The 54232-nt window shown below is 61.7% G+C and carries 57 protein-coding genes and 1 pseudogene; 33 read left to right on the top strand and 25 right to left on the bottom strand.

Features of this window, described 5'->3' with window-relative positions; translation table 11 throughout:
- The first annotated feature begins 62 nt into the window (after nucleotides 1–62).
- The 3 genes from AC0L2M_RS31845 to AC0L2M_RS31835 all read left to right on the top strand — a co-directional run bounded on the left by AC0L2M_RS31845 (nucleotide 63) and on the right by AC0L2M_RS31835 (nucleotide 3633).
- Entirely contained in the window at nucleotides 63–1313 is a 1251-nt protein-coding gene (locus AC0L2M_RS31845; protein WP_473536932.1) for an NAD(P)/FAD-dependent oxidoreductase, read from the top strand.
- Between the two features lie 259 nt (nucleotides 1314–1572).
- Complete coding sequence (locus AC0L2M_RS31840; protein WP_023799140.1) at nucleotides 1573–1761, top strand: hypothetical protein; 189 nt, start codon at nucleotides 1573–1575, stop codon at nucleotides 1759–1761.
- A 474-nt stretch (nucleotides 1762–2235) separates the two neighbouring features.
- The gene (locus AC0L2M_RS31835; RefSeq protein WP_287364060.1) at nucleotides 2236–3633 is read left to right on the top strand and encodes a thiol-disulfide oxidoreductase; all 1398 of its coding nucleotides are present in this window, start codon (nucleotides 2236–2238) and stop codon (nucleotides 3631–3633) included.
- A gap of 203 nt (nucleotides 3634–3836) precedes the next feature.
- On the opposite strand, the gene AC0L2M_RS31830 is transcribed toward AC0L2M_RS31835, so the two are convergent.
- Both AC0L2M_RS31830 and AC0L2M_RS31825 read right to left on the bottom strand, forming a co-directional pair.
- Nucleotides 3837–4238, bottom strand: a complete 402-nt coding sequence (locus AC0L2M_RS31830) for a thiol-disulfide oxidoreductase DCC family protein (protein WP_287238549.1) — start codon at nucleotides 4236–4238, stop codon at nucleotides 3837–3839.
- Complete coding sequence (locus AC0L2M_RS31825; protein WP_128246943.1) at nucleotides 4235–4423, bottom strand: hypothetical protein; 189 nt, start codon at nucleotides 4421–4423, stop codon at nucleotides 4235–4237. Before AC0L2M_RS31825 ends, AC0L2M_RS31830 begins: the two co-directional genes overlap by 4 nt.
- Nucleotides 4424–4674: 251 nt before the next feature.
- Here AC0L2M_RS31825 and AC0L2M_RS31820 point away from each other — a divergent pair, with 251 nt between their 5' ends.
- From AC0L2M_RS31820 to AC0L2M_RS31810, 3 genes are all read left to right on the top strand, one after another.
- Nucleotides 4675–5241, top strand: coding sequence for a hypothetical protein (locus tag AC0L2M_RS31820; protein WP_287238546.1), 567 nt, complete (start codon nucleotides 4675–4677; stop codon nucleotides 5239–5241).
- Between the two features lie 89 nt (nucleotides 5242–5330).
- On the top strand, nucleotides 5331–6053 hold the full coding sequence (locus AC0L2M_RS31815) for a class I SAM-dependent methyltransferase (protein WP_473536920.1): 723 nt from the start codon (nucleotides 5331–5333) through the stop codon (nucleotides 6051–6053).
- A gap of 4 nt (nucleotides 6054–6057) precedes the next feature.
- Nucleotides 6058–7050 (top strand): polysaccharide deacetylase family protein, encoded by a 993-nt coding sequence (locus AC0L2M_RS31810; protein WP_287238543.1) that lies wholly within the window; start codon nucleotides 6058–6060, stop codon nucleotides 7048–7050.
- A 36-nt stretch (nucleotides 7051–7086) separates the two neighbouring features.
- On the opposite strand, the gene AC0L2M_RS31805 is transcribed toward AC0L2M_RS31810, so the two are convergent.
- Together AC0L2M_RS31805 and AC0L2M_RS31800 are read right to left on the bottom strand one after the other, a co-directional pair.
- Nucleotides 7087–7890: a hypothetical protein gene (locus tag AC0L2M_RS31805; protein ID WP_287238541.1), complete on the bottom strand. Its 804-nt coding sequence runs from the start codon at nucleotides 7888–7890 to the stop codon at nucleotides 7087–7089.
- Between the two features lie 331 nt (nucleotides 7891–8221).
- Nucleotides 8222–8596 (bottom strand): annotated as a pseudogene (locus AC0L2M_RS31800) (glycosyltransferase family 2 protein); the annotation flags it as partial.
- 591 nt (nucleotides 8597–9187) lie between these two features.
- On the opposite strand from AC0L2M_RS31800, the gene AC0L2M_RS31795 reads away from it, so the two are divergent.
- From AC0L2M_RS31795 to AC0L2M_RS31785, 3 genes are all read left to right on the top strand, one after another.
- Nucleotides 9188–10240: an acyltransferase family protein gene (locus AC0L2M_RS31795; RefSeq protein ID WP_287238539.1), complete on the top strand. Its 1053-nt coding sequence runs from the start codon at nucleotides 9188–9190 to the stop codon at nucleotides 10238–10240.
- A 213-nt stretch (nucleotides 10241–10453) separates the two neighbouring features.
- Entirely contained in the window at nucleotides 10454–11260 is an 807-nt protein-coding gene (locus AC0L2M_RS31790; RefSeq protein ID WP_287238537.1) for a class I SAM-dependent methyltransferase, read from the top strand.
- A 138-nt stretch (nucleotides 11261–11398) separates the two neighbouring features.
- The gene (locus tag AC0L2M_RS31785) at nucleotides 11399–11704 is read left to right on the top strand and encodes a hypothetical protein (protein WP_023799134.1); all 306 of its coding nucleotides are present in this window, start codon (nucleotides 11399–11401) and stop codon (nucleotides 11702–11704) included.
- A 69-nt stretch (nucleotides 11705–11773) separates the two neighbouring features.
- Here AC0L2M_RS31785 and AC0L2M_RS31780 read toward each other — a convergent pair whose 3' ends face one another.
- Nucleotides 11774–12112 carry a hypothetical protein gene (locus AC0L2M_RS31780; RefSeq protein ID WP_128246950.1) on the bottom strand — a complete coding sequence of 113 codons (339 nt, stop codon included), beginning with the start codon at nucleotides 12110–12112 and terminating at the stop codon, nucleotides 11774–11776.
- A gap of 266 nt (nucleotides 12113–12378) precedes the next feature.
- Here AC0L2M_RS31780 and AC0L2M_RS31775 point away from each other — a divergent pair, with 266 nt between their 5' ends.
- The gene (locus AC0L2M_RS31775; RefSeq protein WP_473536919.1) at nucleotides 12379–14436 is read left to right on the top strand and encodes an alpha/beta fold hydrolase; all 2058 of its coding nucleotides are present in this window, start codon (nucleotides 12379–12381) and stop codon (nucleotides 14434–14436) included.
- A 117-nt stretch (nucleotides 14437–14553) separates the two neighbouring features.
- On the opposite strand, the gene AC0L2M_RS31770 is transcribed toward AC0L2M_RS31775, so the two are convergent.
- The gene (locus AC0L2M_RS31770; protein ID WP_128247039.1) at nucleotides 14554–15408 is read right to left on the bottom strand and encodes an aldo/keto reductase; all 855 of its coding nucleotides are present in this window, start codon (nucleotides 15406–15408) and stop codon (nucleotides 14554–14556) included.
- Nucleotides 15409–15566: 158 nt separating this feature from the next.
- Nucleotides 15567–16577 (bottom strand): Lnb N-terminal periplasmic domain-containing protein, encoded by a 1011-nt coding sequence (locus AC0L2M_RS31765; protein ID WP_473536917.1) that lies wholly within the window; start codon nucleotides 16575–16577, stop codon nucleotides 15567–15569.
- Nucleotides 16578–17051: 474 nt separating this feature from the next.
- Between AC0L2M_RS31765 and AC0L2M_RS31760 the strand changes: the two genes are divergently transcribed.
- Nucleotides 17052–18194 (top strand): MFS transporter, encoded by a 1143-nt coding sequence (locus AC0L2M_RS31760; protein WP_210334896.1) that lies wholly within the window; start codon nucleotides 17052–17054, stop codon nucleotides 18192–18194.
- 101 nt (nucleotides 18195–18295) lie between these two features.
- Entirely contained in the window at nucleotides 18296–18532 is a 237-nt protein-coding gene (locus tag AC0L2M_RS31755) for a hypothetical protein (protein WP_473536915.1), read from the top strand.
- A 16-nt stretch (nucleotides 18533–18548) separates the two neighbouring features.
- Here the strand turns inward: AC0L2M_RS31755 and AC0L2M_RS31750 are convergent, their stop codons facing one another.
- The 3 genes from AC0L2M_RS31750 to AC0L2M_RS31740 all read right to left on the bottom strand — a co-directional run bounded on the left by AC0L2M_RS31750 (nucleotide 18549) and on the right by AC0L2M_RS31740 (nucleotide 20934).
- Nucleotides 18549–18941, bottom strand: coding sequence for a VOC family protein (locus tag AC0L2M_RS31750; protein WP_128173052.1), 393 nt, complete (start codon nucleotides 18939–18941; stop codon nucleotides 18549–18551).
- Between the two features lie 87 nt (nucleotides 18942–19028).
- The gene (locus tag AC0L2M_RS31745) at nucleotides 19029–19598 is read right to left on the bottom strand and encodes a histidine phosphatase family protein (protein WP_473536913.1); all 570 of its coding nucleotides are present in this window, start codon (nucleotides 19596–19598) and stop codon (nucleotides 19029–19031) included.
- 97 nt (nucleotides 19599–19695) lie between these two features.
- The gene (locus AC0L2M_RS31740) at nucleotides 19696–20934 is read right to left on the bottom strand and encodes an MFS transporter (RefSeq protein ID WP_128246955.1); all 1239 of its coding nucleotides are present in this window, start codon (nucleotides 20932–20934) and stop codon (nucleotides 19696–19698) included.
- A 407-nt stretch (nucleotides 20935–21341) separates the two neighbouring features.
- Here AC0L2M_RS31740 and AC0L2M_RS31735 point away from each other — a divergent pair, with 407 nt between their 5' ends.
- The 4 genes from AC0L2M_RS31735 (at nucleotide 21342) to AC0L2M_RS31720 (ending at nucleotide 23762) form a co-directional block, all read left to right on the top strand.
- Nucleotides 21342–21977 (top strand): ankyrin repeat domain-containing protein, encoded by a 636-nt coding sequence (locus AC0L2M_RS31735; protein WP_128246956.1) that lies wholly within the window; start codon nucleotides 21342–21344, stop codon nucleotides 21975–21977.
- Nucleotides 21978–22125: 148 nt separating this feature from the next.
- Entirely contained in the window at nucleotides 22126–22533 is a 408-nt protein-coding gene (locus tag AC0L2M_RS31730) for an ArsR/SmtB family transcription factor (RefSeq protein ID WP_023799123.1), read from the top strand.
- Nucleotides 22530–23063, top strand: a complete 534-nt coding sequence (locus tag AC0L2M_RS31725; RefSeq protein WP_473536912.1) for an SRPBCC family protein — start codon at nucleotides 22530–22532, stop codon at nucleotides 23061–23063. The genes AC0L2M_RS31730 and AC0L2M_RS31725 overlap by 4 nt, the downstream gene beginning before the upstream one ends.
- Nucleotides 23064–23186: 123 nt before the next feature.
- A complete protein-coding gene (locus tag AC0L2M_RS31720) occupies nucleotides 23187–23762 on the top strand; it encodes a dihydrofolate reductase family protein (RefSeq protein WP_031254871.1) in 576 nt (191 codons plus the stop codon).
- A gap of 69 nt (nucleotides 23763–23831) precedes the next feature.
- Here the strand turns inward: AC0L2M_RS31720 and AC0L2M_RS31715 are convergent, their stop codons facing one another.
- The 4 genes from AC0L2M_RS31715 to AC0L2M_RS31700 all read right to left on the bottom strand — a co-directional run bounded on the left by AC0L2M_RS31715 (nucleotide 23832) and on the right by AC0L2M_RS31700 (nucleotide 27573).
- On the bottom strand, nucleotides 23832–24581 hold the full coding sequence (locus tag AC0L2M_RS31715) for a glucose 1-dehydrogenase (RefSeq protein WP_473536911.1): 750 nt from the start codon (nucleotides 24579–24581) through the stop codon (nucleotides 23832–23834).
- A 76-nt stretch (nucleotides 24582–24657) separates the two neighbouring features.
- Complete coding sequence (locus AC0L2M_RS31710; protein ID WP_023799119.1) at nucleotides 24658–25662, bottom strand: sugar-binding protein; 1005 nt, start codon at nucleotides 25660–25662, stop codon at nucleotides 24658–24660.
- A gap of 53 nt (nucleotides 25663–25715) precedes the next feature.
- Nucleotides 25716–26816 (bottom strand): ABC transporter permease, encoded by a 1101-nt coding sequence (locus AC0L2M_RS31705; protein ID WP_473524736.1) that lies wholly within the window; start codon nucleotides 26814–26816, stop codon nucleotides 25716–25718.
- Nucleotides 26817–26832: 16 nt separating this feature from the next.
- Nucleotides 26833–27573, bottom strand: coding sequence for an ATP-binding cassette domain-containing protein (locus AC0L2M_RS31700; protein ID WP_023799117.1), 741 nt, complete (start codon nucleotides 27571–27573; stop codon nucleotides 26833–26835).
- A gap of 193 nt (nucleotides 27574–27766) precedes the next feature.
- On the opposite strand from AC0L2M_RS31700, the gene AC0L2M_RS31695 reads away from it, so the two are divergent.
- The 6 genes from AC0L2M_RS31695 to AC0L2M_RS31670 all read left to right on the top strand — a co-directional run bounded on the left by AC0L2M_RS31695 (nucleotide 27767) and on the right by AC0L2M_RS31670 (nucleotide 33043).
- Nucleotides 27767–29218 (top strand): FAD-binding oxidoreductase, encoded by a 1452-nt coding sequence (locus AC0L2M_RS31695; RefSeq protein WP_128246958.1) that lies wholly within the window; start codon nucleotides 27767–27769, stop codon nucleotides 29216–29218.
- An 11-nt stretch (nucleotides 29219–29229) separates the two neighbouring features.
- Complete coding sequence (locus tag AC0L2M_RS31690; RefSeq protein ID WP_473536910.1) at nucleotides 29230–29958, top strand: FadR/GntR family transcriptional regulator; 729 nt, start codon at nucleotides 29230–29232, stop codon at nucleotides 29956–29958.
- Between the two features lie 2 nt (nucleotides 29959–29960).
- Entirely contained in the window at nucleotides 29961–30398 is a 438-nt protein-coding gene (locus AC0L2M_RS31685) for a VOC family protein (RefSeq protein ID WP_473536930.1), read from the top strand.
- A gap of 67 nt (nucleotides 30399–30465) precedes the next feature.
- Nucleotides 30466–31512, top strand: a complete 1047-nt coding sequence (locus tag AC0L2M_RS31680; protein WP_128246961.1) for an ABC transporter substrate-binding protein — start codon at nucleotides 30466–30468, stop codon at nucleotides 31510–31512.
- Complete coding sequence (locus AC0L2M_RS31675) at nucleotides 31512–32288, top strand: ABC transporter ATP-binding protein (RefSeq protein WP_031254866.1); 777 nt, start codon at nucleotides 31512–31514, stop codon at nucleotides 32286–32288. The genes AC0L2M_RS31680 and AC0L2M_RS31675 overlap by 1 nt, the downstream gene beginning before the upstream one ends.
- The gene (locus AC0L2M_RS31670) at nucleotides 32285–33043 is read left to right on the top strand and encodes an ABC transporter permease (RefSeq protein ID WP_287180427.1); all 759 of its coding nucleotides are present in this window, start codon (nucleotides 32285–32287) and stop codon (nucleotides 33041–33043) included. Before AC0L2M_RS31675 ends, AC0L2M_RS31670 begins: the two co-directional genes overlap by 4 nt.
- A 101-nt stretch (nucleotides 33044–33144) precedes the next feature.
- Here the strand turns inward: AC0L2M_RS31670 and AC0L2M_RS31665 are convergent, their stop codons facing one another.
- Both AC0L2M_RS31665 and AC0L2M_RS31660 read right to left on the bottom strand, forming a co-directional pair.
- Complete coding sequence (locus AC0L2M_RS31665; RefSeq protein ID WP_473536908.1) at nucleotides 33145–33609, bottom strand: SRPBCC family protein; 465 nt, start codon at nucleotides 33607–33609, stop codon at nucleotides 33145–33147.
- A 39-nt stretch (nucleotides 33610–33648) separates the two neighbouring features.
- Nucleotides 33649–34518, bottom strand: a complete 870-nt coding sequence (locus tag AC0L2M_RS31660) for an SDR family oxidoreductase (protein ID WP_473536907.1) — start codon at nucleotides 34516–34518, stop codon at nucleotides 33649–33651.
- Between the two features lie 103 nt (nucleotides 34519–34621).
- On the opposite strand from AC0L2M_RS31660, the gene AC0L2M_RS31655 reads away from it, so the two are divergent.
- From AC0L2M_RS31655 to AC0L2M_RS31640, 4 genes are all read left to right on the top strand, one after another.
- Nucleotides 34622–35512, top strand: a complete 891-nt coding sequence (locus AC0L2M_RS31655) for a LysR family transcriptional regulator (RefSeq protein ID WP_473536905.1) — start codon at nucleotides 34622–34624, stop codon at nucleotides 35510–35512.
- Nucleotides 35513–36025: 513 nt separating this feature from the next.
- On the top strand, nucleotides 36026–36667 hold the full coding sequence (locus AC0L2M_RS31650; RefSeq protein WP_091590900.1) for a peroxiredoxin-like family protein: 642 nt from the start codon (nucleotides 36026–36028) through the stop codon (nucleotides 36665–36667).
- A 339-nt stretch (nucleotides 36668–37006) separates the two neighbouring features.
- A complete protein-coding gene (locus tag AC0L2M_RS31645) occupies nucleotides 37007–37189 on the top strand; it encodes a hypothetical protein (protein WP_413468436.1) in 183 nt (60 codons plus the stop codon).
- A gap of 125 nt (nucleotides 37190–37314) precedes the next feature.
- The gene (locus AC0L2M_RS31640) at nucleotides 37315–38871 is read left to right on the top strand and encodes a serine hydrolase (RefSeq protein ID WP_473536903.1); all 1557 of its coding nucleotides are present in this window, start codon (nucleotides 37315–37317) and stop codon (nucleotides 38869–38871) included.
- Nucleotides 38872–39079: 208 nt separating this feature from the next.
- Here AC0L2M_RS31640 and AC0L2M_RS31635 read toward each other — a convergent pair whose 3' ends face one another.
- From AC0L2M_RS31635 to AC0L2M_RS31615, 5 genes are all read right to left on the bottom strand, one after another.
- The gene (locus AC0L2M_RS31635) at nucleotides 39080–39325 is read right to left on the bottom strand and encodes a MoaD/ThiS family protein (RefSeq protein ID WP_023799104.1); all 246 of its coding nucleotides are present in this window, start codon (nucleotides 39323–39325) and stop codon (nucleotides 39080–39082) included.
- Nucleotides 39313–41589: a xanthine dehydrogenase family protein molybdopterin-binding subunit gene (locus AC0L2M_RS31630; RefSeq protein WP_287230053.1), complete on the bottom strand. Its 2277-nt coding sequence runs from the start codon at nucleotides 41587–41589 to the stop codon at nucleotides 39313–39315. Before AC0L2M_RS31630 ends, AC0L2M_RS31635 begins: the two co-directional genes overlap by 13 nt.
- A 2-nt stretch (nucleotides 41590–41591) precedes the next feature.
- Nucleotides 41592–42068, bottom strand: coding sequence for a (2Fe-2S)-binding protein (locus AC0L2M_RS31625; RefSeq protein WP_473536902.1), 477 nt, complete (start codon nucleotides 42066–42068; stop codon nucleotides 41592–41594).
- A complete protein-coding gene (locus AC0L2M_RS31620; protein WP_473536901.1) occupies nucleotides 42068–42928 on the bottom strand; it encodes an FAD binding domain-containing protein in 861 nt (286 codons plus the stop codon). Before AC0L2M_RS31620 ends, AC0L2M_RS31625 begins: the two co-directional genes overlap by 1 nt.
- Nucleotides 42929–43033: 105 nt before the next feature.
- Entirely contained in the window at nucleotides 43034–43969 is a 936-nt protein-coding gene (locus tag AC0L2M_RS31615; RefSeq protein WP_023799100.1) for a hypothetical protein, read from the bottom strand.
- A 148-nt stretch (nucleotides 43970–44117) separates the two neighbouring features.
- On the opposite strand from AC0L2M_RS31615, the gene AC0L2M_RS31610 reads away from it, so the two are divergent.
- On the top strand, nucleotides 44118–44384 hold the full coding sequence (locus AC0L2M_RS31610; RefSeq protein ID WP_023799099.1) for a hypothetical protein: 267 nt from the start codon (nucleotides 44118–44120) through the stop codon (nucleotides 44382–44384).
- 352 nt (nucleotides 44385–44736) lie between these two features.
- Here AC0L2M_RS31610 and AC0L2M_RS31605 read toward each other — a convergent pair whose 3' ends face one another.
- From AC0L2M_RS31605 to AC0L2M_RS31590, 4 genes are all read right to left on the bottom strand, one after another.
- Nucleotides 44737–46704 (bottom strand): putative bifunctional diguanylate cyclase/phosphodiesterase, encoded by a 1968-nt coding sequence (locus tag AC0L2M_RS31605; RefSeq protein ID WP_473536899.1) that lies wholly within the window; start codon nucleotides 46702–46704, stop codon nucleotides 44737–44739.
- A 21-nt stretch (nucleotides 46705–46725) separates the two neighbouring features.
- Nucleotides 46726–47256 (bottom strand): putative pterin-binding protein, encoded by a 531-nt coding sequence (locus tag AC0L2M_RS31600; protein ID WP_473536898.1) that lies wholly within the window; start codon nucleotides 47254–47256, stop codon nucleotides 46726–46728.
- 299 nt (nucleotides 47257–47555) lie between these two features.
- Nucleotides 47556–48320 carry a slipin family protein gene (locus AC0L2M_RS31595; RefSeq protein WP_023799095.1) on the bottom strand — a complete coding sequence of 255 codons (765 nt, stop codon included), beginning with the start codon at nucleotides 48318–48320 and terminating at the stop codon, nucleotides 47556–47558.
- Nucleotides 48317–49714 carry an NfeD family protein gene (locus AC0L2M_RS31590; RefSeq protein ID WP_023799094.1) on the bottom strand — a complete coding sequence of 466 codons (1398 nt, stop codon included), beginning with the start codon at nucleotides 49712–49714 and terminating at the stop codon, nucleotides 48317–48319. The genes AC0L2M_RS31595 and AC0L2M_RS31590 overlap by 4 nt, the downstream gene beginning before the upstream one ends.
- Nucleotides 49715–49898: 184 nt before the next feature.
- Here AC0L2M_RS31590 and AC0L2M_RS31585 point away from each other — a divergent pair, with 184 nt between their 5' ends.
- The 6 genes from AC0L2M_RS31585 to AC0L2M_RS31560 all read left to right on the top strand — a co-directional run bounded on the left by AC0L2M_RS31585 (nucleotide 49899) and on the right by AC0L2M_RS31560 (nucleotide 53985).
- Nucleotides 49899–50633, top strand: coding sequence for a 2OG-Fe(II) oxygenase (locus tag AC0L2M_RS31585; RefSeq protein WP_473536897.1), 735 nt, complete (start codon nucleotides 49899–49901; stop codon nucleotides 50631–50633).
- Nucleotides 50634–51088: 455 nt separating this feature from the next.
- On the top strand, nucleotides 51089–51247 hold the full coding sequence (locus AC0L2M_RS31580) for a hypothetical protein (RefSeq protein ID WP_473536896.1): 159 nt from the start codon (nucleotides 51089–51091) through the stop codon (nucleotides 51245–51247).
- A gap of 60 nt (nucleotides 51248–51307) precedes the next feature.
- Complete coding sequence (locus AC0L2M_RS31575; protein ID WP_473536895.1) at nucleotides 51308–51685, top strand: extracellular solute-binding protein; 378 nt, start codon at nucleotides 51308–51310, stop codon at nucleotides 51683–51685.
- 78 nt (nucleotides 51686–51763) lie between these two features.
- Complete coding sequence (locus AC0L2M_RS31570) at nucleotides 51764–52171, top strand: type 2 periplasmic-binding domain-containing protein (protein WP_473536893.1); 408 nt, start codon at nucleotides 51764–51766, stop codon at nucleotides 52169–52171.
- An 87-nt stretch (nucleotides 52172–52258) separates the two neighbouring features.
- The gene (locus tag AC0L2M_RS31565; protein ID WP_473536891.1) at nucleotides 52259–53497 is read left to right on the top strand and encodes a Na/Pi cotransporter family protein; all 1239 of its coding nucleotides are present in this window, start codon (nucleotides 52259–52261) and stop codon (nucleotides 53495–53497) included.
- Complete coding sequence (locus tag AC0L2M_RS31560) at nucleotides 53386–53985, top strand: hypothetical protein (RefSeq protein ID WP_473536889.1); 600 nt, start codon at nucleotides 53386–53388, stop codon at nucleotides 53983–53985. The genes AC0L2M_RS31565 and AC0L2M_RS31560 overlap by 112 nt, the downstream gene beginning before the upstream one ends.
- The last annotated feature ends 247 nt before the right edge of the window (nucleotides 53986–54232 follow it).

Here is a 54232-nt window from a genome sequence, read left to right as displayed (position 1 = left end):
TGATCCCGAAAAGTGGGGGCCGGTTTTCGGAAAAGATCATGGTCAAACAAGAAGATACGGTCTTGGCAGCAGCGGAAACCGTCGAAATCGCCATCGTTGGCGCCGGCATTGTCGGGCTGGCGACGGCACTTCGGCTTGCGGCCGAGGGGCGCGAGGTGCTGCTCATCGATCCCAACGAGCCTGGCTCCGGCGCCTCGTTTGGCAACGCCGGAACGCTCGCCGAATATGCCTGCATGCCGGTCGGCAACCCGGCCCTGCTGCGCCAATTGCCAAAACTGCTCCTCGATCCTGCCAGCCCATTCGCCTTGCGCTGGCCGGCGTTTTTCCAGCTTGCGCCCTGGCTGGTCCGCTTCGTGCGGCAGTCGCTTCCGGCAGCCACCCGTGCCAATGCGCTGGCGCTGGCCGGCCTTCTGGCTGAGGCCCTGCCGGCATGGGAGGAGATGGCGAAAGAGGCCGATATGGCCGACCTGCTGCGCCGCAACGGCTGCCTCTACCTGTATCGTCGCGAGAGCGATTTCGCCAGGGCCGCTGGGCGCAGGGCGCTGCGCGCCGGGTTTGGCGTGCATCAGGAGGTCCTGACGCCGGGTGAGGTGGCCACGCTCGAGCCGCGCCTGCCTCCGACCGGGACCCGCGGACTGTACTTCCCGGATTCGATGAACGTCACCGATCCAAAGACGCTGATGCGGCGGCTGCTCGATGCCGCAACCGCCCGCGGCGTGTCGGTGGCGCAGGCTGCCATATCAGGGCTGCAGGTCGAGGCTGATGGTGCCAGGCTCAGCGGTTGCGGCCTTCGCATCAAGGCGAGCACGGTGGTGATCGCCGCGGGTGCACAATCGCGGGCGTTGGCCATGCAGGCCGGCGACAGCATCCCGCTCGAGACCGAACGCGGCTATCATCTCGAATTCCCGACCGAAGCGCCTTTGCTCAATCGTCCGGTCTGTCCCGTCGATCTCGGCTTTTACATGACGCCGATGGCCGGCCGGCTGCGTGTCGCCGGAACCGTCGAGCTCGGCGGGCTTGCAGCGCCGGCAAATCCGCGCCGGCTGGCGCTGCTGGATCGCGGTGTCAGGCAGTTCTTCCCCTCACTCGGCCGGCCCTCATCCGAATGGCTCGGGTTCCGGCCGTCGCTGCCCGATTCCCGGCCCGTCATCGGTCGGTCACGTGGCAGCCCCAGGGTGATCCATGCCTTCGGCCATGGTCATCTCGGCCTCACCCTGGCGCCGATCACCGCCCGCTTGGTCGCCGACCTGATTGCCGGACACGGCGATCCTGACTGCCTCGCGCCCTTTGCGGTGGGCCGCTTCGCTGCTTGACGCTAGGTCGGCTCCGCCGCGGCAGCGTAGAGCATTGGACAGGCAGTTCGGCACCATTCAAGCAAAAACCCGCCCCGGTCTCCGGAGCGGGTCTGTTGCCTGAGGCGGAACTCAACACATGTCCGCAGCCGCAAGGTCGCCTCGCGATGCTGAAGATCTGGTTAACCCGCCATATTTGATTCAAATCCAGCTGTGGATGTTCGCCTTTGGGTAAATCGAAATGGGCCATCCTGTCCAGCGGCGGGCAAAAGGAGAATCCATGACCAGTGACTTTGCCGCAGCCCACCTCCATCTTGAACGAGCCTGCCACTATTTGCGCGGCGATGACGAGACGAGCAGCGCGGCTCGCGCCGCCCTGGACATCCTGATCGATGCAATTGTCGCAGCTCAGTACAAGCGTCCGCCCGCGGACGTGGTGGAATTTCCCAGAACGGCAAAGCAGCGTTAGTCAGCGAAGCGCGGCGCATCCGCAGGATTAATGCGCCGCTTCAAGTTCTTGTTTCTTGACATGTCGTTGTCTTGATTCCGCTACGCGCCCTCGGATCAGGCCCGAGGGCATGCCTTGGGCGACATGCAGTCGCGGGCGAAACAAATGGAGCGGGATGGCCAGTTCAAATTAAACGCATCCCGCTTTGGGTCCGCCGTACCTCTCCCAATGGCTGATGCTCGGCAGCAGGAGCTACCGACGACGGCGGATTGACTCTTAATCTGCGCTCGTGCTGATGTTGCAGTGCAACATAGGACGGTTCCGAAGGCGCGCCAAGTCGTCACCAGTTGGACGCCAAAAGAACCTGCAGGGGAACTTGAGGGGGCTTAACTGGTGTTTATTGGGCAGCAGCAGTATTCAAGCGCGACACCGATATGGAACGTTGGTCGCGGCAAGATCACGAAAGTCAGAGGACGGGACGATACATTTGACGGGTTGACCGCATTTACCCCGTTCTGGGCAATGGCGGCGATCTTCAGTATCGCCGGTGATATCTACTCCATGCTTGGCTACAAGGGGCCGCTGTTTGCCGCTCTGAGCTGGTCGGTCGTCCTGTTCAGCCTGCTACTCCTGCTGTACCCGCGGCGGACCGAGTTCTTGATCGGGCTCGTGATGGTATCGCTTGTGCTGTACGCGCTGCGCATGCCGGTCGCTTCGAATAACAAGACGATCACGGCGGTGATGAACGGGGCTATCCTGCTCAGCGCAGCAGTGCTCTATCTGCGGGCCGCCGGCCGCGGCGCCGCGCTGGCCCGGATGGAGCTTTATCAACAGATCCGGATCGTCGCCCGGGCGCTGCTCGCCATCATGTATTTCTACGGCATCTTCCACAAGATCAACACCGATTTCCTCGATCCTTCCGTGAGTTGCGCGGTGGGCCTCTACGCTCCGCTGGCTCGTCCATTCGGCCTCGAGGACAATCTGTTTGGCCGGTATCTTGCGATCTTCGCCACCTTCGTCATTGAGGCGATCGCGATCGTGTCCCTCTACTGGAAGCGCTATTTCGCCGTGGGGTTCATCCTCGCACTCGTCTTCCATTACGTGATCCCGATTTCGGCTTATTCCTGGTACATGGACTTTTCCAGCCTGGTGTTCGCGCTGTATGTGCTGAGCATCCCCACGCCCGCCAGCGAGGCGCTCTATCGCACCTCGCTGGAGTTTACCAATCCGCTGCGCGAGACGTTCGGCCGGATCGGGATCTTGCTGCCGGGCGCCGCCGTGATGCTGGTCGCGGTCACTCTCGTCATTGCGCTCACCTATGCTTTTCCCGGGCGCTCCTTCGACATGATGGTCCACTCCGTCTGGATCCTCATTTGGGCGGTAGTGGGCGGCGCGGCGATGGTCGTGCTGTCCCATGTGGCTCTGCAGAATCTGCCTTGCAAGACTGTTTCCTCGCCGCGCCAGCCGCTCTGGGTCTATTTGGTGCCGGGCTTGTTCTTCCTCTCCTGCCTGTCACCCTATGTCGGGCTCAAGACGGAGAGTTCCATCAACATGTTCAGCAATCTGCACACGGAAGCCGGCCAGACCAATCATCTGCTCTTTCCCAAGCCACCATACCTGTTCAACTATCAGAACGAGGTGGTGAAGATCGTTGATTCCTCGGAGCCTCATCTCGTCCGGCAGTCGCGGGCGGGCAATCACCACGTCCTCCTCGATGTGAAGAAACAGCTGCGCCGGAAGCCGGAGGCCTGGGTGACTTACGTGAAGGACGGCGAGACGATTACCCGGGCTAACGCGTCGACCTTCGCGGGCGAAATGCCCAGCCTCATCGAACGCAAGTTGCTTGTGTTCAAGTTGGTGGATTTCTCGCGGCCGAAGGCCTGCACCCACTGAGCGCCGTTCTCACGAACGAAACTGGTAGATGTCGACTGATAGATGTCGCTGGGCAGTCAACTTAAGCCATCCATTTCGCCGGGAAATGTCCAAAGCGCCTCGCGATTGCAAGAGTCACGCGTCGCTTTAAGTTCATGTCGTTGTTGCAAACCACTGCGCACCCTCGGATCAGGGCCCGAGGGCATGCTTTTGCGCGACATGCTTTAGCGCCGTTCGAGATCTGCAGGGATCAGCGAGCGGCCGCGAAGCCTCAGGGTGGCCCGGCGTCCGAGCTTGAGCGCCGGATAGATCAGCCGCGCCGCCGTCCTGTTTGAGAGAATCCTGCGGTTGAGCCAGCCAAAAAGCGTCGAAGAGGAACTGAGGATCGCCAGGAGATTGATGGCTTCCTCGCCGTGGTAGACGCGGTCCTCGAAAACGAAGAGCATGCCCTCGTTCAGGTCGAAGCCCTGGCGCTGAAACTCGGCAACGCGCGGGTCGCCGGAGCGCGCGTCGAGCAGCTCGACAGGACCGACCGCGTCGCGCAGCCGGGCAAAGCGGACATAGCTCTGGCAGAAGATGCAGTCGCCGTCATAGACGATAAGCGCCGTCTTCCCGGGTGGCTTCATTGCAGCGTCGGATCCTGACTGTGCCCGATCGGTGCTTCTACGGCGCCATCCATCGCGCAATTGCTGTAGAATGCGCAGCCGGAGATGACGGGCAGGTTGCTGAAGGCGTCGAGGATGGCGACGAGCACCAGCCCGATAATGCCGAGCATCAACATTTTCTTGTAGGCGGGCAGGTCGCGAAGCATCTTGGTCCTTTGCTGCTTGATACGGACCTGGTCGATCCGACGTCAAAGCGCGATCGATTTCAACAGCCGGCCGCCTTTCGCAAAAACGGTAACCGGCGCCGGTCAACGTTTCCTATCGAAAGGCCTTGAACTGACACATCGGCACTACCCCGATATTGTGCAGCGCAACAATGGGTGAAGATCGGCGGAAAATCAAGCGGACTGCTGAATTTTAGTCTGCGCGGTCTGGGGTTCAGGGACGCGGCAAACGCATGGATTTCAACTCAGGCCATGGCTATTTCCTCATCCGCGGCCTCATCCTGGTCGGTGCCGGGCTTCTGATCCTTTCGCTGATCGTCAATATTCGTGTGGCGCACAGCGTGCGCCACGACATGCGCCATCGTGATAATCGCAACATCTTTTCCCAGCTTGGCGTGATCCTGATCGGTATTGGCGTTTCTCTGTTCATCTTCTTCTTCAGAAGAATTATCAGGACCAGCGCAAACGCGAAAAGGAGCTCCAGCTGGCTCTCGCCAAACTGGCCGCGCGCATTGCTCGCGGCGCCGCCGTCGTCGAATACCTTGGCGAATTCGATGCGCTGCTGGATGATGGCGGGCCCTACATCAGCCCGGAACTCGGTGGAACGAATGCCGCGCGCGCCGCGCTCCGAGGCGCGGGGCACTCGCCAGGTTACGAAGGTCTTGCGCCCCGCGACTGACACCCGTAACATGGGGTTGCAATCACGTCGAAAGGTGGTCAGGCCGAGTTCGCATCCCTCGGGAGCTAGGTCGATGACCAAGGTACGGTGCTCACCGTTCAGAGGGCAGCAGCCCCAGTAGCGCGAAGCCAAGGCGTGAAACCATTTGGCAGGACCCGACAGTATGTGATGCCTGAGAGCGCCTGGGGAGTTCGCTACGCAAAATGTAGAATGTTTGCCCATCGCCTCTTGCCGAAAATCGTCAAGAAACGATTGAGGCGGCTGATGAGATATGACCGACCCGGCGTCGGAAGGGTGCACTTTGGCGACTTTGAGCGGACCGATCCGATCAGTCGAAATTTCGGGTATGATCGCGGAACACCAATTGATCGTATCTACATCGAAAGATTTCTGGCGGAACACGCGTCAAGCATCCACGGTAGAACGCTTGAAGTCGTGGACGACGACTACACGGCTCGCTTCGGAGGACCGAGAACGACACAGCGTGATATCGTCGACTTGCGCCCTGAAAATACCCGCGCGACGATCGTCGGCGACCTCACGAGCCTGGGCGCAGAATGGAACGATAAGTTCGATGCGATCGTACTGACCCAGACTCTGCATCTCATCTTTGATCTGCAGAAGGCTGTTTCTGCGCTCTTCCGGCTCCTCAGGAGCGGTGGAACCGTACTTGTAACGGTGCCAGGCCTGACGCCCATTGATCATCATCAGGAATATGAAACCTGGTATTGGTCGCTGACGGAAGCTTCCGCTCGCCGATTGTTCTCGGATGTCTTTGGGGCGGACTCGACGCATATTGCTGTCTATGGAAACGTCTGCTCTGCGGTATGCTTTCTCGAAGGTATTGCTGCGGAAGAGCTCAAGCCAGAAATGCTACACGAGCAGGATCATCACTTTCCTGTCACCATCGGGATATGCGCCACAAAGGGCTAATAGAATGGCTTGGACGCTCAAGACAAGGTTGCGCCGCGTTTTACGTCGCTGCGTCTTCAAGCCGGTGATCCTGATGTACCATCGCATCGCTGCAACGGACCTGGACCCGTGGGAACTCGCCGTTTCGCCAACCAATTTCGAGAAGCAGGTGCGGGACCTCGCAAAGACGAGACGTGTGCTGCCGTTGCGCGAACTCGCATCGAGGCACATTGAAGGAAGCCTTCCACCTGACGCTGCAGCCATTACTTTCGACGACGGCTACGCGTGCAATGCCTTAATCGCAGCGCCTGTCCTGGAAACGCTCGGTCTTCCAGCTACGTTCTTTCTGGTAACGTCCATGCTCGGGAAAACCGACGAGTTCTGGAACGATGCTCTCGAACGGGTTATCTTCGATCCTAGGGCCGCAGGACCAGCCTCCATCGTCGTCGCCGGTCGCGATGCTCATGTTGATCTGGGTGAACAGGCCGATGACTATCAATTGGGCCGAGGGTGGCGAGCTATGCACGAGCCGCCTCGAACTGCGCGCGAGCAGGCCTATCTCAAGCTTTGGAAGGTTCTGAAGCCGGCCTCTTTTGATGTGCAGTACCAAGCAATCGAATCACTCGCTCGCCAGGTCGGCAGTGACTTGGCGCCTCGAACCAGCCACCGACCCATGACGATTGATGAAGCCCGAATGCTCTCGCGAAGGTCGCGCTTGGACATTTCAGGTCACACGGACACCCACGTTTCCCTCCCATTGTGGGATCGGCACATCCAGCTGAAGGAGATCCAAAAAAGCTGCCGGACGTGCGAGGACCTGTCGTCCCGCCCATGCACCACATTCGCCTACCCCTATGGCGACTATTCCGACCTGACCATCGAATGCGCAAAAGAGTCGGGGCTGGCCTGCGCCGTGTCGGCCTACCCCAGACCTGTGGCGAACACGGACCTCCCTCTGGTGCTGCCGCGGATCATGATGACGAACGAGAGCATTGTCGGATATCTGGACGCAAATTGATGCATAAGCCGATGTTCGGCGAGCGCGGTCGCGGCGTTATTGTTCAGTTCGTGATCTGGCCTTCAGTCGGGTCGAGATCACGCCAGTCTCCACGATCGGAAGTACGAAATTCTGCGCCATCACGGCTTGGCAGATCTGCTTCTTGAGCAAAGGGCCCACCGAGCGCTCTCGTAGAAACTTTATAAAAGATGAGATAAGTTTCTTCTGAGCGATTAAATGTGTGGTCGTTCCAAAAATCATAGAAAACGGAGCTCTTTTGGAGTAAGTCGACAACACCTCTCTTAAGTACCGCTCGATGATCATCTCCCTAACACGTGCACTAGAGAAATTCTGGTCAACGAGGACTTCCAATTGTCCGACCTCGGCTCGCTCGGGGCGAACGACGGCAATGAAAGACCTGATGCCTGGACCAAGATTGATCTGCGGAATGGCTCCGGGAATTCGGACGACCCGCGAGGCCACACTTCCGACAACGCCGATGGTGTCGGACGCATTAGCGGTAGCGGCGAGACGTTCTGTATGGTCCAGCACGTCGTTCACGAAAGAAGGCCCGCAGTGAGCAATCGTGCCAATTTTTTCTAGGAACTCTTGAAGGTGAGGTTTCAGTGTAGGCCAGCAGGTTTCCCAATTGGGCCTGAAGTCGCCTAATCCGATGGGAATGGCGTCGAACAAGGCCGCTCCGATATCAGAAGCTGCCAAGGGCTCGGCAGGAAGAGCTTGCATCCCTCTCAAGACGCCCTGGAGTGAGTGCTTGCGTGCGATTGCAAGACCCGCCAACCAACTGGCAAAGCGATATGCCGCAGCGGGGAACTCTGCAGGCGATACGCCTTCGGCATACATGGGATGGGGTCTTGGAACTCGGGGATCGGGGCCGTGCCCGCGGGCGATGACGATGAGCCGTCTCGAAACTCCTGCTCGTAGTAGGTACTGAGCGAGGATTCTGTTTGGCGATAAAAGGCCACGAACTCATCAACGCCCCTGCAGAGGGCGCCAGACCGGATGACACGCTGCCAGAGATCCCAGTCCGCGCAGCCATCAATGTTTCATCAAAACCGCCAAGCTCGTGAAAGGTCGAGTTTTTCAAAATGCATGCATGGACCATAAACGTTGCCGTTGATGCAAGGCGATGGAATAAGTCGCCCCCGGGCAGGTGTACCTGCGATCGATCCTGGCTGCGGCTCCCGCACACGCGAAGGCCTAAGGCGTGCACAAGATGCACATCCTGGCCGGCAACGCGCAATAGGGAGCCAAGGGCATTAGGAGCGAGCCAGTCGTCGCTGTCGAGAAAGAGCAACCAATCTGCCTTTGCTTTTGCCACCCCTGTGTTTCTGGCCGAAGCAGCACCTCGCTGTGTCTGCAACCAGAGCGAAATTCTGGGGTCATGGGACGCGAGATTCTGAAGCACGGCGGGTGTTCCATCGGTTGACCCGTCGTCAACGAGAATGGCTTCCCAGTCGGCGAGGGATTGCGCCTTAAATGAAGCCACCGCTTCGAGGATTAGCATGGGCTGATTGTGTACGGGGATGACTATGGAAACCTGCGGCATAGTGGTCCTGTCCAAGGCATCCGGACGCTCGTGACCTTTTGAGGATATCGCGAACAGGATGGTGAGCGCGCCTTCGCGGCGGCCATTAGTCCGTAGAAGGTTAACTTTTTCTGGGAGCGGTTCAAGATGGCAAAAGGCAGCTCAGCGGCCGATGGTGCGTCGAGGGAGTATTCCGGCGTGTGGAGGTAGCCACTTAGATCCCCCGCGAACGCCAGGATCCGACTCTCCGCGGCCGCATCGACATCACAACAGCTTGTGGAGCCTCGCCGACGTCCGAATTGGGGTCGCGACTTGCCCTGCCTCCGAAACTTGAATGTCGCCAACGGGTCAGCAGCGCTGGTCGCGCGCATGTCGGATTTTTGAACGGAAAACGGCCCCCGAAGGTCTCGGAAGGGCTCTTTCCGGATGTTGACGCCCCCTACGAACATGTAGGCGTAGAAGCCGAATGGTATCGCCCGACTGAATGGGACTATCGGCAATCCGTCAAGCCGGGCCAATTCGCACTTGCCACACAGTATGATGCAATGCACAATCGCCATCGAAACCGAAGGACCGGGCCGGCCGATAAGCCGTATCCAGGAAACGCTGAAGTTGAACCTGCCCATACGTGAGACCTGGCTAGACACTGCCAAGGGCTTGGGAATCACCCTCGTCGTCATGGCCCACGTCCTCGACCACAGCACCTGGCGATGGGCGCACCCGATTTACTTTACGGCATCGCTGTTCTTCATGCCGTTCTTCTTCATCATATCCGGCTACCTTTTTGCCGTGACGGAGAGGAAGGCGCTTTTCCGCAAGCGCGTCCAGGGCCTGCTCATTCCCTATGTGATGTTTCTCGGCGCGATCATGGCGAGCGTGCTCGTTGTGGACTTTTTGCGCGGCGACACCCCGGCGCCCTGGCAGATCAGGGAACTCATCACCGACGCGCTGCTGGGCGGACGGCACCTGACGCGCGAACTCGGCGTGTTCTGGTTCGTCACCTGCCTCGTCGCCACGCAACTTGTCTATAACGAGGTGGCGATCAGGACCAGCGGGCCGACCGATCCCGGCATGCTGGTCTTCGTCGGCGCATCCGTCGGCCTCGCCTATTCAATCCAGGCCTACTGGCAGGAGGTGCGCGCGCCGCTGGCTCTGACGAACGTGCCGCTCGCCATCGGCGCATTCTGGTTCGGACATTTCCTGCGCGAACGCGGCATGAGCGCGCTGTGGTCGGCGGTGTTTGTCGTAACGGTTGCCGGGGTTGCGCTCGCGGCGGCGCGGTCGGGGTCCGACTTTACCTTCAGCATGAAGAACGCCATCTTCGGCCCGCCACTTCTCGGCCTGCTCGTTGCATTGGCGATCTCGACCTTTATCCTCGGCCTCGTCCGCTTCATGGCGATGCCGAGCTTGCGCATCGCTCCGTTGGCGGAAATCGGCGCGGCCTCCCTGGTGATCATGTTCGTCCATCAGTTCGTTCATTTCACGCTGCGGGACTTCGGAATGTCTTCCGAGTTGGCACTGATCGCCCTGTCGCTCGGACTTCCCTATCTGCTCTATCGCGGACTGAGATCGTCCCGGATACTGTCTCCCTGGTTCATCGGAAGCGGAGACCTGGCGCTCAGCATCCAACTGATGAGGCGGAGCCTCGCGTTCCGGGCAGGCTGAGCACGAACGCGTCCAGGTGACGGCAGCAGCGGTTTGCTTCCGGATCGGAGCTGTCCGGCGCCCGGTTCGTCTGCCTTGCCGGCCCGTTTCGGCCGAGCGTGTGGGCATCCGAGTACGATTCCGGGCAGACCTTCCTGGCCCCTGTTCCCGCGAGCGCGGCGGGCGTATTCTCGCGGTCCGACGGGTCGAAAATCATCAGGGGAGGAGATTGCGATGGCTGAGGCAACGCGCCACGACGCCTGGCAGGCCGGGGATAGCTACGACCTCTATATGGGACGATGGAGCCGTCAGATCGCTCCACCGTTCGTGGCTTGGCTCGATCCGGCGGAGGGTCTGGACTGGCTGGAGGTGGGTTGCGGAACCGGGGCGCTGTCGGCAGCCATCCTGGCCCGTTGCAATCCCAGGAGCCTGGTGTCCATAGATCCGTCGGAGGGTTTTCTCGCCAAGGCGCGGGCAAACGTGCCGGACAAGCGTGTCGCGTTTCTCGCAGGCGATGCGCAGGCCTTGGCAGTCGAATCGGGCAGCAAGGACATGGTCGTGTCGGCGCTTGTTCTCAACTTCGTCCCCGACAGGCAAAAGGCGCTCGCCGAGATGCGGCGAGTGGCCCGCCCTGGAGCGACGATTGGATTCTATGTGTGGGATTATCCTGGCGGCGGGGTGGAATTCATGCGGGCCTTCTGGACCGCTGCAACGGCGCTTGACCCCGGTGCCATCGACCTTACCGAGGACAGGCGTTTTCCATTTTGCACACAAGATGGATTGACCGATCTCGCGGAGAAGGCCGGCCTGGGCTCCATCGACTCCACCCGGATTGAAATGCCCGCTGTGTTCAAGGACTTTGAGGACTACTGGCGCCCCTTCACCCTGGGTGCGGGACCGGCGCCCGGCTACTGCATGAGTCTCGAACCCGCAGCTCGCCAGAGATTGATGGAGAGGCTCCGCGACAGTCTGCCGCGCGGCGAGGGCGGGTCCATTCCCCTGAAAACGAGAGCCTGGGCAGTCAAGGCGAAGGTGCGCTGATGACTGGCAGCCATGTCGCGGCAAACCGGCAGGCGGCCAATCATAGACTGCCGGCGCAAAGTTCGGGTTGACCGGCCTTGTGCGCGAAGCGACTATTCGTCTGGACAGCCGAGATGCAGATTGCGCGAGGAGATTACGATGGACGAGCCCGATCGCTGGCGTCACATGTCGAGCGCGCCAAGGGATGGCAGCCGAATCCTTGTCACGGTTCGGCCGTCCGAACAGGGACCGGCGGAAGTCGACCTGGCTTACTGGTCTCGAGCCGACCAGTTCGGCAGCGAAGGCTGGCGCGCTTCCGACTCGTCGCCCGGACGCGTGGTTGAATACGCCGAACCCGAGCTGAAGTGCTGGATGCCGCTGCCGACAGCCAATCTGAGCAAGGGTTCATTGCCCAGCCCCTGGGACGAAGAAGATGTCCCGCTGCTGGATGGATCGGGGATATGAGGCTGAGCGCGAAGGGGAGTTTTCACCGTAAAAAGGCCATTGGGATCGGGCCGAAACCCGCTGTCGTGCTCACCGGCGCCAGAACGAGTTGCTTATCTCTGCTTCGATCTGCGCCAGCCTCAAGCCAATATCGTCGGTCAACTTAAGCGCATTTTTCATAGCGATGCGCGGTTTGAATGGATGCAGTCGCCGGAATAAATCACGCCCAAGTCGCGCGATCAGCGCGCATGCGCGGATCGCGGTGGTCCGGAAATCGAACGAGCGGACCGTTGATACCCGGCAGGCCCGCTGCTTCTCGAGATAATGCGTAAGTGCAATATCGTGGCGTAACGGGCCGCCGCGCGGCTGCTCATTTTGACCGGGATCATCATGCCAGATGGGCCATTCGGACGAACTCGGGCGTAGCATAGTGTCCTCCTGAAATAAGGGCTGCTCGTCCGGACACTCTCCACCACGGACGTGAGAGGCGCGTTGGGGCCAGCGTGAAGGATTCGTGAAAACGCCAGGCCGATGAAAATGAAGGTTGAATTAGGGGCAACTACAGGAAAGGATCGCAACCGAAGTTGTGGCCGTGGGCGGACCCGATGTCGCACCCTCATCTCTGTCTGCTACGCGGTTTCGACTTCGCCGGAGGCGCAGCGGCGGTCCCGGTTTTCAGCCGCAAGGCGCGCGCTATGTTGGCTTATCTCGCCCTGCAATCCGGACACTCGCAGTCACGCGAGAAGCTCGCAGCGCTTTTGTGGGGCGGCAACGGTGAGGCCCAGGCGCGGATGAACCTCCGGCAGGCCCTATCGGCTATCAGGAAAGGGTTGGACGGATCCGATGGCCGAGCGTTCCTCACCGACGGCGACAGCATTACCCTCAATCTCGACGATCTTGATTTCGATGTCGTGCGGTTCGAGGCGCTGGCCGCCGGTTCCGAACCGGAGCAACTCGAACAGGCGCTTGTCGTCTATCGCGGCGACCTGCTCGACGGCTTCGGCCTGAAGGAGGAGCCGTTCGAGGATTGGCTGCGGGTCGAGCGCGAGCGCCTGAGGGCGATGGCCGTCGCGGCACTGGACAAGCTCGTCGCGCATTACTGCACCACGAACGAACCTGCCTCATGCGTGCGCGCGGCAACACGCCTGCTCGCCATCGAGCCGCTGAGGGAGGATATCCACCGCGCCCTGATGCGAGCCTATGCGGCTCAGGGCCGGCTCACTCTCGCGCTGAAGCAATATGAAAATTGCCGCGGTGCGCTGCAGCGGGAACTGAACCTGCAGCCCGAGCCGGAAACCCGACATCTCTATGAAGACCTGCGGACGCGCCGCATGGCACCGCAAGCCGCCTCCCGGGCAGCTGCCTCGGTGTCGTCTTCCCAGACACCGCCACCGTCGCCAGCCCGAACCGGCGAGCGGCCGGCGTTCCGGGCCGAGCCGATGCGCCCCGCGACCCATTACGTCAAATCGGCCGGGATCAACATCGCCTATCAGGTGACCGGCGACGGCCCGGTCGACCTGATCTACGTGCCTGGATGGGTCTCCAACCTTGATCTTGCCTGGTCGTCGCCGCGGCTTTCGCATGTGCTCCATCGCCTCGGCGCCTTCTCGCGCCTGATCCGCATGGATAAGCGCGGCACGGGGCTGTCCGATCGAAATGTCGGTTTGCCAACGCTGGAAGAGCGAATGGAAGACATGCGGGCGGTGCTGAATGCGGTCGGCTCAAAGCACACGGTTCTGTTCGGCGGTTCCGAAGGCGGCCCCATGTGCATGCTGTTCGCGGCGACCTATCCCGAGCGGACAGCGGCTCTCGTCCTCAACGGAACCTATGCCAGAGGTCGATGGTCGAAGGATTACCCCTGGGCAAGGACAAGCGAGCAGGTGGAAGAAGATCTGGCCGCCGTCGAGAGACAATGGGGGGAGCCGGCGGATATGAGCAACGCCGCGCCCAGCCTGATGAATGATAGTTTCGAGAGAGAATGGTTCGCCGCGTATCTCAGGAATTCGGCCTCGCCTGCCGACGCGATCGCGCTGTGGCGCTGGGCCACCGAAATCGATGTTCGCGCCCTTCTCCCAGCCATTCACGTCCCGACACTGATCGTGCAGACGGCAGGCGACCGCTGGGCAAAGCTGGAAGAGGGGCGCTATCTGGCAACGCATATCGAAGGCGCCAGATACATCGAGCTTGCCGGCCGTGATCACGTAATCTGGGGCGAGAATTCCGATCGACTTGTCGATGAGATCCAGACCTTCGTCACCGGCGCCTTGCCGGCAGCGCCGGGCGAAGGGGTTCTGGTGTCGGTGCTGTCCCTGGAGATAGCCGGCCCCCCTTCTGGTGTCGGCGCAGATCTGATCGAGCGATACGCCGAAGAGATCCGCGGCGAACTGCTCGCTGCCGAAGGCAGACAGATCAGGCGCTCCGCAAGCGGATTTTTCGCCGTGTTCCAACGGCCGACGCGGTCGATCCAGTGCGCGATCGCAATCCGTCATCGCCTGAGGCATTCCGGTCTCGATGTCCGCTCGGCAGTCCATACCGGCGAATGCCAAGTGCGCGGCGATGACTTCACTGGCGTTGCAATCGAGCTGTCATCGCGGCTGCTCGATCACGCGCGGCCGGGCGAGATCATCGCGTCGCGGACGGTGCGCGATCTGGTAGTCGGCTCCGGCCTGACTTTCGAAGAGCATGGCGAACTGGAAGCGAGCGGGCTGCCAGGCAGCCTGCAGCTTTTTTCCGTCAGTAAACCGGCTGTCTGACATTGGCCGGCAACAAATCGCGGCGTGCAGGCTCGGCATCGGGCAGTCGACCGTCGCCAAGCGGCCGCTACCCTCACGCCATCCGCCTTCGCTGATCTGGCCGAGTCCCGTCGCTGGTTAGAACAGGAACGCAGCCGTGGCCGGGTTCGCGCCCGTACGGCCGTTTGATGAATCCATACCTCGAATGAGCTCGAGGTCCTTTGAATCCAGCTCGAAATCGAAGACGTCGAAATTGGCGGCAATCCGGTCCTGGTGGATCGACTTTGGAATGACGATCAGCCCTTCCTGAAGATGCCAGCGGATGATCACCTGCGCCACGGACTTGCGGTGTTTTCCGGCGATCTTTTCGAGGGTCGGGTCGCTCAACAGCCGGCCGCTGCCCAGCGGGCTCCAGCTTTCGATGCGGATGTTGTGCGTGCTGTGAAATTCTCTGGTCTGGCGCTGTTGAAACCGGGGATGGAGTTCGATCTGGTTGACTGAGGGTGTGACACCAGTTTCGCCGATGATCCGCTCCAGATGGTCGTGGTTGAAATTCGAAACGCCAATCGACTTGGTCCGGCCGGATTGCCTGAGTTCGATCAGCGTCTTCCACGCCTCGACATATTTGCCCTGGCTGGGCACTGGCCAGTGGATCAGGAACAGGTCGATCTGCTCGATGCCCAGCTTGTTCATCGTCTCGTCGAAAGCCCGCAGGGCGGCGTCACGCTGATGCGCGCCGTTTCGCAGCTTCGAGGTGATGAACAGTTCGCTTCTCGGCACGCCAGCCGTGCGGATCGCCTGCCCGACGCCCTCCTCGTTCTGGTAGCCTTCGGCGGTGTCGATCAGTCTGTAGCCGGCCTTGATTCCCCAACTCACGACTTGGGCCGTAATGGCTGGATCGACCTGCCAAACGCCAAGGCCGATCTGGGGAATGGCTGAGCCATCATTCAATGTGATCTGCTCAACTTTAGTCAGGGTAATTTGTTCAGGCATGCTCAGGTCCTTCTGCATCGCTCCGCCCCGGCGCAGTGCTTATCTAGGCGCGGCGTCCGCCAATGCGAGTCGACAGGAGGAGAAAGTAGAAGTGCGCCGTGAAGCCGGGATGAGATCCGGTTCGAACCGCCCAGCGTTTCCAAACACGATTCCAGAGATCAATAAATTGGACCGGGGGATGGCACGCCAATCCGGATCGATCTCGAAAAGTCTGGCGAAAGGCCCGACTCCCGCGCACGGCCGTCAATGTGGGCTGCCTCCCTCAAAACCGACATCGGCAAACTGACATCGAGCGCACCCCGTGCATACGCATATTCGGGAAGATAGCCGTTAACGATGAGGCGCCAGTCAAGAGGCACCACGTCACCGACGGCTCGCATCATCTTGACGATCGTGGTCGTGCAGTTCGTCGTGATGGAATTATAGAATTCTGGAGTCGTGGAAAGTGCATTTGCGTCCAAGACGTATTCCAGCAAGAGCGCCCGGGCCGCTTCCGGTGACACTTTTAGCCGATAAATTTGGACATCCTCTCCACGAACGTTTGACCTGACGCCGACGACGTCTCGCTCATCAGCCGCAATAATGACCAGGGGATTGCTCTTGAACAGGTCTGCCATGGGTGAAAACTTGCCGCCTCCATGGCGCCGCACCTCAATCGACCAGGCAAGATAGTCACCTCCTGCAAAGCCGAAGCTTATGATGACATGGGCGATTTTGGTCCCGGACCAATAAGACATGAAGAGATCCACCGTCTGAACGTTGGAGAGGTCGTAGGTCCGCGTTGTCCAGCGTTCGGTGAAATCAGTAGCGCTACGCCACTCGAAGTCGCGCACATCAGTCAGCGTCATCAGGTTTCCGTCGCGGGTGCCGGTTACCTGACGGGCGACGTCGGGCGCCCAGTCCGCGTGATCGAAAGGCCTGATGGTGCTCCACCAAACCAGAACCACAGCTAACGCAGCTGCAAACAGGACAAGCGCCCTGATGCGAAACCGGCTGAAGAGGGCGATGATAGTGGCGAGGCCGAACAAGATGAAGAGGACGCCGGCCAGAGCCCGTCCAAGCTCAGCCACAGGCAGACGATACCACATGGCAAGTCCGGCCCAGGCAGTCAGGATTGCGACGGCTAGCGAAAGGATGATGGCAAGCGAAATCCGAGCGATGCGACGCATTTATTCCCCCCTCTGGCAGTCTGTCATTGCCTGGATGCCATTTCTCACGGAACGCTCGAAGACAACAACTCTACATGTCCATATTGGAGCACCAATCGGTCCGATACCATTTTCGCCGCGGATTTCGCAGGCGTGGAGCGAGCGAGAAGGTGCCCACGCGAAACGGACGCGCTCGGCATCGGCCGTTCGATGAAGTGACCGCGCGAGCTCACGGGCCCTAACAAGTTCCTTCATCCATCCATCCGTACCTCAAACGCCCGTCCATCTACCCGGAACAGGTTCTCTCTGTTCCAGTCCAACAAAACCGATACTCGCCTCGCTGGAATATCTAACGCGACTCCGTCATGATCTTTCCGCCTTGCCGAGCGTCGCTGCCGAGCGCGGTGACGCCGACGCAGGTCATGAGAGTAGGCTAGGCCAGTGCAGCGGATCCACCCGACGACCTTTCTTTTTGCGGCCCGAGCCCTGCGCGATATGGGCGATGGGTTCGTGGCCGTTCTGTTGCCAGTCTACCTGCTCGCATTGGGTTTCACGCCTCTGCAGGTCGGCATCATCGCGACCGCATCGCTACTCGGTTCAGCGCTCTTGACCATCGCCGTCGGAGTCCTTGGTGCCCGACACGATCACCGCCGTCTTCTGCTTGCCGCCACCAGTCTGATGGTCGCCACGGGTGTGGCCTTTGCCCTGGTTCATGACTACGCGCTGCTTTTGGTGATCGCGTTCGCAGGCACCATCAACCCGTCGGCCGGCAGCGTCAGCGTGTTCGTGCCATTAGAGCATGCCGTGCTCACACGCGAAGTCACTGATGCAGCCCGGACCAAGATGTTCGCGCGTTACAGCTTGGTGGGCGCGCTTGCAGGCGCCGTTGGCGCACTCGCTTCGGCGACCCCTGATCTTGTTGCTCCATCCGGCCTCGACCAACTCACCGGCATCAAGGCCATGTTCGTGCTCTACGCGTTGCTCGGCCTGCTCGGCGGTCTCTTCTACGCGCGGATCCCGCAGCGCCGTCCCACGTCGGACACAGGTACCGCGTCCGCGCTCGGCCCCTCGCGCAATATCGTTCTCAAGCTTGCGGCTCTTTTTAGCCTTGATGCTTTCGCCGGCGGCTTTGTCGTCCAGTCGCTGCTTGCCCTATGGCTGTTCGAAAAATTCGACCTGTCGCTTTCGGAAGCGGGATTTTTCTTCTTCTGGTCCGGCGTGCTTTCGGCGTTCTCATTCCCCGTTGCAGCTTGGCTGTCCCGGCACATCGGACTCATCAACACGATGGTGTTCACACACATTCCGTCCAGCATCGCCCTGATGCTGGCGGCGCTTGCGCCGACGCTACCTCTGACACTGGCCCTGCTGCTGGTCCGCGCTGCGCTTTCGCAGATGGACGTCCCGACGCGCTCATCTTACGTCATGGCCGTTGTCACGGAAGCGGAGCGGGCGGCGGCCGCGAGCTTCACATCTGTCCCGCGCAGTCTGGCCGCGGCAGCCAGTCCGGCGCTGGCGGGCGCTCTGCTTGCTGCCTCTTTCCGAGCTTGGCCCCTCCTCATCTGCGGTGCATTGAAGATCATTTATGACCTGCTGCTGCTGCTGCAGTTCCGGCACTTGAAGCCCCCAGAGGAGCGGTGAGGCCAGCCTTGTCGGTTTGGGGCGTTTAGCCAGGAGGGATCGATCGCGGCGGCAAAGCGTTTGAAAGGTGTCGACCGTTTTGAGCTGGCTCGGAGCGTGAAATGTCGCCTCGCTTCCTGCTGACGTTATTCGCCGCCCTTTATCCGGCATCATCGGTGCACGCCGGTGTCGATGTCGAGCGCGCACTGGAAGCCTTCCACAGCACCTGCCTGGCACACGGTGACCGCTTCGACCGAGCGGGTCACGACCGCGACGAGTTTTGGAGGCGATTTCAGCAGACTGATCAGCTGGCTGCGGCAGAACACCGTGACAAGGCTCGCAGAACGTTCGCCGCCTGACTACACCACCGAGCGATCACGGGTTCCATCCGCCGCTGCCGTACTGACGGGTAATGATCTCGAGAAGATGACCGTTCGGGTCCTCGAAATAAACGCCGCGGCCGCCGTCGTGGTGGTTGATCTCGCCCAACTGCGTCCGGCTGGGGTCAGCCCAGTACGAGAGGTTCCGTTCACGAATCCTGGCGAAGATCTCGTCGAACTCGGCTTCGCTGACCAGGAAGGCGTAATGCTGCGGCCTGATTTCGCCTGAGGTATCCATATAGTCGAGGTTGGCACCGTTTTCGGTGGTGACCATCTGGAAAGGACCCCAGCGCCTCGCGGCTGGAAGGCCAAGCATTTCCGCCAGGAATTTTGCCGACGCCTCGCTGTCGCGGGCCGGCAGTATTGTATGGTTGAAATCGATAGCCATGCCATCACTCCCTTTGATCTCTCCTCGCACGTCGTTGTTCCACAACTGAATCGATGCTGCACGAGATGGGGTTTAAGGCCATGATGCTCAAGCCGGCGTGGCAACCTGCCCGATGACCTGCACGGGGTCAGCTTCATGGATACGGACGAAGATCATTTCGCCGCTCTCCGGCACCTGGCCGGTCAAACCGGTGATGTTGACCTGATGCGTGACAAGGACCACAGGTCCGCCGAAACGCTGCCCGCGGAGCCAGGCCAAAAGGGCAGCGGTGCGCACTTCTGCGGCCGAACTGTCGCCAAAGAACGAATTGAGCAGCTCAAGAGGCACGACGTCGCCGATCCCGAGCAGGCGAGCGGTATCCAGGCAGCGACACCACTGGCTCGAATAGACGGCTGCCGACGAGATGCCGTTCGCACGGAACAGGTCGCCGATCGCGCGGGCCTGCGCACGACCTTGTTCCGACAGATTCCGCTGGGTGCTGCAATCACCGAGCCTGAAGCCAGGCGGATCGCCGGAGCCCGGGGCCGCGGCATGGCGCAGCAGCGCAATGGCTTCTCCGGATCGCAGGGCTGCCCAGAGTGGCCCGGAGGCTTGGGCTGTGCCGAAGGCAGCCGCTCCGAGCGACAGGACAAGAAATCGCCGACGTCCAATTCGCATCTTGCTTCTCACCTTTCCGATTGGCAGCCTGACGCGGACCAGCACTTCATTCCGCAAGTAGCGACATAAATGTTGGTGTCGACGATTTCAGGACCGATCAGGAGCTGGAAAGATTCCAGCCGCGAGACAGGCCCCGCGTCAGCTTCCGCGATACCCGCCACATCAGCAAGGCGGCGGCCAGGCTGTAGACGCCCATCAAGGCCAGTTGCAGCGCGTAGTCGACGCCGGCGTCGATCAGGTATCCGGTGATGCCGGGGCCCATCGCCGAGGCCAGAACCATCACGGCTACCACAACCGAGCGGATCGCGCCGAGATGCGCGGTGCCGTAGATCTCCGGCCACATGGCGCCCTCCAGGGTCGAGGAGAAGCCGTAGCTGATGCCAAGCAGCGCCATGAAGACGAAGATGGCGAAAGGCGCCGTCAGATAGGCAGCCGCGAAGCATGCCAGCGCCAACGGCAGAAGGAATAGAGGCAGCAGCTGGACCGCCGAGAAGCGGTCGATCAGCCACCCGGCCAGAAGCGCAAAACCCATCGTCGTGGCGGACAGGACGGCAAAGCCGCCGGCGAAGAGTTGCAGCGGCCAGCCCCGGAGCTCGGTTAGATAGACCTGGTGAAAGAAGATAGTCGTGCCGACGAAGGCGGGAGCCAGGACGCCCAGGCAGATGGCGTAGAAGGTCGGATCGCGCAGGACTTCCGCCCGCGTCCAGTGCTTCACTGCGCGTTGCGCCCTCGGCTGGGCCTCGCTCTGCGGATTGCGTTCCTTCCAGACCAGCGCACAAACCAGAGGCAAGGCCACGACCAGGATGAAGGCTGCGCAGACGAACCAGCTTCCCCGCCAGCCGACGAGGCCGGCCACGAGGACGAACAGGAAAGGCAGCAGAGCGCCGCCGACATGAAAGCCAAGCGTGACGACCGAGACGGCGCGGCCCCGGTTCGCGGCGAACCAGCGACCAGTCGCCGTCAGAGCCGTCTGGGTCATCATGCCCTGGCCAAAAAGGCGCAGCAAATAGAGCGCAAGGAGCAGCGTTGGCAGCGACCCGGCGAACCCCATCGCAATGCTGGCGCAGGCAAGCATGAGCATCGTCGCGATCGCCATGGTCACTGTCGAATACCGGTCCAGCGGCCGCCCCAGGAACGGCAGGGTCGCCGCGCTAAGCAGCGTTGCCAGCATGTAGAGCCCGCCGAACTCGCCGTGACTCAACCCGAACGTCTCGCGTATATCGCCGTTCGACAAGGCGATGAAGAAGGTCTGCCCGAAGGACGAGACGAGGGTCAGCAAAAAGGCGCCCGCGAGCCAGCGGACATTGTTGACGACGAATGCACTGAAGGACTGCATGATCCCTTTGTTTCTCGATAGAGTGCGCGCTTCCTGTTCGTCTTTATCGGCCTCCGCTGCCGGAGGATATCGGCCAGTTCCGCTTTGATCAGAGGCCTGGCTTCACGTTCGAGCCGGTCGAACTTCCATGCCGATTACCAACCAGCCAGTCCGACTTCGGAGTCCTCGCCACTCTGCTTGCGAGTGAAGTCAGTCGGACGCCGTTGCGCTCTTAGGTCAGGCACTCAAAGGCATCATGCCTCTCGCTCAAGCTCAGGTTCGCTATCTTCTCCTTCTTCCCCTCTCGGATTGTATTTGCGGACACCGTCGAATGAGAAAGGCTTTTCGATGGAAGCCGGTCATTCGGTGGATGTCGGCCGAACCGGAACAATGGTATCCTGCAGGGAGCATTCGGGGAGGCGACTGCATTGACCGAGAGCTTGGAAGTCGAAGGGGCGAGAGGTTGGTCGAATCTGCTGATCGCGGCAGAAAGCGGCGATGCGGGGGCCGTTCGAGCGGAATTGGCGGCCGGCGCCAATATCAACGAGGCGGACGGCGGCGGCTGGTCAGCCCTTCATCTCGCAGCCCTCAATGCCCGCACCGCGGCGGTCGAGGCGTTGATCGAACACCCAGCAATCGATGTGAATTCCAGAAACAAATGGAAGAGCACGCCTTTGAGCCTTGCTTCGGCCAAGGGCCACTACTCCTCTATTTTAGCCCTCGTGAAACATCCCGAAATAGAGATTAATGCAAGAGCCGACTACTACGGCAGAACGGCCCTTATTGAAGCAGCAAAGAACGGGCATCTGGATGTCGTTAAGTTGCTTGTCGAGAATGGCGCCGACGTGAATCTTACTGACAAGACCGGAAGAAACAATGCGCTTATCGAGGCTATCAAGGGACGGCACTACGAGGTCGCGGGATACCTGCTTGATTCCCGGAAAATGAACTTTCTCAACAAGGATATGAGACTGAACGCCCTGATCTGGGCTGGAAGCTGCCATAACCCTCAACTCATCGAAAAGCTGGAAGTCTCGATTCATACTTTCTTCGAAGGCAAGTGAAGGTCCCGCTTCCGCCGCGGTGACCATGTCCGCGGCCCTTGCACTTGCCGAATGTCTTCGATCGCCGCAGACCGCCTGTGGAACTCCCTTCCAAGATCATTCAACCAATCGGTTGACAATTCGAAAGCGTGCCTCTATATTCAACTACATGGTTGAATTAGAGACACCCCAGATCGACGCGGTTTTTCACGCGCTTGGCGACGCCACCCGCCGGCACATGCTTCGCGACCTCGCCGGCGGCGAGCGAACGGTGAGCCAGTTGGCGGAACCCTTCGCCATGTCGTTGGCGGCCGCCTCCAAGCACATCAAGACGCTGGAGAATGCAGGGCTTATTCGTCGCGAGGTGAGGGGCCGCACACATCTGTGCCGCCTCGAACCCGGACCGCTGGCCAGCGCCCACCAATGGCTCGGCTTCTACGAGCGCTTCTGGACCAACCGTCTCGACGTCCTCGAGCGTCTGCTTCGCGAGCAGGACGCACGCAAAGCCCCGGGTGATTCCTGGGCCCAGGATGATTCCAGGAAATCGCCCGCCTCAAAAGAAGGAGACGACCAATGAACCAGATGAAAACCATCGATGCCTATGGCGAGCTGACCGAGCCCGCGACGTTCACCATCCTGCGGCTTTTGCCCGGCCCGATCGAGCGGGTCTGGGCCTATCTCACCGAGAGCGAGCTGCGCCGGCAGTGGATGGCTGCTGGCCAGATGGAAATGAAGGCCGGCACGTCGTTCGAGTTGATCTGGCGTAACGACGAGCTGACCGATCCGCCCGGCCAGCGCCCCGCGGGCTTTCCCGAAGAGCATCGGATGGAGGGCCGGATCACCGAGCTCGATCAACCTTACAAGCTCGCCATTACCTGGGGAAACACCGGCGGGGTTTCCTTCTTGCTGGAGCCGAAGGGCAATGATGTGCTGCTCACCGTCATCCATCGCCGGCTGCCGGAACGCGCAATCCAGCTCAACGTCACCGCCGGCTGGCACATGCACCTCGACATGCTGGCCGCCCGCCTCGCCGGAAAGACGCCGACCTCGTTCTGGGATGGCTGGAGCCGCCTGCGGGCAGAATACGACCGCCGCCTGCCGGCCTGACACGACCGCGTCGGCTGAAGTCACCGCCCAGCCTCCACCGGCATTCGCCCGTGGAGGCTCGCACACCAGCAACGATGAAACGATGAAACGTGCTTGCATTGGGCAAGCCTGATGGAGGAAGTCATGCGCAAATTGATCGCCGGAATGAAGATTTCCGTCGACGGCAAGATGGAGGGACCCGAGGGTTACGCGGAATGGGTCGACGCGTGGTCGGAGGAGTATGGGCTGATGCCGCAAATCGATGCCTGCCTGCTCGGGAGCATCATGTACGCCGGCTACGAGCGCTACTGGAGCGCGATCCAGAATGAGCCGGACAAGCCGTTGCCGATGACCGGCAAATTGCCGACGCCGGCGGAGCTCGAATGGGCCCGCTTTGCCGAACAGACCCCGCACTATGTGCTGTCGAACACGATGACTTCGGCGGCCTGGCCAAAGACGTGCTTCGTCCGGAGCCTCGAAGACATCGCTGCCCTGAAGCAGCAGCCAGGCAAGGATATCTATCTCATGGGCGGTGCGCGAATGACCGCGAGCCTCATCGATGCCGGGCTGGTGGATGAACTACGGCTTATCCTCTATCCACTGCTCGTCGGCGAAGGGAAGGCGCTGTTTGGAGCAACGCAAAATCGTCGCGGGCTTGAACTGCGGAAGGTTCAGCAGCTCACAGATGGGCGCGTGAGCCTGGTCTTTGGAATTGGCTAACTCAGCCGGTCTTCGCAGATTTCGCAGCGCTGCCCGGCTGAAATTTATTCCTGAAAGGCACGTCGCCGGTCAGAGGGAAACCGACAGCCCACCGTCGACGGCCAGCACATGGCCGTTGACGTAGGCGGCAGCCTCTGAGGCGAGAAACACCACGGCTCCGCCGAGTTCCTCAGGCTGGGCCCAGCGGCCCGCCGGGGTTCGTGCCTCGACCCATTTGGTGAAGGCCTCGTCGCTCATAAGTGCGGTGTTGAGCTCGGTGGCGAAATAGCCGGGGGCGATCGCGTTGACGGTGATGCCGTGACGGCCCAGTTCAGCGGCGGTCGAGCGTGTCAGCCCGTGCAGGCCCGCCTTTGCCGCCACATAGGCGTGAATGGTGGGACGGCCAAGGATCGCCGCAACCGATCCGGTGTTTATTATGCGCCCGAACTTGTTTGGCAGCATCAGGCGCACCGCGTCGCGCATCAGACGGAAGCAGGCCGAAAGATTGACGGCAATCACATGGTCGAAATCCTCGTCCTGCCATTCGACCAACGGACTTCGATGCTGGATGCCGGCGTTGTTGACCAGAATATCGAGGCGGCCGTGGCGTTCGACAATCCCTTCGAGCGACGCCCTCGAGATCGCCGCGTCGGTGACATCGAACGGCAGGGCTTCGGCACCGATCCTTTCGGCCGCCGCGGACAGCGCCGCCGGATCGCGGGCATTGACGATCACCGTCGCGCCGTTTTCCGCAAGTGCCTTGGCCATGGCGAAGCCGAGGCCACGCGAAGCACCGGTGACCAGCGCGACACGGCCGTTGAGCGAGAACAATTCCGACATTGATATCCCCCAAGAAAAGGGCGGGCTATGAAAAGGGCGGGAGTTTGCTCCCGCCCAATTAACGCTATTTGGAGCACTATTTGGCGATGCAGGTATCCGCTGTCTCCGGGGTGCAAATGTCAAGGCCGGTGTAGGTCGGGTCGGCCGGCGGAGCCTTGCCGTCCTTCATGTCCTTCAGCGCCATCATCGTCTTGTAGCCCATTTCGAAAGGCCGCTGGCCGACCTGGCCAAGCGAGAAACCTTCGTTCATCTGGTCGATCTGCACCGGAAGCGTATCGGCGACGACCAAGGCCAGGGCCTTCGAGGCTATCTTTTCCTTGTACGGCGCGACCGCGGCGCGGTTGGCATCGGGGATGAACTGCGGGAAGCCGCCGGTTGGGATGAACGCATCGAGGTTCGGGTTTTTCGCCATGATGTCCTCGAACTGCTGCACCGAGCGCGGGAAGTCATCGTCGGTGTAGAGTGGGCAGCCCTCGATTTCGGTCCAGCCGTTCTGTCCGGTCAGGCGGTCGCCGGGTGAGGCCGCCGATTTGGTCCCCGAAAGCGTGTCGCGAATGCCCTGCATGCGCTCATTGTGGTTGGCCGCCGCCGCGCCGCCCGACTGGATACAGATCGTGCCGCCCTTGGGCTTGATCTGCATGGCGAGCTTGGCGAGGTTCGTGCCGATCTCATAATTGTGCGTGCCGATATAGGCGACGCGCAGGTCCTTGTTCTCGGGCAGCAGATCGGAGTCCCAGGTGAGGACCGGAATGCCCGCGTCCTTGGCGGCCTGCAGCGCAACCGCCATCGCCGCAGCGTTCGATGGCGATACGGCGATGCCGTCCACCCTCTTGGCCACGAGATCCTGCACGATCTGTACCTGCTCGTCGCCGCCGCCATGCTCGCCGGGGCCGATATACATGCACTCCAGGGCACCATTCGATTCGGCTTCGGCCTTCTTGCAGCCGTCGCGTGCCTGGTCGAAGAAAGGATTGTTCATGTTCTTCGGCACCAGGGCGAAGGTGTATTTCGCCTCGGCACCGGAAACGGCAAGCACCATGGCGCCAAGCGCGACAGCCGCCGTCAGCAGATGTTTCTTCATGTGAAGTTCTCCTCCTTGGTGTGACGTCCCGCAGGTCTCCCGCCGGCGGGTTTCTAGCGGTGCTTTTTGGGCATCAGGACTGCCAGCGACGCGGCGAGGATCGACTTGCCGCCGGTTTGCATGCCCAAAAGAACCGCAAGAACGATGAAGGCGCCGACGAAGGCACCCTGCCAGTTTGAATCGATGCCGGCCATCAGCAGCGCATTCCTGATCACTTCGAGGAACGCCGAGCCGATGACCGCACCGAAAGCCGTGCCGGCGCCGCCCATCAGGCTGGCGCCGCCAATCACTGTCGCCGCAATGACGCGCAGTTCGTAGCCCTGGCCCATCGCATTGATGGCCGAGCCGTTGTAGCCGAGCAGCAGGAGCGAGGCGATCGAGGCGGTGAAGGCAGAGAAAAGGTAGGCCTGGAATTTTATCCAGTCGACCGGAACGCCGGTGAGCCGTGCCGCCTCCTCATTGCCGCCGATTGCGAACAGATGCCGGGCCCAGGCAGTGAAGTTGAACACGAAGCCGACAATCAGCGCCAGGACCACCATGGTCCAGAATTGCGACGACAGTTCCGGTATCCAGTGCGGCGCCCAGTCCTCGGGTCCATGCCGCGGCCATTTCGCCTGGCCGATCGCCTTCACGATCGGAGCATCGGGCCCGAACTGGTAAAGCATCTGGTTGGCCGAGAAAACCACCGCCAGCGAGCGCGCGACGGACAGCATGCCGAGCGTGACGACAAAGGACGGCATTCCGACATAGGCGACAAAAAATCCGTTGACCGCGCCGCAGGCCAGGCCGGAAAAAAGACCCATGGCGAAAGCGGTGTACCAGGGATAATGCCAGGTGAGGAACAGGCCGGCGACGATGACCACGAGGCCCATGATCGAGCCGACCGACAGATCGATGCCACCGGTGATGATGACGACCGTCATGCCGAGCGCCATGATGCCGAAAGGCGCAAGATTGCGCGTCACATTGGCGACGTTTTCGGAGGTGCCGAAGCTCGGCTCCATCGCTGTCATCAAGATGACCAGCGCGATCAGCGCGATCGTCACCCAGAAGGGCTGACTTGAAATCACGCGTTGGAAAGCTGTCTGTTCCTTGGTCGGGACGAAGTCCGACATGGCCGGCTGGCCGGCTTTCTCGGCTGACTCCTGAACCATAACCGGCTCCTGAACACTATTCGCCACGGATGGCCCCCGTTATCAGTCCTGTGATTTCCTCGGGTGATGTGTTGCCGGTGTCCTTGTCGGCAACCTTGGAACCTCGCCTGAGCACGATGATGCGATCTGCGACGGCAAAAACGTCAGGCATGCGGTGGCTGATCAGCATGACGCCGACGCCCTGCGCTTTCAGGCGCCGGATCAATTCGAGCACTTCCGCCACCTGGCGCACCGAGATGGCGGCGGTCGGCTCGTCCATCAACACCAGCTTGGCGTTTGAAAGCCGGGTTCGCGCAATGGCTACCGCCTGGCGCTGCCCACCGGACATCTTCTTGACCAGATCGCGCGGCCTGGTTTCCGATTTGAGTTCCCTGAACAGCGCTGCCGAGCGGTCGATCATCGCCTGCTTGTCAAGCACTCTGATCGGCCAAAAGCCTTTCTTGATCTCGCGGCCCAGGAAGACGTTCTGCGCCGCCGTCAGATTATCGGCGAGCGCCAAGTCTTGATAAACGACTTCGATCCCCTTGGCGCGGGCCTGGACAGGTTTATGGAAATGGCAAACCTCGCCGTCCACGACAATTTCGCCGTCGCTCGGCGGGAAATTGCCAGCCACGGTCTTGACCACGGTGGACTTGCCGGCGCCGTTGTCCCCCATCAGACCCACGACTTCGCCTCGCTCCACCTGGAAGCTGACGTCGCTCAGGGCCTGGATGGCCCCGAAATTCTTCGAAACGTGGCGAACCTCAAGCACCGGCATCGCGGTCCTCCCCGGACAACATTTGCCAATCTTGTCCCGGACTTATGCAAGATAGCTAATCAGCGAAATGTATTCGACACAATCGTTATTCGAAGGAGACCGGCATCCGTTGTTGGAGGGGGGCAGGTGGACCCTGGAGCATCGAGAAGAATAGGACTTGCGAAGTTGTAGGATGACCGTATGATCTGACCCGATGATCACGGATCGCCCCTCTCAACGCGAAGCTTCCGGCGCAATTGCTGAGCTGCCTGCGCAGTTGGCGGGTGATGCGCTGATAGACGGCCGGTCGCCCCAGGCGGAGCGCTACCTCATCGATTGGAGCCGCGACAGGCGCGGAAGTTCCCGCTTCATCGTGCGTCCAGGATCGGTGGAAGACGTCCAGGCGTTTGTGAGATGGTGCTCGCAGAGCGGTATCGCCATCGTCGTGCAGGGTGGCAATACCGGACTTGCCGGTGGCGCCATTCCAGACAATTCGGACTACGCAGTGCTGTCGCTTGAGCGTCTCAATCGGATACGCCGCGTCGACCCGCTCGACTTCACGCTGCAAGCGGATGCCGGGGCCGTGCTGCAGGACGTCAAGGACGCCGCTGAAGCATCCGAGATGACCTTCCCGCTCGCGCTTGGCGCACAGGGATCGTGCACGATCGGCGGCAATGTCGCGACCAATGCCGGCGGCATCAATGTGCTGCGCTACGGCATGACGCGTGATCTGGTGCTCGGGCTTGAGACGGTCCTGCCGGACGGGACACTGTGGAGCGGCATGAACGGGCTGCGCAAGGACAATCGCGGCTACAGCCTGAAGCAATTGATGATCGGCTCGGAAGGGACGCTGGGAGTCGTCACCGGCGTCGAGGTAAGGCTCTCGCCCCGGCCGACGCAGGTCGAGACCGCCTATGTCGGACTGGGCAGCTTCCGCCAGGCGTGCGAGCTGTTCCGGACGGCAAGGCATCTCTGCTCTGACCTTCTCAGCGCGTTTGAGGTCATCGGCGAGGAGTGCCTGCCGCTGGTCCACCTCATCGATCCGAACCTGCGCTCGCCGCTGACGCAAGAATGTCCGGTTCATGCGATCGTCGAACTCGCCTGTGGGCCAGGGATAGATGCCGGCGGCCTTCTTGAAATTATGCTGGCGCGCGCCCTCGAGGCCGACCTGATCAGGGACGGCGTCGTCGCGCAAAGCCGCTCGCAGGCTGCCACATTCTGGGCCATCCGTGAGGGCCTGGTCGAGGGGCAGGCGCGGCGCGGCTATCATGTCCGCACCGACCTGTCGGTTCGTCTCAGCCAGGTGCCGACGCTGATCGAGCAAGCACGCGCGTGTGTCTTGCGAGACTGGCCTGGCTGGACATCCCTGACCTATGGCCATGCGGGCGACGGCAACATCCATTTCAACGTGCTGCCTCCCATCGATTGCGACCCCGGCGAAGCGAGGACCGTGGGGCAGGCGGTTTTGACCCGGCTCTACGAGCTGGTCGGAGCGCTCGGCGGCTCGTTCAGCGCCGAGCATGGCGTCGGTCGCAGCCGCAGTCACGTGTTCTGGGCCGGCCTGTCGCAGCGCGAGCGGCAGCTTCATTTCGCGATCAAGGCAGCCTTCGATCCGGCAGGCCTGTTCAATCCGACATGTCTCATTCCTGATCCGGGCGATTTGTAGGGGAAAGCCGCATGAAGCAGCGTTCGTCCATCATCGGCAGCGTGGAGGCGCTTCCGCATCGCGTCGCTTCGCATCTGAGCCGCGAGATCGAGGGCGGCGACATCATCCCGGGAGCCCGGCTCCCCACCGAAAGCCAGCTCGCCGACAAGTTCGGCGTCAGCCGAAATGTTGTCAGGGAAGCGATCGCGCAGCTTCGCGCCGATGGCATGATCGAGGCGCGTCAGGGCGTAGGCGCATTCGTCATGGCGCCGGAACAGCGGACCGCCATCCGGATCGACCGTGAGGCGCTGAAAGACCAGCGCAACATGGAGCAGCTCTTCGAGCTGCGCAGCATCCTGGAGACCGAGTCCGCCACGCTGGCCGCGGCGCGCTGTAAATCCGATGATCTTGACGCAATCAAGGCTGCGCTGGACCGCATGGGCGGCGAGGAGCGCTGGGAGGATGGCAGCATCGAGGCCGATCTGCTTTTCCATCGGGCGATCGCCCGGGCGACCGGCAATAGTTACATCTACACCTTCATTTCCTTCGTCTGCGAGCAGATCCGCCAGTCGATCCACTATGCCCGCCTCACCAACCCGCTCCACGACCTGGTCGAGGTCAACGTTGCCGAGCACGTGCGGATCTACGACGCGCTCGCCGCGCATGATCCGCAGGCTGCCGGCGAGGCGATGCGCCGGCACATCGAAGGCGCCGCATCGCGCGTAGGCGTCGAGCTCACCGCCATCAATCGAGGCAAATGACCATGTCGTTCGGGCAGATCAAGGCAATCACCGATATCTGCCTGCTTGTAGAGGATATCGACCGCACCATCGACTTCTACACGCAGAAGCTTGGCTACCGGATCAGACGCCGCGCCGAGGGCTTTGTCGATTTTCATTCCGAGCGCGTGACGCTCGCTGCATGGCAATTGGACCACATCAATCGCCACTGCGGCGTCTCGAATGTCCGCTCACCGAAGCAGGCGCACAAGGCATGCGTCGCCATGGAACTCGAAAGCGCCGGCGAGGTCGACCGGCTCTACGCCGAACTGTCGGACAAGGGCGTGCCGTTCGTCGGGCCGCCCGGCGACTATGTCTGGAACGCGCGCTGCGCCTACTTCCACGATCCCGACGGGACGCTGTGGGAACTCTATGCCTGGACCGGCGCCGGACCGGGCGACTATCACGACACGCAAGTGTGATTGGATCGCGACGGCCTCGCAAGAAGGGCCGCGCCGCATGCAAACAGTCCAACAAAGGAGCAAGAAGATGAGTGGGAACGCATCGCAGTGGAATCGCAGATTGATCCTGAAGGCCGGCGCCGCCGGCCTGGCGGCTTTCGGGCCGGGACTTCAGCTGTTTGGCGCCAGCGCCTCGGCAGCCGCCAAGCTCGTGGTCCAGTATGACTGGCTGATGTCGAACGGCCAGATCGGCGACGTCGCAGCCGTCGCCAATGGCTACTTCAGCGAAGCCGGGCTTGAAGTGGAGTTCAGCCCCGGCGGGCCGAACGCCGCCACCGTGCCGCCGGTGGTGTCCGGTGCCGCCCAGCTCGGCCAATTCTCGGAATCGCCTCAACTCTATGCCGCGCGGGCGAGCGGCGTTCCGGTGAGGATAATCGCCTGCGGCTATCGCACCGGACCCTATGCGCTGACGTCGAAACCGGAGAAGCCGATCCGGTCGGTGGCGGATCTGAAGGGGATGCGGATCGGCACGCAGCCGACCGCGCGCTTCGCCATCGACGCGATGCTCGCGAAGAACAAGATCGACCCTTCCGAGGTCACCATCGTCAATGTCGGGTTCGACAAGGCGCCGTTGGTTCGTGGCGACGTCGATGCGATCGGCGGCTGGATCACCAACACGCAGGCGCTCAGCGTCGTCGGTGACGATCGCATCGATCTGCTGTTGTCGGAGCTCGGCCTGGCGTCCTATGCCAACGTCTACTTCGCGACCGACAGCGCCATCGAATCCGATTCCGCGACCCTGGCGAAATTCATCGGGGCGGTGGCCAAGGGGTGGGGCTGGGTCCACGCCAATCCCGAGCAGGCGGTCGACAAGCTCGTCGCGGCCTATCCCGAGATCGACGCAGGCTGGGAAAAGAAGACGATTTCCCTGGTGCTGAAACTGTCGTTCGACGACAACACGAAAAAGGATGGATGGGGCACCTTCGATCCTGCCTCGATCGAGAGCCAGATCGCGCTGCTTGACCAGATTGGCCAGTATCCAAACGGCAGGCCGAAGGCCGAGGACGTCTATACGACGAAGGTGCTCGAACTCAGTGCGGCTGATCGGCCGAAGCTCGGCGCGCCCGCCTCTTGATGGCCGCGCCGGCCATCGAAACTTCCGGGCTCGACGTCGGCTATCCCGGCCGGCGCTCGCCCGTGACGGTGATCTCCGGTCTCGAACTGACAGTCGAGGCCGGGACATTCCTGTCGATCCTCGGGCCTTCGGGGTGCGGAAAGTCGACGTTTCTGCGGGTTGTCGCCGATCTTCTGGCGCCGCTCGCGGGCACGATACGCGTGATGGGCGAAACGCCGTCGGCGGTGCGCTCCGGCCGGGGCGTGGGTTTTGTCTTCCAGGACTCGACCCTTTTGCCGTGGCGCACGGCGCGCGAGAATGTGCGGCTGCCGATCCAGGTGGGCCGCCGCAGCCTGTCGCGCATGATAGACGACCGCGCCGACGAGCTGCTCGAACTCGTCGGGCTGTCGGCGCTTGGTGAGCGCCTGCCGCATCAGCTTTCCGGCGGACAACGCCAAAGGCTGGCTATCGCCCGGGCGCTGCTTGGCGAGCCACGTCTGCTTCTGATGGACGAGCCGTTTGGCGCGCTTGACGAGATCACCCGCGATCGCCTCAACGACGAACTGCTGAACCTTTGGCGGCGGACCGGAACGACCGTGCTGTTCGTCACGCATTCCATTGCCGAAGCCGTCTATCTCGGGCAGCGCGTGATCGTGCTTGCCGCCCATCCCGGACGGATCGTCGCCGACCACGACCTTCGTCCGCTGAAGGGGCCGGACAACAGATGCTCGCGCGAGGATCCGGCGATCGTCGCGGCAATGGCCAGGATGCGCTCCGCCCTCGGAGCGGCGTCGTGAACCAGGGCGCGCTTTCGCCATTCGCACAGGCTGCGCTGCCGATCCTCGGCGCCGGCTCGCTTATTCTCGCATGGCAATTCCTGCTGCCGCTCGCCGGCGTGCCCGCTTACATCGTTCCGACGCCGACCGCGATAGCGGGCGTGTTTGCCGGGAACGGATCGCTTCTCCTGTCGAACCTCTGGCCGACGGCCATCGAGGCGCTCTCCGGCTTCGTGCTCGGCAACCTCGCCGCAGTGCTGCTGGCGGTCGTCTTCGTTCACAGCCGTACGCTGCAGGCGGCCTATTTTCCGGTCGTGCTGTTCTTCAATACGATCCCGGTGCTGGCGCTGGCCCCGGTCGTCATCCTCATCTTCGGCCTCGGCATGCTGCCCAAGATCGTGATCGCGGCGGTGATCTGTTTCTTCCCAACGCTCATCAACATGATCCGGGGTCTGGAATCGGCGAGCCCCAGCGAGCACGAGCTGTTCCGCGTGCTGTCGGCGACGCGCTGGGAAGTATTCTGGCGCCTGCGCCTGCCGCGCGCGCTGCCAATGCTTTTCGCTTCGCTGCGGATCGCCTCGGCGACCGCGGTGATCGGCGCGATCGTCGGCGAGTGGATCGGCTCCGACAAAGGTCTCGGCGCGCTGATCATCCAGGCGACCTTCAACTACCAGTCCGACCGGCTCTACGCCGCCATCGTGCTCTCATCGCTGTTGTCGATCGGGTTCTTCATGACCGTCGTCGCCGCTGAGCGATGGTCGGTTCGATACCGTTAGAGGCGGCTGAACGCGTCGGCGATGGACGTAGCATCATTTGTTCCCGCGAAGGCAGGGCGCCTCCTTGAGAGCCGCCCTGTTGCTTGTGTTTCTGGCGATGATTAGAGCTTTCCCGCTGCGAGCAGTTCGCGGGTCCGCTTCAGCGTCGACAGCAGGGCGGCCTTGTAGCCGTTTTCGCTGCCGAACTGAGCCTGCTCGGCCTGCTCCTCGCGACCGTTTGGCTCTTTGCCGCGCAAGCCAATGTAGCAGTAGAAGCGAAGCTGCAGTGCGCCTTCTCCATCTTCGTTGACAATCGCTCCCTCGCGCGGACCGGATGCCTGGAAGAAGGTGACCTTGCTTTCCGGCTCGAGCGTGACGATTTCGCGCAGGTCGTGGCCACCGATCGTGGCCTCACGCACGAAGTGGGTAGCGCTTTCCTCCACAACGTCGCAACGGGTGCAGAGACCCGTGACAAGGAACAAGCGGGCGTCGCGTGCTTTCAGCTCGAGACCCTTCCACACTTGAGCGCGCGTCAATGGGACTTCGCCTTCCGGGTTCACCGGAACTGTGGCAGTTGAATAAATCATGATGACAGTCCTTGTGATCAGACAGGGGCTGCGCTTCCGTCAGGCGGAGGCAGCGGTTTCCGAGGCGAAGGCTCGATATGGGCGCAGTGGACGTCCGAGCAGGGCAGTCAGGCGCTCGACGTCGCCGGCCCCAGGCAGCATCCCGTCGGTGAAGAAGCGCTCGCCCATCAGACGCATGTCGTAGGCCATCCAGGCGGGCACGAACTGCTTGAGATTTTGCTCAAAATCCTCGGTATTGTCGCCGCCGTAGTTGATCGGGCGGGCGAGCACGTCTGACCAGATGGCGGCGATATCCGCCCCAGTCAGTGTCTCTGGACCGACGAGGTTGATCCAGTCGATCGCAAGCGGCTCTGCGGCCTGTTCACGGCGCAGCAGCTCAAGGGCGGCGATCTCGGCGATATCACGGACGTCGATCATGGCGAGACCCTTGTCGCCGATCGGCATTGTGTAGGTGCCATAGCCGGTGATGACGTCTTTGATCATCAGATCGTTCTGGATGAAGTAAGCTGGGCGCAAGATCGTAGCCTTTAAGTCCATCTGCTCGATCATTCGCTCGACGCCGAACTTGCCAGCGAAATGGGGCACGTTCACGTAGCCGTCAGCGTGGATCACCGACAGATATACGATCCGCTCGATACCGGCCGATCGGGCGACGTTCAGCGCGACCAAAGCTTGGGTGAATTCGTCCGGGACTACGGCGTTCAAAAGGAACAGAGTGGAAACTCCAGACATGGCTTTGCGCAGCGAATCGACATCGAGAAAGTCGCCTTGCACGACGGATACGCCTGCCGGGAAGTTGGCTTTCGACGGATCGCGGACGAGAGCACGTACATCAGCGCCGCGCTTGACGAGGTGTTCGACGACTTGGCGGCCAATATTGCCTGTGGCCCCGGTAACGAGAATGGTCATGAAATTTCTCCTGTTGGGTTGCTTGACACGGCCAATATGTGTGGCTCACTGAGGGTCCAATAGGCTGAAATTTTAGACGCACCGTCTCGCTGGTGGAACACACATGGATCTTCTTGCCCTCGCCGATTTTAATCTCGTTGCCCGCCACGGTGGTTTCGGCAAAGCGGCAAGGGCCACCGGACGGCCTAAGGCGACCCTGTCCCGGCGCGTTGGAGAATTGGAAAGCAGCCTTGATCTGCGCCTGTTTGAACGGGGTGCGCGTAGCCTGAAGCTCACCGAAGAAGGACGGGCGCTCTTCGAGCGGACAGGGGCGCTGCTTGCCGAACTGGACGAGACGGCTTCGGCGATTGCCTCGGGCGGTCAGAGACCCAGGGGCAGATTACGGATTAGCGCACCTTTGCTTTTTTCTCAGACCGCAATGGGGAGGATTGCTGCGGGGTTTGCCCTTAAATATCCGGAGGTGAGGCTGGAGGTTACGACTGAGGATCGGCCTGTTGACATGATCGAGGAAGGCTACGATCTGGTAATCCGAGTCAATCCAGATCCCGACGAAAGCCTTGTTGGACGGGCGTTTCTCCGCGACCGCCTGGTCGTAGTGGCGAGCCCTGACCTTCCTCGCGCGAGTGGTGGACTCGCCGCTCCTGGCGTCGCGCGCTGGGCGGGCGATCGGCAAATATGGCACGTGAAGACACAAGGTGGCCGGTCAACAATTGCAATCGAGCCTGTCCTCGCTTTGTCGATGCTCGTCATGGTCCGGGATGCGGTACGAGCCGGCGTCGGTGCAGCACGTCTTCCCATTTCGTTGGTGGCCCACGACTTGGCTGACGGCACGCTGGTACTATGGGGGGATATCGACGGCCCCGAGATCGCTCTATGGGCGCTCTACCCATCTCGGCGGCTACTCAGCGCGCGAGTGTCGGCGTTCTTGAATTTTCTAAAACAGGCCTTCCCAAATGGGACGCCGGACGAACTAGCCGCCTATATTGGCAGGTGATGACCGAACCCGCGTTCGGGCGTAGAAAGTCCTATGCAACAAAAAAACGAAAACTGAGAAGCGCTTTGCCAGCGTCATGGATGAACTCACGTCCCATGCCAGCCTGCTTAGCAAAATGTGCTGGAACTATGGCCTGTCTTCCGATGCACTTTGTCAACAGAACCTAGGGGTGAAAGTCTGACGCTTGGTGCCGGTGGACGGCAAGAACCGACCCGTTGACGACCTTGGGCGTTGCAGACTTGAACCTCCAAATCGAGGTCGGGAACCTGACCTTCAGCGCAAGAGCATTCGGGAGTGCGCTCGCGTAAGGTAATTCACCACATTTGGCGGCACCCGCATATGCTTTTTCGTGTTATGATGGGCTTGCAACGCGCGTAATCTCGACCTCGGCAATATGGCAGAGGTCGAAAGCTATTGCCTTGGCACAGGAAGCTTTCGCCCCAGCACTTGATCGCCTCCGAAACGCTGGGTGTGCTGCTTTCCCTGACTGACCCCGGGGCGAGGAGGTTGTCCATGTCCACGAGTAGTGTTGACCGCCCGCTGCAGCCGGGCGACCGGGCACCGAATGTTGTGCTCAATGCGATCTCACGCGAAGGCAAGATCGCGCTCGATGATTTTCGAGGCCGTAGCCCGTTGTTGATCGGGTTGTTCCGAGGCCTGCACTGTCCGTTCTGCCGGCGCCATGTCGCGGCGATGGCGCAACTCAAGCCGGCCCTGCGTGAGAAAGGCGTCGAATGCCTGGCTGTGGTCAATACGCCGGTCGAGCGGGCGCGGCTCTATTTCCGTTACCACCCGGCACCCGATCTTCTCGCCGCATCCGACCCGGAGCGAGCCTCGCACCGTGCTTTCGGCTTGCGCGAGGTCGGGATGGACACGGTCATGGCGATACCGTTCCATCTCCCGGGCGAGTTGCCCGAGCCTATGAACGTCATGGCAATGAATGAATTTCTTAACAAGAAGGAAGGATATGAGATTACGGAAGTCGATCAGCAGGCGATGGCTTCCAGCCAGGCGCAGCTTGTCGGTCAGTTCCTAATCGACCGGGCGGGCATCGTACGCTGGAACTTCACTGAAGTTCTGGAGGATGGCCTCAACACCTTCAGAGCGCTGAATCCCGAGGAATTGATGTCGGCAGCTTCCCAAGTTGCACATTAATAGGCTGCGGAAATGGGCTGCTGAAAACTCGCTCGACGGCCACCGTCCTGTGGTGATTCTTTGGATTTAACAATCATCGAAATGCTCAGCGCAGGAGGCTAAGGTCTGCCCGTGGGCTTCGTAGCGATTTCGATTCAACGGTCTGCGGACCGCCCCGACGCTAGAGTGAGCAAGCCGCATAGGCGGAGCGACGTCCGCTCCTTGCCGCAATCACGTCGTTCCGACAGGCGCGCATACGGCAAGTTTCCACCCTGAGCTGCCCTACGCGTCGGGTAGCAAGCGTCAGGCTTTCACCACTAGGCGCCGCCTCCGGCGGCTTACCGCCGCGATGCGACCGCGGTGATCGGCGCGATCGTTGGCGAATGGATCGGGTCCGACAAGGTCTTGGCGACGATCGTCGACGCGACCTTCAACTATTGGTCCGACCGGCTCGACGCCGCTATCGTGCTCTCATCGCTGTTGTCGTTCGGGTTCTTCATGACTGTCGTCGCCGCCGAGCGATGGTCCGTTCGATATTTTTGACCGGTTGGCTACCGGGATGGCCGCTTGGCGTCGCGCAGCGGACTTTGCTGTATCGCGCAGGCGAGGGCTGGCCTTCCCTGCGTCGGCCTGTAGTATGACAGTGCTTGCAGGGGAGGAGCTCGAGCGTGGGGTTGGGTCGGAATTTCCGCCGTTGGGGGACGTTGGCCTTCATCGCCGTCATGGTGCTTTCGCCGCAGGCGGCGTCGGCCGACAGCCTTACGCCCGACCGGATCACTGCCGCCCTGTCGAAGCTCGAACTGCTCGCCGAAGGTGTCGTCGCGGACGGTGCCGTACCCGGTCTCGCCATCGGGGTCGTGCATGACGACAAGGTGGTCTTTCTCAGAGGGTTCGGGCGTCGCGAGGCCGGCAAGCCGGAGACCGTCGACGCCGACACGGTGTTCCAGATCGCCTCCCTCTCCAAGCCAGTCTCGGCAACGATAGTGGCGGCGCTGGTCAGCGAGGGCATCGTATCCTGGGATGCGAAAATCGTCGATCTCGATCCCGCCTTCCGGCTCGCCGAGCCCTATCCGACCAGTGAACTCACGGTCCGCGACCTGTTTTCGCACCGCAGCGGGCTTCCCGGCACCGCCGGGGACGATCTTGAGGACATTGGCTACGATCGCGCGGAGATCCTGCGTCGTCTGCGGTTCGTGTCGCCATCGTCGAGCTTTCGCGCCGGCTACTCCTACAGCAATTTCGGACTGACTGAGGGTGCCGTCGCGGCCGCGAAGCCGACAGGCAAGTCCTGGGAAGAGGTCGCCGAGGAGAAACTCTACCGGCCGCTTAAAATGGTTTCGACCAGCTCCCGTCATGCGGACTTCATCAAGCATGCCAACCGCGCTGCGCTCCACGTCAAGATCGACGGCGTCTGGGCCGCGAAGGTAAAGCGCGATCCGGATGCGCAGGCGCCCGCGGGCGGTGTCAGCTCCACGGCGCGCGATCTCTCGCAATGGGTGCGCCTCGTGCTCGGCAATGGGGTCTACGCCGGCGAGACGCTCATTAAGGCAGATGCACTGGACCAGACGCATGTTCCCCTGATGGCGCGCGGCAGGAACCCCGTCTCAGGCGGCACGTCCTTCTACGGCCTCGGCTGGAATGTCGAATTCGGCCGGCACGGCCTGAGCTGGGGCCATGCCGGCGCCTTCAGCGTCGGCGCCCGTACCCTGGTGACAGTTTTTCCTGAGGAGAAGCTTGGCATCGTCATCGTCGCCAACGCCTTTTCGACAGGGGTGCCGGAAGGGCTGTCCGACAGTTTCGCCGATCTCGTTTTCGACGGAACGGTCGAGAAGGATTGGATCAAGGCATGGGACGATACCTATGCGGGTCTGTTCGGCCCGGCAATCGCGGCGGCCAACGCCACCTATGCCGCGCCACCGTCTCCGGCAAGCCCGGCCCGGCCAGCCAGCGCCTATGCAGGCCGTTACTCCAACGATTTCATCGGCGATGCGGTCGTGTCGACTGCGGGCGACGCTCTTGCGCTCAAGGTCGGGCCAGCCGGCGCCCGGTCCTATTCGTTGAAGCATTTCGACGGCGACCTCTTCCTGACCTTCCCGGACGCCGAGACGCCGGACAGGCCCTCGGGCGTAGGCTTCGACATCGGCCCCGACGGCAAGGCGTCGGCCATGACAATAGAGTTTCTCGACGATAACAATCTCGGCACGCTGCAGCGCGTCGGAGATTAGAGTTCCTCTGCGCCTTCGTCATCCTGGGGCGGAGCAAGGAGCGAAGCGACGCGGCGCAGACCCTGGGATCCATTCCGTTACATAAGCCGAAGAATGCTGCGGCTCAGAATAAAAGCGCTCTGTAGCGATCTTTCGCGCCCCCTCGCGCTGTTCCTCCGCGATCAAAGGTTCTGCACCGCAGCAGCGCTCCGAGGTAAGATGGTGCCAACTATCCTCCCGCCAGTCTCGGCAGCAGGAATATCTCAGCGCCCTGCGGCAATTCCTTCGACCAGGTGTCGCGATAGATAACCCCGTCTATGGCGACTGCGATGCCGCGGTCGATGTAGGGCTCGAAGCCGGGATACTGCTCAGCCAGCTTCCTGAACAGCTCCCGAATATCCTTCGCCTCGATCTCGACCTTGCTCTTGCCTCCGGCGATTGCGCCGAGCGATCCCCAGAGCGTTACTTCGACCATCGGCCTCCCCGTTCCGCCTCGATCGCCGCGAGAATCCGCGGCGGCGACATCGGGATATGCGTCATCCGCACGCCCGCGGCGTTCGACACCGCATTGGCGATCGCCGCCAGCGGCGGCACGATCGAGGTTTCGCCGACGCCCCGCACCCCGTAAGGGTGGTTGGGATTGGGGATCTCGAGGATCTGCGTGTCGATCATCGGCAGGTCGGAGCAGACCGGGATGCGGTAGTCGAGAAAGCCGGGGTTCTGCAGCCGCCCGTCCTTGCCGTAGACGTACTCTTCGTTGAGCGCCCAGCCGATGCCTTGCGCGGCACCCCCCTGGTACTGCCCCTCGACATAGGTCGGGTGCACCGCCTTGCCGGCATCCTGCACGACCGTGTAGCGCAGCACCCTCGTGGCGCCGGTCTCCGGATCGACCTCGATATCGCAGATATGGGTGGCGAAGGAGACGCCGGCGCCGTCGGCGACGAGCTCGCTGTGGCCGGCGATCGGCCCGCCGGTCTTTCCTGACCCGGCCGCGATCTCCTTCAGAGACAGCGCCGCAAGGTTGCCGTACTTCTCGCCTTTGGCGATGGCGTGGCCGTTTTCCCAGAGCACGTCGTCGACGGGAACATCCCACATCTGCGCGGCGCGTTCCCGCAGGATCTTGATGGCGTTGCGGGCGGCCGAGATCGTCGCCATCGAGGAGGAGAAGGTACCGCGGCTGCCGTCCGTCATGTCGTTGTAGCCGAGGCTGGAGGTGTCGGCGACCACCGCCTTGATCTGCTCATAGGCGATGCCGAGTTCCTCCGCCGCCACCAGCGACAGCGACGCGCGGGAACCACCCACATCGACCGTGCCGACGGCAAGCGAGACCGAGCCGTCCATGCCGATGTTGAGGTCGGTGCAGGTCTGGCCGCCGAAGTTGAACCAGAAGCCGCAAGCCATGCCGCGGCCCTGGTTCTTACCCAGCGGCGCCTGCATGTGCGGATGGTTCTTCGCCGCCTCCAGCGTCGGGCCGATGCCGATCGGGCCGTAAACCGGGCCGTAGGACGATCGGGTGCCTTCCTGGGCGGCGTTCCTGATCCGGAACTCGACCGGATCCATGCCGATCTCCTTGGCCAGCTCGTCGACGGCACTTTCCACTGCAAACGCCGCCATCGGCGCCGATGGCGCGCGATAGGCCGCCGTCTTTGGCCGGTTGACCAGCACTTCGTAGCCGACCGTCCTGACGTTAGCGAGATTGTAGCAGGCGAACGCGGTCATGGCGCCGAGCTCGGCCCACATGCCGGCATAGGGGCCGCAGGAATAGCGCAGCGTCGCCTCGGCCGCGGTGATCGTGCCGTCCTTGCGGGCGCCGATCCTGACGTCGATCGAGGTGGCACTGGTCGGCCCGGAGGCGCGGAACACCTCGTCGCGCGTCATCACCAGCTTGACCGGCCGGCCGGCCTTGCGCGAGAGCGCCAGCGCCACCGGCTCGGCCCAGACGTGTGTCTTGCCGCCGAAACCGCCGCCGATTTCCGACGAGGTGACGCGCAGCTTGGAGGCTTCCATGCCAAGCAGCTGAGCGCAGTGCTGGCGGTAGACGAAATGGCCTTGCGTGCAGACCCAGAGGTCGGCGGTGCCGTCGGAACTGACGCTCGCCACGCAGGCATGCGGCTCGATATAGCCCTGGTGCGTCTGCTCGGTCTTGAAGGAGCGTTCGACGACGTAATCGGCCTGGCCAAATCCCTCATGGATGTCGCCATGGCCGTACTGGCTGCGTTTGGTGACGTTGGACGGCTTGACGGGCTTTTGCTCAAGGCCCTCGGTGAAGATGGTGTCGTCGAGCACGGGCGCCGAGTGCTTCATCGCCTCGTCGACATCGGTCACATGCGGCAGCACTTCATAGTCGACCTCGATCAGCTTCAGCGCCTGCCTTGCCGTGCGGGCGTCGACCGCGGCGACCGCGGCCACCGCATGGCCGTCATAGAGCGCCTTCTTGCGCGCCATGCAGTTGTCGAGGATGTCGTACATGGCGGCATCGCCGTCGGTGAGGTCGGGCAGGTCGGCCGCGGTGATCACCGCCTTCACGCCGTTGAGCTTCTCCGCCTTCGAGGTGTCGATCTTCCTGATCGTGGCGTGCGCGTGCGGGCTTCTCAGGACACGCCCGACCAACTGGCCGGCCATGTTGAAATCCGCGCCATAGCGCGCGCGGCCCGTTACCTTGTCAACGCCGTCGGGGCGGATGGGACGCGTGCCGACGGAGGCGAAATTGCGTCCGGAATAGCGCGGATCGAAGTTCATCGTCAGGCTCCCTTGATCACGCTTGCGGCGTCCTGAACGGCGCGCACGATCTTGTCATAGCCGGTGCAGCGGCAGAGGTTCCCGGCGAGGCCGAAGCGGATTTCCTCCTCGGTCGGGTCGGGGTTCTTGGCCAGCAGGTCTTTCGCCGCGATCAGGAAGCCCGGCGTGCAGACGCCGCATTGCAGCGCTGCGTGTTCGAGGAACTTCTGCTGCAGCGGATGCAGCCTGTCGCCGTGCGCCATGCCCTCGATGGTTTCGACGCGCCGGCCCTCGGTCTCCGCGCCAAGCACCAGGCACGAGCATACCAGCCGGTCGTCGAGGATGATGCTGCAGGCGCCGCAGTCGCCGGTGCCGCAGCCTTCCTTGGCGCCGGTCAGCCCGAGGCGGTCGCGCAGCACGTCGAGCAGCGTCTCGTCCGGCTGGCAAAGGTACTCGACATTGTCGCCGTTGATTGTCGTTGAAACTGCTACACCAGCCATCACTTGCCTCCTGCACGCGCATAGGCGGTCGTGGCGGCCCGCCTGGCCAGCACACCCGCAACTTTTCTTCTGAACTCGACGGTGCCCCGCTTGTCGTCGATGGGGCGGCAGGCCCCCGAGCAGACCTTGGCGAGCCGCTCAAGTGCTGCTTCGTCCAGCTTCCTGCCGATGAGGGCCTCGGCCGCCTCTTCCACCAGCAGCACCGTCGGTGCCGCTGCGCCCAGCGCCACGCGGGCCGATTTGACGACGCCTTGCTCATGGAGCGTCAGGTTCACCCCGGCGCTGACCACGGCGATATCCATCTCCGTGCGTGGAATGAAACGCAGATAGGCATCGCCGGAGCGCGGCGCCCGCCTGTCGAGCAGGATCGCCTCGATGATTTCTCCCTTGGCGAGCGACGTCTTGCCAGGCCCGGTGGGGACTGCCTCCACCGCGACCGTGCGCCTGCCTCCTGGCCCGACAATCGATGCCCTGGCGCCGGCGGCCACCAGCGCCGGCACGCTGTCGGCGGCCGGCGAGGCGTTGCAAAGATTGCCGACGATCGTGCAGCGTCCCTGCACCTGTTTGGAGCCGATCAGCTTGGCCGCTTCGACGACGCCCGGCCATTCCCTGTTCAAGGCCGCGCTCTCTCCCATCAGGGCGCAGGGGACCGCGGCACCGATGCTGAAGCCCTCCGCCGTTTCCCCGATCTCGCCCAGTCCGTCGATCGACTTGATGTCGACGATAAGGTCGGGCTCGATAAAGCCGCCTTTCATTCTCACCAGGAGGTCGCTGCCTCCGGCGAGAATGGCGGCGGTGCCGGGCGAGCCGGCCAACTGGCCAACGGCATCTTCCATTGAAAGCGGACGTATGTAGCGCATCGTCTCCCCTTGATCATCGCAATTCTGTCGGCCTGTTATAGAGCCTTGGATTGGAATGGTCATCCGGTTCTGCATGAGCAGCGATTAGGCCAGGCGCGTCCGCGTTCAGGGCGCCGGGTTGAACTGGAGCAATTTGAAACAATCGCCGCTTCCCGACTTCAACTGCGTCAGGAAACGTTTCGACCGATCGATCCATTCCTGGTGCGACCTGGCTTCGGCCTCGATCTCGTCGACCGGTCCAAGCTTGACGAAGCTGCGCCCCTTGCTGAAAAGCCAGCACGCACGGCCGAGAAGTCTTCGGCTGCGCTGGCGCAAGAGGTCGGCATCATAAAAGATGTCGAGCACCTCCTGCTTGATTTTTGCCTGTTTTTCAGGATTTGCGATCGCAACCGCGATCGAGTCTCCGCCGATCGCATCCTGCAGGTCCTTGTAGTCGAGGGCGAGCTGAGTGGTGGCATATTTGATCTCGCTCTCATCCCGGACGATGTTGAACCACAGCGCGGGATCGAGCTCGTTGACGACGAACGATGCCTCGAAGTCGCGCGATAGGTTCAGGATCTCGAACCCTTGAACCTCAACATCGCGCTCAACCAAAAGGATCTCGGCGACCTGCTTGCCGACTTCCGCCCCGTGCGCGCTGATCGCGGCGTTGGTTCCACCGAGTTCCGGACTGATATAGGGTCCGCCATCATCCAGCAGCGCATCGAATTCGCTGAGGTATTCGACGACGGCCGCCCCGCGAGCAATGCGCGCGGCCAGTTTGGCGAGAACCAGCTGGAGCTCGGTTTCGCGTTTGCGCTGCTCCTGATAATTCTGCTGAAAAAAGAAGATGAACAGGGAAACGCCAATTCCGATCAGGATCACGCCGAGTTGGGAAAAGATGTTGCGATAATACTCCAGCAGCTTTTCACGATGGCGCATGTCGTGGCGCACGCTGTGCGCCACACGAGCATTGACGATCAGCGAAAGGATCAGCAGCCCGGCACCGACCAGGATGAGGCCGCCGATGAGGAAATAGCCTTGCCCTGAACTGAAATCCATTCTTTTGCCGCGTCCTGAAGCCCGAGACCGCGCAGACTAATCCCATTCCGTTTCAACGCCTACGGGCGCCCCCAAAAGCGTGCGCTCGCCTAATACTTTAGTTGTAATCTGCCGCGTGTTTGATATCGTGACAGTGGGAGGAATTCAGATGGCCGTGGAGTGCAAATCCGCGCCCTATATGGGCGTCTTTTCAACCATTGAACTGGATCTTTTGAGGGGTGTGGTGCGGGAAACTTTGCGGTCCGGCGAAGCGGAGCTCGACAACGAGGACGCCGAAAGGATCGCGCGTGTGGTCATCGCAACCTACAAGGACGGCGCCTCGGGCCGCGAGGAATTGCTTGAAGCCGCCCGGATTGCCGCCAGGCGCTGCGCCCTCGACCATTTTTACGATCGAGCAGTCGGCCTGTTCGCATAGGACTTCGCAGCTGACGCACTTCAGGGCGGTGTTGCTCGTTCGACATTTCGTTGCGCACGTCGATCTCGTCAGTCGCTGCGGCCTACCTTCTCATGTCCTTCGAGCCGCAAGTCTGCCATCGGCTGCGAACCGTCGGTGGCAAATCTCACTGGCAGATCGCAAACGTTGGAGATTGGCCGAAACACCCCTCCACTTCGTCATCCTAGGCGAAGCAAGGAGCGAAGCGGCGCGGCGCAGACCCTGGGATCCATGCCGTTACCTCAGCCGAAGAATGCTACGGCCCAGACCCGAACGCTACCACCCCGTTCCGCGAAAAAGCTCGAACCATTCTGGGTTGGGTCGGCAGCGACCCTTACGCAGAAATACCCAGCCTGAACTTGTCCGTATCTCTCATCCTGCCTTGCCTCGCGGCCAGGTGGTTCGTCAGCAGATTTTCTTCGATCGGCTGTGACAGGAAAAATCCCTGAGCGCTGTGACAATGCTCGGCGATCAGGAAATCGAGCTGCGCTTCGTTTTCCACCCCCTCTGCCAGAACGGTCAAGCCGAGCGAATTGGCCAGCGCTATAATGCCTCGAACGACGTTCTGTTTTTTCTTCGACGCTTCCAGACCGCTCAAGAACGATCGGTCGATCTTCAGCCGATCGAGGTTGAAGTCGGCAAGGTAGCCGAAACTTGAATAGCCGGAGCCAAAATCGTCGAGTGCCAGACCGACGCCGATATTTCGAATTTCCGTCAGCATGTTCAAGGCGTTTCGGCTGTTCTGGATAAGCACCCCTTCCGTTATTTCCAGTTGGAGGCGCGACGGCGGCAGTCCTGTTTGTTGCAGCACCAGAACAAGGTGGGCAAAGTACGCATCGTTCTGAAGGCTTTTGCCCGACAGATTGACCGAGCAAACGAAATCATCGGCAGAAACAGGCGCCCATCGAGCTGCCTGCAGGCAAGCCTTGCTCAGCACGACCTTGTCGACTTCCAGTATCAGGTCGCTTCGTTCGGCAATTGGAATGAATGACATCGGCAGACGAATCGCGCCCGAAGCGGGATCGCGCCAGCGCACCAGCGCCTCGGCGCCGATCATGCGGCCGGTTGCCAGCTCGAACTGCGGTTGCCAAACCAGAAAGAACTCGTCGCAGTTAAGCGCACGCTTAATCCCAGCTTCTTGGCCGAGCTGCATATCGAACTGATTGAGGATTGCAGGCGAGAACGTCACGAAGCCAGAGCGTCCTTCGGCTTTGGCGACATAAAGAGCGCTGTCCGCGTTGCGCAACAGGGTGGAAATATCCGAACCATGTTCGGGGAAACACGCCATGCCGATACTGGCTCCCATCCGCACGTGGTGGCCCGCGAGTTCGGCAAACCGGTTCAATTGCTCGCGAAGCCGATTTCCGAGAGCATCGGCTGCCGCGTGCCGGTCCCCGATCGCCATGACGGCGAACTCGTCACCGCCCAAACGGATGGCGACAACTTCGTCGGGCCGTTCGACCGATTGCAGGATTTCGGCGACGGCTTTCAGCAAGAGATCACCGATGTGATGACCGAACGTATCGTTCACGCTCTTGAAATGATCCAAATCTATCAGGAAAAGCCGGAGTTGCTTGCCGGCCAGCCTTGCCCGGTCCAGCATCACGTCCCTGTTGGCTGACATCCAGGCACGGTTCTTCAGTTCCGTCGTCGCGTCGCGCCAGGCCAGAAACTCCAGTTTCCTTATCGTTTCCCGACGGCCGATAAGCAATACGGCAGTTCCGATCGCCAGCAGCGACAAGACCGCCAGAGCGAATGCAATCTGGTAGTTGAATCTCTTCAGGCTTTTTTCCGCCGAATAGAGATCCACGTTGATCTCATCTCCATATTTGTAATATTCGTCGTTCATCCTCGCTACGAGATGCTCGAGCTCCAACCCCATTTCCTTCAAAATCTTTTCGTCGAGAGGCAGCCCGGCCGCAATCATGGCATCAAGCCGTGTCACCGCGTCAACGATACGCGGAACGATACTTGCGTAGGCGGGAATCTCGCTTGCCGTCCCGGTGCCGTCGATCCGCTTGAAGCGGATGTAGACCAGGTCGTTCGCCGCTGATAACTGCTCAAGGCTGTCTGCAGAGCCGGGGGCGGCCTTGGCGAGCGATGTCATGTCCTTGAGGTGAGTTACATCGCGTATTGCAATATGGAACTCGCGGATGGCGAAAAAGCCGAACCGCGGCAGCGAATATTCGATCTTGCTGAGGCTGAGAAACAGTACGGTGATCAGGACCGCAGAGCTGGCTGCTGCAGCCGCGATGGCGGTCCCGTAGGTGACGGGAACGCGCCAGCCTTTAAAGCGTGCCATTCGAGCCACGCCGGAGCTCGATCAGCCGCCAGGCTCGAGCGTCTTGATCAGCCAGACCCACCGTGGTTTGTGGACTGGCGTGTCGAAGGCCGGGTGGTCGTTGAGCGGATAGACCAGCCGGGTCGGACCTTGCGTGCGCCGGGTCAGCAATTTTCCATTCTGGCGGGTGGCAAGCAGGAGAGGACCTTCCGTCCAATCCTGGCGCGGAATTATCTGCACATATTCGTCCACCGCCCGCAGAACAACGGAATCCTCGCCTTCCAATCGAACGAGCTTGAGCACGTCGCGGAACAGGACGCCTTCAAATGTCAGCTGCCCTTTTTCAAATGGACTTGCGGTGGTGACCCGGTAGAGACCGAGCTTTTCCAGCTGTCGCAACGTGACTGGGACCGACTTGCCGTTGTTCTGAACATTGAAGGCCACAGTGTCTGGCGATTCCGGGAGATCAACGGGCTCCAACGCCCCGGCCGGCAAGATGCAAAAGGCCAGGACTGCCAGCATGATCAGACTGCGCTTGAGCGATGATAGTCCGGTGTTGAGCAAGGATGACATGCGCAATCCTTTTCTTCTCGATGGGCCAGCACCCAGCCGTCGCCTGACTTTCATTCGGGCAGGCGGGTTCAACATTGCCATGAATGTCTGATTTTTCCGTTAGCCCTGTTCGGCCAACGAACGGTTGATTGGCGCGCAGCGGCGACCTGCCGATCTCCCCGCTCGTGGCGGAGATGGCCGGCATGAAGGATCGCGGCCTCATTCCAGCTTGGGTTCCTCGCCCCCACGAAGTGGTCCATTGTTGTGGGGCGAGATGCCTGCCAGGGCAGAGGGGGTTGAAGGATCGCCGGCCTTCGAGCTCACGTCTTCTCGCCGGTCGGCCTGATGAAATGGCCGAGCAAATCCATCGGCACCGGAAACACCACCGTCGACGAGCGTTCACCGGCGATGTCATGGAGCGCCTCGAAATAGCGCAGCTGCATGGCCTGCGGGGTCTCGGACAGCATCTTGCCGGCCTCGACGAGTTTTGCCGCCGCCTGCTGTTCGCCGTCGGCATTGATCACTTTCGCACGCCGCAGCCGTTCGGCCTCGGCCTGCTTGGCGATGGCGCGGACCATGTTCTCGTTGAGGTCGACATGCTTGATCTCGACATCGGAGACCTTGATGCCCCAGGCATCGGTCCGCTGATCGAGGATCTCCTGGATATCGCTGTTGAGCTTGTCGCGTTCGGCCAGCATTTCATCGAGTTCATGCTTGCCGAGCACCGAGCGCAACGTGGTCTGTGCCAGCTGGTTGGTGGCGGTCATGAAGTCCTCGACCTGGATCACCGCCCGCTCGGCGTCGACGATACGAAAATACAGCACTGCGTTGACCTTCACCGAGACGTTGTCGCGCGAGATCACGTCCTGCGGCGGCACGTCCTGGACCACCACCCTCAGGTCGACCTTCACCATCTGCTGCACGAAGGGGATGAGGATGATCAGGCCGGGCCCCTTGACCCCGGTGAAGCGGCCGAGCGTGAAGACCACGCCGCGCTGATATTCCCTCAGGATGCGAATGGCCGCGGACAGGAACATGACCACGACGAGCGCTGCCACCAGATAGGCCACATATCCGAGCATCATTGCCTTGCTCCATCGCTTCGCACATTGCGGCGCCGTATCGTCAGCACGAGACCCCTGACATCAGCCACCTCGACGCTGTCGCCCACCGCAATGGGTTCGTCGGCTTTCGCCCGCCAGCGCTCACCCCGGGCCAGCACGTGTCCCTCGCTGCCCTGCCAGTCGAGGACCTTGGCCGGCAGCCCTTGCATGGCCTGGGCGCCAACACGCGGAACGTTCTTGCGGGCCGCCCACAGATAGCTGCCGGTCAGCAGCGCCAGGCCGAGCGTCAGGATGGCGGCGGTGCCGATGACGGCCCACGACATCTCGAAGCCGGGACCTTCGATCCTGAGCAGCATGGCAGCGCCCAGCAGAAACGCAGCCACGCCTCCCAGCCCAAGCACCACTGTGGGATTAAAGACCTCGACGACGAGGAAGATGATGCCAAGCAGCATCAGGGCAAGGCCGGCATAGCTGATCGGCAGGAGATTGAGCGCATAGAGCCCGAGCAGCAGGCAGATCGTGCCGATCACGCCTGGCGCGACCGCGCCCGGGCTGGTGAACTCGAAGACGAGGCCATAAACGCCGATCAGCATCAGGATGACGGCGATGTTCGGGTCGGTGATGACGGCGAGAAGCCGGATGAGCCAGCCAGGCTCGAGCGTTTCAACCGGCAGCCTTTTGGTCGCCAGCACCTTTTTCCTGCCGGCGATCTCGACCGTCCGGCCGTCGGCCAGCTGAAGCAGTTCGGTCGTGTCGCGGGCGACAAAGTCGATCACATTTTCCTGCAGTGCGGCGCTGGCCGACAGGCTGGCCGCCTCGCGCACCGCCTTTTCACCCCAATCGGCATTGCGCCCGCGCAGTTCGGCCAGGCTGCGGATCAAGGCAACCGCGTCGTTCGTGGCCTTGGCGATCATCGCATTGCCCGCCGGTGGATTCTTCGGGTCCTTGCCGGCTTCCGGGCCATTGTTCTTGTCGTCGCCGGGAAAGGATGGCATCGGCCCGCCCATCTCGATGGGCGTTGCCGCGCCCAGATTGGTGCCGGGCGCCATCGCCGCCACATGGGTTGCGTAGAGGATGTAGGTTCCGGCGCTCGCCGCATGCCCGCCGGCGGGCGCGACATAGCCGATGACGGGAACCGGGGAGGCGAGGATGTCGGCGATGATCTCACGCATGCTGGTGACCAACCCGCCCGGCGTGTTCATCTGCAGGATGAAAACCTCGGCGTTCCGTTCTGCGGCCACCGCCAGCGCTTCCTCGAACTGCATGGCGCTCGCCGGACCGATGGCGCCGTCTATCTCGATGCGCAGCGCAGTCCTCCCCTGGCCGTTTGCTTCTCCTGTTGCTGCGGAAGAAGAACAAACAGCCACAGCGGCTACAAAAGCCGCGGCAATCAGGGCTACACGCGCGAGTTTCACGCTCAAAGCTCCCTATCAGGGATATGGGCTCGATTTTGCCAAAATCCATGCTGCGTCGCGGCGGTGAAGCTGATCCATGGCAACCTTGCGTTGTGCCTAAACCGGTTGGCAGGAAACGGGTGGTTTGTGTGCGCTGCTTCACCCATCTGATGGCAGAAGCCGATGAAGCCAGAGGAGCAGAGCTATGACCATGCACACGGTTCCAGCAGCAGCGGTCCGATCGGCGGAAGCGCGCGTCGCCGGATATGACTGGCAGGCACTGGCCGAGGAGATGAGCTTCTATGGCTGCGCGGTGATGGAAAAGCTGCTGACACCAGAAGAATGCCGGGAGATCGCCGGGCTGTATCCCGACGAAAGCCATTTCCGCAGCCATGTCCACATGGCGCGGCACGGCTTCGGCAAGGGCGAGTACCGCTATTTCCGCTATCCCTTGCCCGAGCTGATCGGCGGCTTGCGCACCGCGCTCTATCCGCGCCTTGCCGCCGTCGCCAACGACTGGAACGAACGCGTCGCGCAGCGCTACCCGGACGAACACGCCGCGTTCCTCAAGCAATGCCACGAGCAGGGCCAGACGCGGCCGACGCCGCTCCTGCTGCAATATGGTCCCGGCGACTTCAACTGCCTGCATCAGGATCTCTACGGCGAGCTTGCGTTCCCGCTGCAGGTGGCAATCCTGCTGTCCGAACCGGATAAGGATTTCACCGGCGGCGAGTTCGTGCTGACCGAACAGCGCCCGCGCATGCAGAGCCGCGCCGAGGTGGTGCCGCTGCGCCAGGGCGACGCAGTCGCCTTCGCGGTCCACAATCGTCCGGTCCAGGGCAGCAAAGGCAGCTACCGCGTCAATCTCAGGCACGGCGTCAGCCGGATTCGCTCCGGCCTGCGCCATACGGTGGGCATTATCTTCCACGACGCGAAATAGGGCTGTCCCTGCGTGGAGGCGACCAGCAACTTCGTGCCAAGGGGATCTGTTGTCGGAGTCGGCGCCGCCCCTCATCGCCCTGCCGGGCACTTCTCCCCGTGTGACGGGGAGAAGGGACTGGTCGCACCGTGGCGGAATTCTGCAACGCTGGTGATTGGCGAAACCATCGATGAGAGCGCCCCTCTCCCCGTCACTATACGGGGAGAGGGTGCCGGCAGGCAGGTGAGGGGCAGCGCAAAGCTGAAGCGATTGGCTGCCGAACAATTCTTCAGGCAACCGCGGCAATCGCGGAAAAATAAAAATCTCACCCGCAAAGATCTTTGTCATCCAATCGTTAACCAAGGTTCATACGGTGAGCGGGTTGTTTCTCTGCCGGCGTTCGTTCGCCGGGCGGATGACTGTTGATATCTGCCAAGACTGAAAACTAGCTATTTGTTCGCGCGTCGGGGATCGCCATGATGTTTCCAGCAAGCTTTGCGTCACTACGGCGCAAATCGGCGAAGATAAGCGGCGCCATCACGCTGGCTGTTGCCTTGATGATCGGGGCCGCTGCACAGGCCGAGCCTATCCGCGGCGCCGGATCGACACTGGCCGCCCCGATCATCGGCAAATAGGCAACGGCCTACGAGAACGCCCGCGCCGACGGCGGCGACTATGTCTCGCCCGATTGGAAGGTGGACTATGAAATCGTCGGCTCGCTCGCCGGCGTCCTGCGTCTCGATCAGCCGGATATCGACTTTGCCGTGACGGATGCGCCGATCAATGGCGCCGAACTCAAGAAGGCCGGCCGACAGCAGTTTCCGATCGTGATGGGCGCCATCGCCGTCGTCGTCAATCTCGACGGCATCGGCCCGGGAAGCCTTCGCCTGACCGGGCCGCTGCCGGCCGACATCTATCTGGGCAAGATCCAGTCATGGTCCGATCCCGCGATCAAGGCGGTGAATCCGGATGTGACGCTGCCCGATCTCAGGATCAGCGTCGTTCACCGCAAGGATGGCTCCGGCTCGACCTTTGTCTTCACGCAGTATCTGTCGGCGGTCAGCGATGAATGAAGGCCAAATACGGCGCAAATACACTGATCTCGTGGCCTCGGCACTGACGCGGAAGGCACACAGAACCTCATCCAAGCCGTGCACGACACGAAGGGCGCGATCGCCTATGCCGAATCCGGCCAGGCCCAGCGCGCCAGCCTTGCCTACGCGCTGATCCAGAACAGAGCCGGCAAGTTCGTCAAGCCGGAGCCGCAGGGCGTGCAAGCTGCCGCGACATCCATCGACTGGGCGCAAACGACCGACTTCTTCGCCTCGCTGACCGATCGAGACGGCGATGCCGCCTATCCGATCAGCACGGCGGTGTTCGCGGTCGTTCAGGTCTCGGGCCGTTCGGAACATCGCTATCGCCGCGTGCACGACCTTTTCCGGCTCGCCTTCGCCCACCGCGCTGATGACGCCGCCGCGCTCGGCTACGTGCCGCTGCCGAAGGCGCTCGTCGCCCGGATCGAGCAATACTGGGCAAGGCTGGAGCCGGTCGGAAACTGAGCGGAAGAGCCAGGCCGCTGCTTCGCGCAGCGCCTGAACTGAAATTCATATCGCGCCGTGATGGCGGCTTGTTGGGGACTGCGTGACATGGACATCGATATCTTCAAGGACATCCTCGTGCCGGTGATCGGCGGGTTGGGCATTTTTATGCTCGGCCTCGACTTCATGGCCAACGGCATCCAGGCGCTGTCGGTCAACCGGATGCGGGCCTTTCTCGCCAAGGCCGCCGGAACGCCGATCAAGGGCGTGCTGGCGGGAACGCTGATCACCGGCGTCATCCAGTCGTCGACGGCGATGAGCGTCATGGTCGTCGGCCTGGTCAATGCCGGCGTCATCGCGCTTCGACCGGCGGTCAGCGTGATCATGGGCGCCAATATCGGCACCACGCTCGGCAACGGGCTCATCGCCCTGCCGCTCGGTCCGCTCGGGCTGATCCTGGCCGGCGTGTTCTCGCTGATCTACTGCTTTGCCAAAAGCGAGAAGGTCAAGAACATAGCGCTTGCCGGCATGGGCTTCGCGCTGATCTTTTATGGCCTCAACCTGATGACCGGCGGCCTGCGCCCGCTGCGCAATCTGCCCGAAGTCATGGCACTGCTTCAAACACTGACGGCCGACTCCTATCTCAACCTGCTCAAATGCGTGTTCATCGCCGCCGGCGTGACCGCCATGATCCATTCGTCCTCGGCGACGATCGGCATTGTCATGGGCCTTGGCGCCGCCGGCATTCTCGACTGGACGACGGCCGTCGCCTTCTCGCTCGGCGCCGATCTCGGCACCACGATCACCTCGTGGATGGCTTCGCTCAATCTTTCGAAAAACGCCAAGCGCACCGCTTACGCCCACATCTCCTTCAACATCATCGGCGTGTGCATCACCATCCCGCTGTTCTTCGTCTCCATGCAGTTCCTGGAATGGGCCATGCAGTTCTTCGGCGGCGATCCCGCCATTCCGGTGATCGTCGACGGCAAGGAGGCCTTTCCCCTGGTGCCGGTCGCGGTCGGCCTCTACTCGACCTTCTTCAACGTCTTCAACACGTTGTTGCTGTTTCCGTTCATCGGGGTGTTCGAGCCCTGTCGCGTGTCGGTCACACCGATGCCGAGGACACGGAAGATTTCTCGACGCCGCGATTCCTCGACCGCAAGCTGGCCGGCGATTTCGCCAAGGCCGTTCCCGCTGTCCAGCAGGAGACGGCCCGCCATCTGCAAGCCGGCGCCATGTTCCTCGACATCGCCCGCTCGTCGAAGAAGGCGCCGTCGGATCCGGGCGAGCACTACCTCGCAACCGATATCCTCAGCCGCGACATCCGCGCCTACACCGCCGAATTGATGAAGGAAGACCTGCCCTACGACCAGCTCGACCTGATCGCCAGCCTGATCGAGGAAGCCGACTTCACCGCCGCCCTGACGGAATCGATGCATCAGGTGGCGCGCCGCGTCAGGCGCGAGAAGTTCAGCGGTCCGGCGCAGGCCATCGTCGACGTCGGGCTGAGCAAGCTCGATGCCTCGCTGCGACAGATCTTGCCGACTTACGGCATCTCCGACCCGAAGGTGCCGGCCGGACATGTCAATCTGCCGGAGGTCGAGGAACTGCGTGCCCGCACGCTGGCGCTCGGACCCAATGCAGGCGCCGCCGAACGCGGCACGATCCTGGCCCTGCTCGGGTCGATCGAACGCGCGGAAATCCTGATCCAACGCATCGATGCCGAGCGCAAATCGGTCAACCGGCAAAGCGTGCTCGCCCGGGCGTCGGCACGCAAGGAAACCAGGCCGCACGCGATGGGCGATCCCGGCCTCAGCCCGGTCCCGGCCGAGTAGCGGGGCGGGACATAGCGCGTTCGCATTAGAGGCGACGAATTATCGAAGTCGGCGCCGCCCCTCATCGCCCTGCCGGGCACTTCTCCCCGTATGGTGACGGGGAGAAGTGGCTGGCGGCGACCTAGGTGAATATTCTGCAACGCTGGTGATTGGCGAAACCGGCGAAGAGATGTCCAGTTGATAGATGGGTAACACTTTGAACCGGATACATGGGTTACAGTTTTCCCCCTGTCGTGGGGGGGGGGGG

The sequence above is a fragment of the Mesorhizobium sp. WSM4806 genome, from assembly GCF_055811635.1.
The sequence above is the reverse complement of the archived record's forward strand: the minus strand, read 5'-3'. Positions and strand labels throughout refer to the sequence as shown.

What these genes read in the sequence shown, in the direction of transcription:
- AC0L2M_RS31840 (WP_023799140.1), top strand. Translation starts at nt 1,573, where the DNA reads ATGACCAGTGACTTTGCCGCAGCCCACCTCCATCTTGAACGAGCCTGC.
- AC0L2M_RS31830 (WP_287238549.1), bottom strand. Translation starts at nt 4,238, where the DNA reads ATGAAGCCACCCGGGAAGACGGCGCTTATCGTCTATGACGGCGACTGC.
- AC0L2M_RS31825 (WP_128246943.1), bottom strand. Translation starts at nt 4,423, where the DNA reads ATGCTTCGCGACCTGCCCGCCTACAAGAAAATGTTGATGCTCGGCATT.
- AC0L2M_RS31820 (WP_287238546.1), top strand. Translation starts at nt 4,675, where the DNA reads ATGGATTTCAACTCAGGCCATGGCTATTTCCTCATCCGCGGCCTCATC.
- AC0L2M_RS31815 (WP_473536920.1), top strand. Translation starts at nt 5,331, where the DNA reads ATGTTTGCCCATCGCCTCTTGCCGAAAATCGTCAAGAAACGATTGAGG.
- AC0L2M_RS31810 (WP_287238543.1), top strand. Translation starts at nt 6,058, where the DNA reads ATGGCTTGGACGCTCAAGACAAGGTTGCGCCGCGTTTTACGTCGCTGC.
- AC0L2M_RS31805 (WP_287238541.1), bottom strand. Translation starts at nt 7,890, where the DNA reads ATGTATGCCGAAGGCGTATCGCCTGCAGAGTTCCCCGCTGCGGCATAT.
- AC0L2M_RS31790 (WP_287238537.1), top strand. Translation starts at nt 10,454, where the DNA reads ATGGCTGAGGCAACGCGCCACGACGCCTGGCAGGCCGGGGATAGCTAC.
- AC0L2M_RS31785 (WP_023799134.1), top strand. Translation starts at nt 11,399, where the DNA reads ATGGACGAGCCCGATCGCTGGCGTCACATGTCGAGCGCGCCAAGGGAT.
- AC0L2M_RS31780 (WP_128246950.1), bottom strand. Translation starts at nt 12,112, where the DNA reads ATGCTACGCCCGAGTTCGTCCGAATGGCCCATCTGGCATGATGATCCC.
- AC0L2M_RS31775 (WP_473536919.1), top strand. Translation starts at nt 12,379, where the DNA reads ATGTTGGCTTATCTCGCCCTGCAATCCGGACACTCGCAGTCACGCGAG.
- AC0L2M_RS31770 (WP_128247039.1), bottom strand. Translation starts at nt 15,408, where the DNA reads ATGCCTGAACAAATTACCCTGACTAAAGTTGAGCAGATCACATTGAAT.
- AC0L2M_RS31765 (WP_473536917.1), bottom strand. Translation starts at nt 16,577, where the DNA reads ATGCGTCGCATCGCTCGGATTTCGCTTGCCATCATCCTTTCGCTAGCC.
- AC0L2M_RS31760 (WP_210334896.1), top strand. Translation starts at nt 17,052, where the DNA reads ATGGGCGATGGGTTCGTGGCCGTTCTGTTGCCAGTCTACCTGCTCGCA.
- AC0L2M_RS31755 (WP_473536915.1), top strand. Translation starts at nt 18,296, where the DNA reads ATGTCGCCTCGCTTCCTGCTGACGTTATTCGCCGCCCTTTATCCGGCA.
- AC0L2M_RS31750 (WP_128173052.1), bottom strand. Translation starts at nt 18,941, where the DNA reads ATGGCTATCGATTTCAACCATACAATACTGCCGGCCCGCGACAGCGAG.
- AC0L2M_RS31745 (WP_473536913.1), bottom strand. Translation starts at nt 19,598, where the DNA reads ATGCGAATTGGACGTCGGCGATTTCTTGTCCTGTCGCTCGGAGCGGCT.
- AC0L2M_RS31740 (WP_128246955.1), bottom strand. Translation starts at nt 20,934, where the DNA reads ATGCAGTCCTTCAGTGCATTCGTCGTCAACAATGTCCGCTGGCTCGCG.
- AC0L2M_RS31730 (WP_023799123.1), top strand. Translation starts at nt 22,126, where the DNA reads ATGGTTGAATTAGAGACACCCCAGATCGACGCGGTTTTTCACGCGCTT.
- AC0L2M_RS31725 (WP_473536912.1), top strand. Translation starts at nt 22,530, where the DNA reads ATGAACCAGATGAAAACCATCGATGCCTATGGCGAGCTGACCGAGCCC.
- AC0L2M_RS31720 (WP_031254871.1), top strand. Translation starts at nt 23,187, where the DNA reads ATGCGCAAATTGATCGCCGGAATGAAGATTTCCGTCGACGGCAAGATG.
- AC0L2M_RS31715 (WP_473536911.1), bottom strand. Translation starts at nt 24,581, where the DNA reads ATGTCGGAATTGTTCTCGCTCAACGGCCGTGTCGCGCTGGTCACCGGT.
- AC0L2M_RS31710 (WP_023799119.1), bottom strand. Translation starts at nt 25,662, where the DNA reads ATGAAGAAACATCTGCTGACGGCGGCTGTCGCGCTTGGCGCCATGGTG.
- AC0L2M_RS31705 (WP_473524736.1), bottom strand. Translation starts at nt 26,816, where the DNA reads ATGGTTCAGGAGTCAGCCGAGAAAGCCGGCCAGCCGGCCATGTCGGAC.
- AC0L2M_RS31700 (WP_023799117.1), bottom strand. Translation starts at nt 27,573, where the DNA reads ATGCCGGTGCTTGAGGTTCGCCACGTTTCGAAGAATTTCGGGGCCATC.
- AC0L2M_RS31695 (WP_128246958.1), top strand. Translation starts at nt 27,767, where the DNA reads ATGATCACGGATCGCCCCTCTCAACGCGAAGCTTCCGGCGCAATTGCT.
- AC0L2M_RS31690 (WP_473536910.1), top strand. Translation starts at nt 29,230, where the DNA reads ATGAAGCAGCGTTCGTCCATCATCGGCAGCGTGGAGGCGCTTCCGCAT.
- AC0L2M_RS31685 (WP_473536930.1), top strand. Translation starts at nt 29,961, where the DNA reads ATGTCGTTCGGGCAGATCAAGGCAATCACCGATATCTGCCTGCTTGTA.
- AC0L2M_RS31680 (WP_128246961.1), top strand. Translation starts at nt 30,466, where the DNA reads ATGAGTGGGAACGCATCGCAGTGGAATCGCAGATTGATCCTGAAGGCC.
- AC0L2M_RS31675 (WP_031254866.1), top strand. Translation starts at nt 31,512, where the DNA reads ATGGCCGCGCCGGCCATCGAAACTTCCGGGCTCGACGTCGGCTATCCC.
- AC0L2M_RS31665 (WP_473536908.1), bottom strand. Translation starts at nt 33,609, where the DNA reads ATGATTTATTCAACTGCCACAGTTCCGGTGAACCCGGAAGGCGAAGTC.
- AC0L2M_RS31660 (WP_473536907.1), bottom strand. Translation starts at nt 34,518, where the DNA reads ATGACCATTCTCGTTACCGGGGCCACAGGCAATATTGGCCGCCAAGTC.
- AC0L2M_RS31655 (WP_473536905.1), top strand. Translation starts at nt 34,622, where the DNA reads ATGGATCTTCTTGCCCTCGCCGATTTTAATCTCGTTGCCCGCCACGGT.
- AC0L2M_RS31650 (WP_091590900.1), top strand. Translation starts at nt 36,026, where the DNA reads ATGTCCACGAGTAGTGTTGACCGCCCGCTGCAGCCGGGCGACCGGGCA.
- AC0L2M_RS31635 (WP_023799104.1), bottom strand. Translation starts at nt 39,325, where the DNA reads ATGGTCGAAGTAACGCTCTGGGGATCGCTCGGCGCAATCGCCGGAGGC.
- AC0L2M_RS31630 (WP_287230053.1), bottom strand. Translation starts at nt 41,589, where the DNA reads ATGAACTTCGATCCGCGCTATTCCGGACGCAATTTCGCCTCCGTCGGC.
- AC0L2M_RS31625 (WP_473536902.1), bottom strand. Translation starts at nt 42,068, where the DNA reads ATGGCTGGTGTAGCAGTTTCAACGACAATCAACGGCGACAATGTCGAG.
- AC0L2M_RS31620 (WP_473536901.1), bottom strand. Translation starts at nt 42,928, where the DNA reads ATGCGCTACATACGTCCGCTTTCAATGGAAGATGCCGTTGGCCAGTTG.
- AC0L2M_RS31615 (WP_023799100.1), bottom strand. Translation starts at nt 43,969, where the DNA reads ATGGATTTCAGTTCAGGGCAAGGCTATTTCCTCATCGGCGGCCTCATC.
- AC0L2M_RS31610 (WP_023799099.1), top strand. Translation starts at nt 44,118, where the DNA reads ATGGCCGTGGAGTGCAAATCCGCGCCCTATATGGGCGTCTTTTCAACC.
- AC0L2M_RS31605 (WP_473536899.1), bottom strand. Translation starts at nt 46,704, where the DNA reads ATGGCACGCTTTAAAGGCTGGCGCGTTCCCGTCACCTACGGGACCGCC.
- AC0L2M_RS31600 (WP_473536898.1), bottom strand. Translation starts at nt 47,256, where the DNA reads ATGTCATCCTTGCTCAACACCGGACTATCATCGCTCAAGCGCAGTCTG.
- AC0L2M_RS31595 (WP_023799095.1), bottom strand. Translation starts at nt 48,320, where the DNA reads ATGATGCTCGGATATGTGGCCTATCTGGTGGCAGCGCTCGTCGTGGTC.
- AC0L2M_RS31585 (WP_473536897.1), top strand. Translation starts at nt 49,899, where the DNA reads ATGACCATGCACACGGTTCCAGCAGCAGCGGTCCGATCGGCGGAAGCG.
- AC0L2M_RS31580 (WP_473536896.1), top strand. Translation starts at nt 51,089, where the DNA reads ATGATGTTTCCAGCAAGCTTTGCGTCACTACGGCGCAAATCGGCGAAG.
- AC0L2M_RS31565 (WP_473536891.1), top strand. Translation starts at nt 52,259, where the DNA reads ATGGACATCGATATCTTCAAGGACATCCTCGTGCCGGTGATCGGCGGG.
- AC0L2M_RS31560 (WP_473536889.1), top strand. Translation starts at nt 53,386, where the DNA reads ATGTTCCTCGACATCGCCCGCTCGTCGAAGAAGGCGCCGTCGGATCCG.